47 protein-coding genes (2 of these 47 running past the window's edge) are annotated in these 57671 nt (G+C 67.1%); 18 read left to right on the forward strand and 29 right to left on the reverse strand.

All coding sequences use genetic code 11. The features are described 5' to 3' along the window. Positions 1-1152, reverse strand: partial view of a hypothetical protein gene (locus KA419_00680; protein ID MBP7864434.1) — the 5' portion only. It extends 1353 nt beyond the left edge of the window; the window shows 1152 of its 2505 coding nt (coding positions 1-1152); the start codon lies at positions 1150-1152; the stop codon falls past the left edge of the window. Between the two features lie 193 nt (positions 1153-1345). Here KA419_00680 and KA419_00685 point away from each other — a divergent pair, with 193 nt between their 5' ends. The 4 genes from KA419_00685 (at position 1346) to hypE (ending at position 6877) form a co-directional block, all read left to right on the forward strand. Continuing rightward, positions 1346-3205, forward strand: coding sequence for a thioredoxin domain-containing protein (locus KA419_00685; protein ID MBP7864435.1), 1860 nt, complete (start codon positions 1346-1348; stop codon positions 3203-3205). A gap of 81 nt (positions 3206-3286) precedes the next feature. After that, on the forward strand, positions 3287-5602 hold the full coding sequence (gene hypF, locus KA419_00690) for a carbamoyltransferase HypF (protein MBP7864436.1): 2316 nt from the start codon (positions 3287-3289) through the stop codon (positions 5600-5602). Positions 5603-5604: 2 nt separating this feature from the next. Further along, positions 5605-5841 (forward strand): HypC/HybG/HupF family hydrogenase formation chaperone, encoded by a 237-nt coding sequence (locus KA419_00695; protein ID MBP7864437.1) that lies wholly within the window; start codon positions 5605-5607, stop codon positions 5839-5841. Continuing rightward, the gene (gene hypE, locus KA419_00700) at positions 5834-6877 is read left to right on the forward strand and encodes a hydrogenase expression/formation protein HypE (GenBank protein MBP7864438.1); all 1044 of its coding nucleotides are present in this window, start codon (positions 5834-5836) and stop codon (positions 6875-6877) included. Before KA419_00695 ends, hypE begins: the two co-directional genes overlap by 8 nt. 314 nt (positions 6878-7191) lie before the next feature. Here the strand turns inward: hypE and KA419_00705 are convergent, their stop codons facing one another. Further along, positions 7192-10680: a CHAT domain-containing protein gene (locus KA419_00705; GenBank protein MBP7864439.1), complete on the reverse strand. Its 3489-nt coding sequence runs from the start codon at positions 10678-10680 to the stop codon at positions 7192-7194. Positions 10681-10859: 179 nt separating this feature from the next. Next, positions 10860-11402 (reverse strand): hypothetical protein, encoded by a 543-nt coding sequence (locus KA419_00710; GenBank protein ID MBP7864440.1) that lies wholly within the window; start codon positions 11400-11402, stop codon positions 10860-10862. A gap of 387 nt (positions 11403-11789) precedes the next feature. On the opposite strand from KA419_00710, the gene KA419_00715 reads away from it, so the two are divergent. From KA419_00715 to KA419_00730, 4 genes are all read left to right on the forward strand, one after another. Next, positions 11790-12671 (forward strand): GGDEF domain-containing protein, encoded by an 882-nt coding sequence (locus tag KA419_00715; protein ID MBP7864441.1) that lies wholly within the window; start codon positions 11790-11792, stop codon positions 12669-12671. Between the two features lie 163 nt (positions 12672-12834). Beyond that, positions 12835-14520: an ABC transporter ATP-binding protein gene (locus KA419_00720; protein ID MBP7864442.1), complete on the forward strand. Its 1686-nt coding sequence runs from the start codon at positions 12835-12837 to the stop codon at positions 14518-14520. 133 nt (positions 14521-14653) lie between these two features. Beyond that, the gene (locus tag KA419_00725) at positions 14654-15391 is read left to right on the forward strand and encodes a hypothetical protein (GenBank protein ID MBP7864443.1); all 738 of its coding nucleotides are present in this window, start codon (positions 14654-14656) and stop codon (positions 15389-15391) included. Next, positions 15388-15564 (forward strand): hypothetical protein, encoded by a 177-nt coding sequence (locus tag KA419_00730; protein ID MBP7864444.1) that lies wholly within the window; start codon positions 15388-15390, stop codon positions 15562-15564. The genes KA419_00725 and KA419_00730 overlap by 4 nt, the downstream gene beginning before the upstream one ends. Positions 15565-16271: 707 nt before the next feature. Here the strand turns inward: KA419_00730 and KA419_00735 are convergent. From KA419_00735 to KA419_00785, 11 genes are all read right to left on the reverse strand, one after another. Next, positions 16272-16688: a HEPN domain-containing protein gene (locus tag KA419_00735; protein ID MBP7864445.1), complete on the reverse strand. Its 417-nt coding sequence runs from the start codon at positions 16686-16688 to the stop codon at positions 16272-16274. After that, entirely contained in the window at positions 16678-16986 is a 309-nt protein-coding gene (locus KA419_00740) for a nucleotidyltransferase domain-containing protein (protein MBP7864446.1), read from the reverse strand. Before KA419_00740 ends, KA419_00735 begins: the two co-directional genes overlap by 11 nt. Before the next feature lie 1661 nt (positions 16987-18647). Next, positions 18648-18887 (reverse strand): nucleotidyltransferase domain-containing protein, encoded by a 240-nt coding sequence (locus KA419_00745; GenBank protein MBP7864447.1) that lies wholly within the window; start codon positions 18885-18887, stop codon positions 18648-18650. 675 nt (positions 18888-19562) lie between these two features. Further along, positions 19563-20159 (reverse strand): pyridoxamine 5'-phosphate oxidase family protein, encoded by a 597-nt coding sequence (locus KA419_00750; GenBank protein MBP7864448.1) that lies wholly within the window; start codon positions 20157-20159, stop codon positions 19563-19565. After that, the gene (locus KA419_00755) at positions 20156-21940 is read right to left on the reverse strand and encodes an ABC transporter ATP-binding protein (protein ID MBP7864449.1); all 1785 of its coding nucleotides are present in this window, start codon (positions 21938-21940) and stop codon (positions 20156-20158) included. Before KA419_00755 ends, KA419_00750 begins: the two co-directional genes overlap by 4 nt. Before the next feature lie 262 nt (positions 21941-22202). Continuing rightward, complete coding sequence (locus KA419_00760; GenBank protein ID MBP7864450.1) at positions 22203-23438, reverse strand: pyridoxal phosphate-dependent aminotransferase; 1236 nt, start codon at positions 23436-23438, stop codon at positions 22203-22205. Positions 23439-23583: 145 nt separating this feature from the next. Next, entirely contained in the window at positions 23584-24300 is a 717-nt protein-coding gene (locus tag KA419_00765) for a hypothetical protein (GenBank protein MBP7864451.1), read from the reverse strand. 38 nt (positions 24301-24338) lie between these two features. Then, positions 24339-25391, reverse strand: coding sequence for a VWA domain-containing protein (locus tag KA419_00770; GenBank protein MBP7864452.1), 1053 nt, complete (start codon positions 25389-25391; stop codon positions 24339-24341). A gap of 527 nt (positions 25392-25918) precedes the next feature. After that, the gene (locus KA419_00775; GenBank protein MBP7864453.1) at positions 25919-26485 is read right to left on the reverse strand and encodes a rubrerythrin family protein; all 567 of its coding nucleotides are present in this window, start codon (positions 26483-26485) and stop codon (positions 25919-25921) included. Positions 26486-26607: 122 nt separating this feature from the next. Next, positions 26608-27141: a hypothetical protein gene (locus KA419_00780; protein ID MBP7864454.1), complete on the reverse strand. Its 534-nt coding sequence runs from the start codon at positions 27139-27141 to the stop codon at positions 26608-26610. Positions 27142-27210: 69 nt separating this feature from the next. Next, positions 27211-29139 carry a peptidylprolyl isomerase gene (locus tag KA419_00785; protein ID MBP7864455.1) on the reverse strand — a complete coding sequence of 643 codons (1929 nt, stop codon included), beginning with the start codon at positions 29137-29139 and terminating at the stop codon, positions 27211-27213. A 131-nt stretch (positions 29140-29270) separates the two neighbouring features. On the opposite strand from KA419_00785, the gene KA419_00790 reads away from it, so the two are divergent. The 3 genes from KA419_00790 to KA419_00800 all read left to right on the forward strand — a co-directional run bounded on the left by KA419_00790 (position 29271) and on the right by KA419_00800 (position 32010). Continuing rightward, positions 29271-30032 carry a hypothetical protein gene (locus tag KA419_00790; protein ID MBP7864456.1) on the forward strand — a complete coding sequence of 254 codons (762 nt, stop codon included), beginning with the start codon at positions 29271-29273 and terminating at the stop codon, positions 30030-30032. Next, entirely contained in the window at positions 30029-31603 is a 1575-nt protein-coding gene (gene purH, locus KA419_00795; protein MBP7864457.1) for a bifunctional phosphoribosylaminoimidazolecarboxamide formyltransferase/IMP cyclohydrolase, read from the forward strand. Before KA419_00790 ends, purH begins: the two co-directional genes overlap by 4 nt. 161 nt (positions 31604-31764) lie before the next feature. Further along, positions 31765-32010, forward strand: a complete 246-nt coding sequence (locus KA419_00800) for a DUF1737 domain-containing protein (GenBank protein ID MBP7864458.1) — start codon at positions 31765-31767, stop codon at positions 32008-32010. Between the two features lie 156 nt (positions 32011-32166). On the opposite strand, the gene KA419_00805 is transcribed toward KA419_00800, so the two are convergent. From KA419_00805 to KA419_00815, 3 genes are all read right to left on the reverse strand, one after another. Continuing rightward, positions 32167-35577, reverse strand: a complete 3411-nt coding sequence (locus KA419_00805) for a pre-peptidase C-terminal domain-containing protein (GenBank protein ID MBP7864459.1) — start codon at positions 35575-35577, stop codon at positions 32167-32169. Next, positions 35574-36140 carry a hypothetical protein gene (locus KA419_00810; protein ID MBP7864460.1) on the reverse strand — a complete coding sequence of 189 codons (567 nt, stop codon included), beginning with the start codon at positions 36138-36140 and terminating at the stop codon, positions 35574-35576. The genes KA419_00805 and KA419_00810 overlap by 4 nt, the downstream gene beginning before the upstream one ends. A gap of 134 nt (positions 36141-36274) precedes the next feature. Beyond that, positions 36275-36517 (reverse strand): hypothetical protein, encoded by a 243-nt coding sequence (locus KA419_00815; protein ID MBP7864461.1) that lies wholly within the window; start codon positions 36515-36517, stop codon positions 36275-36277. Positions 36518-36668: 151 nt separating this feature from the next. On the opposite strand from KA419_00815, the gene KA419_00820 reads away from it, so the two are divergent. Then, a complete protein-coding gene (locus tag KA419_00820) occupies positions 36669-37076 on the forward strand; it encodes a PaaI family thioesterase (protein ID MBP7864462.1) in 408 nt (135 codons plus the stop codon). Positions 37077-37599: 523 nt separating this feature from the next. Here KA419_00820 and KA419_00825 read toward each other — a convergent pair. The 3 genes from KA419_00825 to KA419_00835 all read right to left on the reverse strand — a co-directional run bounded on the left by KA419_00825 (position 37600) and on the right by KA419_00835 (position 40063). Then, the gene (locus KA419_00825; GenBank protein ID MBP7864463.1) at positions 37600-38271 is read right to left on the reverse strand and encodes a hypothetical protein; all 672 of its coding nucleotides are present in this window, start codon (positions 38269-38271) and stop codon (positions 37600-37602) included. A gap of 132 nt (positions 38272-38403) precedes the next feature. Continuing rightward, the gene (locus tag KA419_00830) at positions 38404-39105 is read right to left on the reverse strand and encodes a hypothetical protein (GenBank protein ID MBP7864464.1); all 702 of its coding nucleotides are present in this window, start codon (positions 39103-39105) and stop codon (positions 38404-38406) included. A 19-nt stretch (positions 39106-39124) separates the two neighbouring features. Beyond that, entirely contained in the window at positions 39125-40063 is a 939-nt protein-coding gene (locus tag KA419_00835; protein ID MBP7864465.1) for a UDP-3-O-acyl-N-acetylglucosamine deacetylase, read from the reverse strand. Positions 40064-40327: 264 nt separating this feature from the next. Here KA419_00835 and KA419_00840 point away from each other — a divergent pair, with 264 nt between their 5' ends. Together KA419_00840 and KA419_00845 are read left to right on the forward strand one after the other, a co-directional pair. Then, a complete protein-coding gene (locus KA419_00840) occupies positions 40328-43642 on the forward strand; it encodes a protein kinase (protein MBP7864466.1) in 3315 nt (1104 codons plus the stop codon). 221 nt (positions 43643-43863) lie between these two features. Continuing rightward, the gene (locus tag KA419_00845) at positions 43864-44529 is read left to right on the forward strand and encodes a helix-turn-helix transcriptional regulator (protein ID MBP7864467.1); all 666 of its coding nucleotides are present in this window, start codon (positions 43864-43866) and stop codon (positions 44527-44529) included. Positions 44530-44875: 346 nt separating this feature from the next. Here KA419_00845 and KA419_00850 read toward each other — a convergent pair whose 3' ends face one another. Together KA419_00850 and KA419_00855 are read right to left on the reverse strand one after the other, a co-directional pair. After that, positions 44876-45373, reverse strand: coding sequence for an NAD(P)H-dependent oxidoreductase (locus KA419_00850; GenBank protein MBP7864468.1), 498 nt, complete (start codon positions 45371-45373; stop codon positions 44876-44878). 849 nt (positions 45374-46222) lie between these two features. Next, positions 46223-47671: a radical SAM protein gene (locus KA419_00855; GenBank protein MBP7864469.1), complete on the reverse strand. Its 1449-nt coding sequence runs from the start codon at positions 47669-47671 to the stop codon at positions 46223-46225. A gap of 161 nt (positions 47672-47832) precedes the next feature. On the opposite strand from KA419_00855, the gene KA419_00860 reads away from it, so the two are divergent. Both KA419_00860 and KA419_00865 read left to right on the forward strand, forming a co-directional pair. After that, positions 47833-48315 (forward strand): septum formation initiator family protein, encoded by a 483-nt coding sequence (locus KA419_00860; protein MBP7864470.1) that lies wholly within the window; start codon positions 47833-47835, stop codon positions 48313-48315. 3 nt (positions 48316-48318) lie between these two features. Further along, positions 48319-49272, forward strand: a complete 954-nt coding sequence (locus tag KA419_00865) for an ADP-ribosylglycohydrolase family protein (GenBank protein ID MBP7864471.1) — start codon at positions 48319-48321, stop codon at positions 49270-49272. Here KA419_00865 and KA419_00870 read toward each other — a convergent pair. From KA419_00870 to KA419_00890, 5 genes are all read right to left on the reverse strand, one after another. Continuing rightward, positions 49248-50636 (reverse strand): sigma-54-dependent Fis family transcriptional regulator, encoded by a 1389-nt coding sequence (locus KA419_00870; protein ID MBP7864472.1) that lies wholly within the window; start codon positions 50634-50636, stop codon positions 49248-49250. The genes KA419_00865 and KA419_00870 overlap by 25 nt on opposite strands. Before the next feature lie 94 nt (positions 50637-50730). Beyond that, positions 50731-51489 carry a hypothetical protein gene (locus tag KA419_00875; protein MBP7864473.1) on the reverse strand — a complete coding sequence of 253 codons (759 nt, stop codon included), beginning with the start codon at positions 51487-51489 and terminating at the stop codon, positions 50731-50733. Beyond that, positions 51446-51712 carry a helix-turn-helix domain-containing protein gene (locus tag KA419_00880; GenBank protein ID MBP7864474.1) on the reverse strand — a complete coding sequence of 89 codons (267 nt, stop codon included), beginning with the start codon at positions 51710-51712 and terminating at the stop codon, positions 51446-51448. The genes KA419_00875 and KA419_00880 overlap by 44 nt, the downstream gene beginning before the upstream one ends. A 121-nt stretch (positions 51713-51833) precedes the next feature. After that, a complete protein-coding gene (locus tag KA419_00885; protein MBP7864475.1) occupies positions 51834-52577 on the reverse strand; it encodes a metallophosphoesterase family protein in 744 nt (247 codons plus the stop codon). A gap of 84 nt (positions 52578-52661) precedes the next feature. Next, positions 52662-53414 carry a DUF1460 domain-containing protein gene (locus tag KA419_00890; protein ID MBP7864476.1) on the reverse strand — a complete coding sequence of 251 codons (753 nt, stop codon included), beginning with the start codon at positions 53412-53414 and terminating at the stop codon, positions 52662-52664. Positions 53415-53511: 97 nt separating this feature from the next. Here KA419_00890 and KA419_00895 point away from each other — a divergent pair, with 97 nt between their 5' ends. Both KA419_00895 and KA419_00900 read left to right on the forward strand, forming a co-directional pair. Continuing rightward, entirely contained in the window at positions 53512-53925 is a 414-nt protein-coding gene (locus KA419_00895) for a hypothetical protein (GenBank protein MBP7864477.1), read from the forward strand. A 24-nt stretch (positions 53926-53949) separates the two neighbouring features. Beyond that, a complete protein-coding gene (locus tag KA419_00900; protein MBP7864478.1) occupies positions 53950-54573 on the forward strand; it encodes a manganese efflux pump in 624 nt (207 codons plus the stop codon). A 7-nt stretch (positions 54574-54580) separates the two neighbouring features. Here KA419_00900 and KA419_00905 read toward each other — a convergent pair whose 3' ends face one another. Together KA419_00905 and KA419_00910 are read right to left on the reverse strand one after the other, a co-directional pair. Then, entirely contained in the window at positions 54581-56134 is a 1554-nt protein-coding gene (locus KA419_00905; GenBank protein MBP7864479.1) for a pseudouridine synthase, read from the reverse strand. An 87-nt stretch (positions 56135-56221) separates the two neighbouring features. Continuing rightward, positions 56222-57671, reverse strand: partial view of a response regulator gene (locus KA419_00910; protein ID MBP7864480.1) — the 3' portion only. It continues 185 nt past the right edge of the window; only the last 1450 of its 1635 coding nucleotides appear in the window; its start codon lies off the right edge, out of view — the gene reads right to left on this strand; the stop codon is at positions 56222-56224.

Consider the following 57671-nt stretch of genomic DNA (forward strand, 5'->3'; position numbering starts at 1 on the left):
ACCGGGAAACCAGGACGCGCGGGCCGTGACGTAGTACAGACCGCACCCTTTCGTCTGGACGACCCGGGAGGTTTCCGTGGAGTCCTCCCGGTAGGTCAGGATGAGCGTCTGCGGCTTGCCCGGCTCGGGCGCCTTCGGCAGGACCACCCAGAGGTCGGCGTCCAGGTGACGGGCTTCCTGGATGAAGGGGACGGGGTTGCCCTCGCCGTCCTTGACCGACGTGACCCGGAGCACGCCCTCCAGGGTCAGGGGGAGGAGCCGGACGGGGGCCTTCGTCTCCCAGGTCATGACGGCGGTGGCGGAGAGGTGACGGTCCTTGTCGATGTCGGCGGTGACGGCCTGGGTGGCGCAGTGGAAACGGGTCGCGTGGTGCTCGGGGTGGGGCTCGGCGGCGTATTCCGACGCCAGGTGGCACCCGCACCAGAATTCGGTGGACGTCCCCGGGTTGGAGCGGAGGAGCATCACCTCCTCGTCGGTGGCCAGGAAGGGGTTGATCACCGGGGGGCGGTTCGGGCAGAAGTGGTAGAAGAGGTCGCCGAAGTCCGTCCCGCGGAGGTGAGCCAGGAAGAACCCTTTCGCGTCGGGTTCCGTCAGGTCCGCCAGCATGCGGGCGGGGAGGTTCGTGATCCAGGGGTTGTCCTTGGCCTGGTTGTCGACCCAGCCGTTGTATTCCTCCGCGTAGCGCTTGAGGGCGGCGGCGAGGGGGGCCTTTGCCTTGAGGGGATTCCCGGAGGCCTGGAGGGTGACGAGCTTGTTCAACTCCTCGCCGGTGGCGTCGGTGAAGAGGAAGACCGCGCTCTTGAACTCCGACCGCAGGACGTCATCCCGGACGGCGCGACGCATCTGCGCCTTGTGCATGGGGGTGGGCGGGGTGAAGACGACGGAGCCCTTCCCCTCGAAGAGAGCGGCCAGGACGCGGCCCTCCACCGGGGCGGCGAAGGAGAGGGTGCCCTCGTCCAGGGTGAAGACGGCGTGTTCCCGGCGGAGGGTGACGCCCTTGACCGAGGCCCAGCCGTCGCCGTCGGAGAGGTCCCGGAGCCGGCCGTAGAGCTTCACCAGGTCCGCGGCGGGAAGGGTGGACAGGTCCGCGGCGGGGGCAAGGCCCGTCACGGCCAGGACAAGCAGGGCGGTGAGTGCGGGGAGTCGTTTCATGGTCCCTCCGGGGAAAAAACGAAACTGTACCACCCGGCCGCCAGGGCGGCAACGGGGAATTTTCACCGGAAGGGTGGGAAAATGTCCGGGCGTGGCCTGAAACGGCCCCCCACCGAATCCCCCCTCCGGGCACCGCATCAGAGGGGTGGGTACTCCCCGGCGAGGCCGGATTCGGGGGACCCCGGGGGTGAGGATGGAAATCACGGAAAACCGACCCGCCGGGAACGGCAGGGAAACCCGGGCGGTTCTGAACCGGCTGGCGGGGGAGAAAAGCCCCTACCTGCTCCAGCACGCCGACAATCCCGTGGACTGGCGCCCGTGGGGCGCGGAAGCCTTCGAGACCGCCCGTCGGGAGGACAAGCCGATCTTCCTCTCCATCGGGTACGCCACCTGCCACTGGTGCCACGTCATGGAGCAGGAGTCCTTCCGGGACCCGGAGATCGCCGCCCTCCTGAACCACGTTTTCGTCCCCGTCAAGGTGGACCGCGAGGAGCGCCCCGACGTGGACCACGCCTACATGGCCGTGTGCCAGGCGCTCACCGGGGGCGGCGGCTGGCCCCTGACCGTGGCGGCGGACCCTTGGGGGCGGCCCTTCTTCGCCGCCACCTACATCCCCGACCGGCCCCGGTTCGGCCACCCCGGGATCCGCCAGGTGGTCCGCCGCATCGAGGAGGCCTGGCACACCCGGCGCTCCCGGGTCGATGAAAGCTCTCGGGAGATCCTCGCGGCCGTCAATGGGGCGATGGCGGCAACGGCCGGGGCGGGGCCGGACCCCGGGGCGGCGGCGGACGACCTCTTCCGTCACTACTGCCGGCTCTTCGACCCGGACTCAGGCGGGTTCGGCCCCGCCCCAAAGTTCCCGGCCTTCCCGTCCCTCTTCTTTCTCCAACGCTACGGTGAGGCCCGGAAGGCACGCCGGGCCCTGGAGATGGTCACCCGCACCCTGGACGCCATCCGCCTCGGGGGGATCCGGGACCACGTGGGGCAGGGGATCCACCGTTACAGCACCGACCGGCGGTGGTTCGTCCCCCACTTCGAGAAAATGCTCTACGACCAGGCCCTCATGGCGCTGGCCTACCTGGAGTCCTTCCGGCTCACCGGGAAAAAACTCCACGCCGAGGCCGCCCGGGACCTCCTGGCCTACCTGCGGCGCGACCTCCGGGACCCCGGCGGGGCCTTCCACGCCGCCGAAGACGCCGACAGCGAGGGCGTCGAGGGCCTTTTCTACCTCTGGACCGAAACGGAACTCCGCGGGCTTCTCCCGCCGGCCGAGGCCGAAAGGGTCATCGGGGCCTTCGGGGTGAGGCCGGAGGGGAACCTCGGCGCCCGTGGCGACGAGTTCCCCCCGGGGGCCAACCTTCTGTCCCTGCGTGAAGATCCCGAGGGAGAGGAGGCGGCCGCGATCCGCCGTTCCCTGGAAGCGCTGAGGGCCGCCCGGGCGAAGCGCGTCCGCCCGATGCGCGATCGCAAGATCCTCGCCGACTGGAACGGCCTGGCGGTCGCCGCGCTGGCCGCGGGATCGCGGGTCCTGGCCGATCCCGACCTCGCCGAGGCGGGCCGCGAGGCCGCCCGGTTCGTGCTGGGGCGCCTGGGAAGCGAGGGGTTCGGGCTCCGTCACCGTTACTGCGACGGCGAGGCGGCCGTGACGGGCTTCCTCGACGACTACGCCTTCCTCGCCCAGGGACTGCTGGAGCTTCACGCCGCCACGGGGGAACCGGAGTGGCTGGAGGCGGCGGAAGGGCTGGCCGCGAGGGCGCTGCGCTCGTTCTCCGCGCCCGACGGCCGGGGTTGCTGTTTTTCCCCGTCCGACGGCGAAACCCTGGTGGTGAGGGTGCGAGTGGTCCACGACGGGGCGCTGCCCTCGGGGAACGGCGTATTGCTGCGGGTGCTCGGTCACCTGGCCCGGGAGACCGGGAAAGAGTCCTGGCAGCATGCGGCCCGGGACTTGCGGGACGGTCTCCGGTGGGCGCTGGCCCAGCCTCCGGCCGTGCCTTTCCTCCTGGGTGCGATGCTGGAGAGCGGCGGGCTTGCCTCCGGAGGCCCCTTCCGGTAGAATGCCGGAGCAACCCGGGGCGTCCCGCTCCGTCGAGGGATGGAAGGGCGCCCGGGAAGAGGACGGTCCAGGGGGAGGGTGATGCAAAAAGAAAAGACCGACGCCGTCGGGCACTTGGATGTCCGCGTGACCGGCATCGTCCAGGGGGTGGGGTTTCGGCCCTTCGTCCACCGGCTTGCCGCGCGCTACGGCGTCCGGGGGACCGTGCGCAACGATTCGCTGGGCGTCCTCGTGGAGGCGGAAGCCGACCCGGCCACCCTCGGGCGTTTCGTCGAGGCCATCCCGGAGTGCGCCCCGCCCCTGGCCCTGGTGGAGTCGGTCAGCACCGCCGCCGGGGAGGTCCGCGGTTACACGGGCTTCGAGATCGTCACCAGCGAGGACGTCCCCGGCGAGATCACCCTGGTCAGCCCTGACGTCGCCACGTGCCCCGACTGTCTCCAGGAACTCTTCGACCCCGACGACCGCCGCTACCGGTACCCCTTCATCAATTGTACCCACTGCGGGCCCCGGTACACCATCATCGCCGAGTTGCCCTACGACCGGCCGAAGACGTCCATGGCCTCCTTCGCCCAGTGCCCGGCCTGCGCCGCGGAGTACCACGACCCCGACGACCGGCGTTTCCACGCCCAGCCCAACGCCTGCCCCGTGTGCGGGCCCCAGTGCGCCCTCTACGACAACACCGGCCGGTTCCTCCCCGCCGGCGACCCCGTGGAGGACGCCCGGGAGCACCTCGCCCAGGGGCGGATCGTGGCGGTGAAGGGCCTCGGCGGGTTCCACCTGGCGGTCAACGCCGCGGACCCGGACGCCGTCCTGCGCCTGAGGGCCCGAAAGCGCCGTGACGAGAAACCCTTCGCCGTCATGGCCCGGGACCTCGACGCCGTCCGTCGCATCGCCCGCCCGACCCCCGAGGAGGAGACGCTCCTGGTCTCCCCCCAGCGGCCCATCGTCCTCCTGGAAAAGCCGGGCGACGGGGAAGAAGGTCAAACCCGGCTCGCCCCGGCCGTCGCCCCGGGGAACCGCTTCCTCGGCGTCATGCTCCCCTACACGCCATTGCATCACCTGCTGCTCGAGGGGGAACGGTTCCCCGCCCTGGTGATGACCAGCGGCAACTTCTCCGAGGAGCCGATCCTGACCGGCAACCTCGCCGCCCAGCGCTTCCTGGCGCCGGTGGCCGACGTTTTCCTGACCCACGACCGCGACATCCTCGTGCGCAACGACGACTCCGTCTGCCGGAGCTACCGGGGGCGCGTCTACTTTCTCCGGCGCTCCCGCGGGTACGCCCCGGTGCCAATCCGGACGGATTCCGCTCTCCCCCCCCTGCTGGCCGTGGGCGGGGAACTCAAGAACACCGTGGCGGTGGGGCGGGGGCCCTGGGTCTTCCTGAGCCAGCACATCGGCGACCTGGAGAACTCCGAGGTCTTCACCTCCTTCGAGGAGACGGCGTCTCACCTGCAGGACCTGTTCGCGGTGCGGCCCGCCCTCGTGGCCCACGACCTCCACCCGGAGTACCTCTCCACGAAATTCGCCCTGGGGCTGGACGACAGCGTGCAAAAGGTGGGTGTCCAGCACCACCACGCCCACATCGTCTCCTGTCTGGCGGACAACGGGGTCGCCGGGCCCGTGATCGGCCTCTCCCTCGACGGCACCGGCTATGGCACCGACGGGCGGATCTGGGGCGGGGAAGTCCTCGAGGCGGGCCTCGCCTCCTTCCGGCGCGCCTTTCACTTCCGGTACACGGCCATGCCGGGCGGGGCGCGGGCGATCCGCGAACCCTGGCGCATGGCGCTGAGCTTCCTGCTGGACGCCGCGGGGGGCGACCTTCGGGACCTCCCCCCGACGCTTTCGAAGGCCGCGGACGAACAGGGCCTCGAACTGGTGGCCCGGATGGTGGCCCGGCGGCTGAACTGCCCTGAAACCTCCAGCCTCGGGCGCCTGTTCGACGCGGTGGCGGCCCTGGCGGGGATCCGGGCCCGGTCCACTTTCGAGGGGCAGGCGGCCATGGAGTTGGAGATGGTGGCCGGGCCGCCGAATCCCGCCGACGCCTACCGGTTCGAGCGGGAGGGCGGGGTCATCGACCCGCGGCCCGTGGTTCGCCGGGTGCTGGAGGACGTCCGGGCCGGGATCGGCCCCGAACGGGTCTCGGCGCGGTTCCACGACGGCCTCGTCGACCTCTTCGCCGACCTCTGCGAGCAGCTCCGCGCGGAGCGCGGCCTCGGCGCCGTGGCCCTGTCCGGCGGGGTCTTCCAGAACCTCCGCCTTCTGACGGGCCTCCACGAGCGGCTGGAGAGACTCGGATTCACCGTGTACACCCACCGGCGCGTCCCCTGCAACGACGGCGGCCTGGCCCTCGGCCAGGCCGTGGCGGCGGCGGAGATCGCCCGACGGAAAGGAGATTGACCATGTGCCTGGCCGTACCCATGCGAATCGAATCCATCGAGGGGATGAGCGGCCTCGCCGAGATCGGCGGGGTCCGGCAGGACGTGAGCCTGGCCATCCTGCCGGACACCCGGGTGGGCGATTACGTCATCGTCCACGCGGGGTTCGCCATCGAGCGGCTCGACGAGGAGGAGGCCCTGAGGACCCTCGAAGCTTTCCGCGAGCTGGAAGACCGGATGGCGGAGGATGCCGATGCCTGAGGCCCGGTCACGAAACGCCGACGATCCCGGGGGCGAGCGGGTCCTGCTGGCCCACGGCGGCGGCGGCCTTCTCTCCCACCAACTGGTGAGGGAGGTCTTCCTTCCTTACCTCGGGAACCCCGTCCTGGCCCCGCTCGAGGACAGTTCCTTCTTTGCGCCCCCGCCAGGCCGGCTGGCCTTCACCACCGACTCCTTCGTGGTGGACCCCCCGGAGTTCCCCGGGGGCGACATCGGCCGGCTGGCCGTCTGCGGGACGGTCAACGACCTGGCGGCGGGCGGGGCGCGACCGCTCGTCCTCAGCGCGGGTTTCATCCTGGAGGAAGGCACGCCCCTGGCCCTGCTCCGGCGGATCCTGGCCTCCATGAGGGACGCCGCGGCGGAAGCGGACGTCACCGTCGCGGCGGGGGACACCAAGGTCGTCCCCCGTGGCAAGGCCGACGGGGTCTACATCAACACGGCGGGCGTGGGGGTGTGCGCCCTCGACCCCCCGCCCGGGCCGGCCCGCATTCGCGACGGGGACGCCGTCCTGGTGAGCGGTTTTCTCGGGGACCACGGCGTCGCCGTCATGGCCGCCCGGGAAGGGTTGACCCTCCCGGCGGACGTCCGCTCGGACTGCGCGCCGCTCTTCCCCCTGGTGCAGGCGCTCCTGGGCGCCGGGGTCGAGATCCGTGCCCTTCGCGACCCCACCCGGGGCGGACTGGCCACGACCCTCAACGAGCTGGCCGGCGCGGCCGGGGTGGAGGTGGAGATCCAGGAAGAGGCCCTCCCTGTTCGCGAAGGGGTGCGCGCCGTGTGTGAGATCCTGGGTTACGAGCCCCTCTACCTGGCCAACGAGGGCAAGATGATCGTCGTGGTGCCCGAAGCCCAGGCCGACGCCGCCCTGGCGGCGCTCCGGGGCTGCCCGCTCGGCCGGGACGCCGCCCGCATCGGCCGGGCGACCGGGACCGGAACGCCCCGGGTGATCCTGCGGACCCTCACCGGGGGCGGCCGGATCCTCGACGTCCCCGCGGGGGAACTCCTTCCGCGAATCTGCTGAGGACAGCTACACGGGGCGGTCCTTTAAGGCCCTCAAGTCCCTTAAGTCCCTTAAGTCCTTTTGGTCCTTTAGGTCCCTTCGTCCTTTCACGCCCGCAGCGGCGCGAGGTCCCGGCACAGGCCGTCGCGGGCGGGAAAGAGCGGGAGAGGGAGATCAGGGCGAATCAGGAGGCGGAAGGGCGGGGGCGGGGGCAAAACAGTGGAACCAGGCTGCGCCTTTCCGGGGTCACGCCCCACCCGGACGCTTCGGCGGACGGGGTGCGGCCGCCCGTGAAGCGTTTCACCGGCTCACCGAATTCGGCCGGTTCCTCGGGGTCAGTCGCCCTGTCCGTGAAGCTGGAAGGCCGCCCAGTAGAAGGGGTGGGAGAGGTCGCGGCGCGGGTTTGGGGCGGCGGGGCGGGCATCCGGCGCGCGAGGGGCGGGCCCTCGCCCGGGCGGCGCCCCACCCCCGCCGAGCGCCCGCTGGGCCCGCATGAGGGCCACGTCCCGCGGCGTGCCGGAGAGGAGTTCGCGGTAGAATGCCTCCATGAGCAGGAACGTGGATTCGTCGGAGATGGGCCAGAGGGAGACCACCACGCTCCGGGCGCCCGCGTGGAAGAAGGCCCTCGTGAGGCCCAGGATGCCCTCCCCGGCGAGGACCTTCCCGGTGCCCGTCTCGCAGGCCGAGAGCACCACGCACTCGGCGTCCACCGCGAGGTCCTGGATGATCTCCCAGGCCTGCAGGAGCCCGTCCGTGTCGTGGTCGCCCTCCGAGGCGGCGTCCGGGGGCTCCGCCCGCGGGGGCGGGGTCAGCGCCAGCGCCGAGTCCATGGGGAATTCCGCGTCGATGAGACCGTGGCACGCGAAGTGGAGGTACGGCGTATCCTTCGGAAGGGCCCGCACCGCAGTTTCCGTGGCCTGGTCCCCCAGAAAGGCGCGGGCGCTCCGCCCGAACAGCGACGAGATTCCCACGATCTCCCGGCGTGTCCCGGGCAGCCGGACCAGCGTGAAGCCCCGCGTCCTCCACCCGGCCATCCCGCCCCGAAGTTCCTCCCCCTTTCCCGGCGCCGGGTAGGCGGGGTCTCCAAAGCCGGTCCACGCGCTTTGCCCGGGGAGCCGGGCCCTGGGTCCGCGTGCCTTCAGTTCCGCGTAGACCGTCAGGGAGGGCTCGACGGAGATGGGCTTCTGCAGGCCCAAAGCTTCCCCCGCTTTCAGTCCTTTGAAGCGAGGTTGCGCGGGCGGCAGGAGGGTCGTGAAGGGGAGGAGGTGAAGGGGCCCGTCGGGGAGGAGAAGGATCCGGTCGCAGGCGGCGATCTCCCGGGAGACCTTCCCGAGGAGCGCCTCGTAGAGCTTCGCGGCCGCGGCCTTCCAGCTGCCGGAGTCGGTCTCCGTGGCCGCGTCGGGCCCAAGCTGGTCCCGGAAGGAGCGCACGCTCTCCTCCAGCGCCCCCCTCGAGAGGGGAAGGCGCAGGACTCGCAGGGAGAGGCCCTCCCTCGGCGTCTCACGGCCATCCCGCGCGGCAGGTCCCGCGGAGGCGGGCGGAGTCTTTCCAGGGTCAAGCCTCGTCGTTTCCCCGCGCCGGCGGCCTTTCCCGATCACGGCGTCACGGCCTGGGCACAGGGGGGAGCGGAGCGCGAAAAGAAAGGTCTCCTTGTCGGCCACCGCGAAGGCCAGGAGGAGGGTCCCCGGCGCCAGCGCCGCCGCCATCCCGCGGAAGTCAAGCGGCCGGGGGTACTCGAGCGCGGCCAAAAGGGGCGAGGCTTTCCGGATCTCCTCCGCCAGGGCATCCTCCCTCTGCGGGAGCGTGAGCAGCCCCGCGCGCCAGGCCTGGATATCCCTGGGGTCGGTGTGGCTGTCGGCCAGGGCCAACTTTTCGTAGAGGGTCTTCCTCTCGCGGGCGAGCTGGTTCCGCCGGTCCAGGAGGGAGGGGGGAATGTGCCCCCTCAAATCGAGGTAACGGGTGGAGACGATCTCCAGGAGCGCCCGCGCCCGGGAACGCTCCAGGGTTTCCAGGGCCTGCTCGGGCCGCCCCGCATCCAGGAGGGCGGCGATGAGGTCCGTGTAGAAAGCGCCGTGCGCCGAGGAAAAGGTGGTTTTCGCCGATTCCCCCCCCGTCTTCCCGCGCTGGGTTTCCAGGCAATCCACGGCCTCGGAGAGGAGGTCCGTCGCGCGGGGGAGGTCGTGGGCGAGCCGCTCCAGGCGCGCCAGTTCGCGGAGACTGTCGGCGAGGGCGAGGCTCCCCGGCGCGAGCTGCCGCCGGATTTCGGTTGCCTTGAGGGAGCTTTCCCTCGCCGCGGGGAGATCTCCGCGTTTTCGCGCCGCGATACCCCGGTTGTGCAGGCTGGTCGCCATGGCGAGGCTCTCGGGCGCCAGGCGCCGACGAATCGCCAGGGCCTTGAGGAAGTACGCTTCAGAGGGCTCGGGATTTCCCAGGTCCTCCTCCACGACGCCCAGGTTGTTGAGGCATTCCGCCAGGCTCAGGCTTCCCGGCGCCAGGCGCTCCTCGATGGCCATGGACCTCAGGTAATACGCCCGGGCGGACGGCAAGTCCCCCTGGTCCTGCGCGACGACCCCCAGGTTGGTGAGAGCGGCTCCCGTACTGCGGCTGTCCGGGGCCAGTCGCTCCTTGATGGCGAGGGCGCGCAGGAAGTACGCCCGGGCGGCGGCCAGGTCCCCCTGGCCCCGGGCCACGACGCCGAGGTTGTTGAGGGTGCCGGCCACGGTGGGCCCGTCCGGCGCCAGGCGTTCCTCGATTGCGAGGGCGCGCAGGTGGTACGCCCGGGCGGCGGCCAGGTCCCCCTGCATCATCGCCACGATGCCCAGGTTGTCGAAGTTCGCGGCGCAGGCATTGCCGTCCGGCGCCAGGCGCTGATGGATCGCCAGGGAATTGATCAGATACTCCCGCGCGGCGGCCAGGTCGCCCATCTCCTGGGCCAGGCGCCCCAGGTTGTTGAGGCTCCTGCCGACGGGAAGGCCTCCCGGCGCGATGCGATTCCGGATCTCCAGGGCCCTCGCCTGCAGCGCCCTGGACGTCTCCAGGTCTCCCCGCTCCAGGGCGAAGACGCCCAGGTTGTTCAGGCCGGCGGCTTCGGCCAGGCTCCCCGGCGCGAGCCGCTCGCAGATCGCCTGGTACGCTTCGCCCAGCGTCGTGGCCTCGGCAAGCCTTCCCCTCGTGTATTCAAACCTCGTCCACCAACTGAGGGCAGCGGCCAGCCGCATCTCCGAGTCGCCGGCCTCCGCCAGGCCCTTCGCTCGCCGGAAGGCTGCTTCCGCCGTATCGTTCTCGCCGGATGCCCCCAGGGTCTCCGCTTCGCGGAGGACGGCGCTGATCTGCCAGAAGCTTCTCTCCGGGGCCAGTTGCCGGACGCGCTGGAGAACTTCCCGGGCTTCTTTCCACCGGTGCCGGTCCCCGAGGGTCCTGGCCAGGTCAAGCCTCACCCAGAGGCCGGTCTGGGCGAAGCCGGCCTCCTCGGCCTCCACCGCGAGGGCCTCCAGCGCCTTCATGCCCTGTTCCCGGGTCTCGGATGCCTTGAGTTCCGCCCGTGCCTGGACAAGCCGCTGGAGAGCCGGGTTGGAGAGGTCCGCCCGGAACTCGCACCCCCAGTTGCCCTGGGGAAGATTCGCTTCCCTCTCCGCGCCCGCCCGGTCCAGCGTGAGCCGGGTGTCCCTTGCGGTCTCCCAGTCGAAGCGGAAGGCCAGCAACTCCTCCAGGGAAAACCCTTCTTTCCCGTTGACGGCGGTGACCCGGTCACCCACATCCATGCCGGCCAGGGCGGCGGCGGAGCCGGCCTTGACCGAGTCGACCACCGCCAGGGGCGATCGCACAAGGGGATCGCCCGGCCCGGCGGCGTGGAGGGCCCCGAGCACCGCCGCGGCGCAGAGAAGGGAAACGGGAACACGGTGACCAGGGGTTTTCCTCACAGATTTGAAACTACAGCACCTGACGAGAATTGTCAAATCAATAACCGCAAGGGCAGCCCCTCTCCGCCCCGTGTGGACCTTCCTCAACCGCGCAGCCAGCGGGGCAGGGGGATGCGGACGTGGTACAGCTTGCCGCCGGACGGCTCCTCCTCCGGGACCACCCCGAGCTTCCTGGCCCATTCGCTGTCCTCGGCGATCTCTTCCACGAGGAAGCCGTTCTCGCCCCCGCCTTCCGGGTCGTCCGCGAAACCGTACCCGACCTCGGGATCATCTTCGTCCTCGTCCTCGCTCTCGCCATCGTCCTCGTCGTCGTCCTCGTCGAGGCCGTCGAAGTCGCCGGCCTCCTCCAGGAGGATCTCCCGGCCGAGCTTGCACCAGGGGAGCATCTCGCAGTCGGGGCAACTGGCGGCGCACCCGGTGATGTGGAGGACGGTGTCGGGGAAGAGCTGGCGCATCTCCCGTTCCTCGGGGTCGTTCCACTCCCGGCGGATTTCCTTGTACTGCTGCTTGAGGACCTTGAGCCGGAGGGGTTCGGGGACCCCCGGCGGCAGTTCCAGGACGGCCCTGTACTTCTTCCGCAGCTTCGTTTCGATCCGCTCCAACTGGCTGTGCACGTTTCCTTTCATGGTCTCCTCCTCTCCCGTGTATTTCCAACCCCGGCGGGGTCGGCGCCGGTCCCGGAGCGGAACCGTGCCGGGGTGAGGGAACCGCCGGCCTCGGTGCACCCGCCCGCGGTCTCCCTCCCCCATCACGATGCCCCTCACCTTCACTAACGTTTTCGCCGGGAGATATCCGAACTTTTCTTTCCGGTCTCCTCATTTTTTTTCGTGAGTCCCGCCGACCGCCTGCGGGGTTTGGAGGTGAAAAACTTGACAAACCCTTTCCAGGCCTTTACCATGAAGGTGTCGCTGCCCCCCGCCGAACGGAGCCGGGGCGTTTTCGGGAGGATTGGGTCAGGCCGGGGACGTTCGGGCGGGAAGGCAGCGGCAAGCCCGTCGGGTGGGCATGTTGGAATGGCCATCGAGGAACACACCAAGATCGTCCGGATGGAAGACCTTCAGGAGCGCCTGAAATCGGGGTCCGACTGTCTCCTCGAGATCTACGGGAAGAACCTCGGCCGCCGGGTTGAGTTGGGCTTCACGCGGATCACCATCGGCCGGGAGGAGGACAACGACCTGGTCCTCGACAGCGAGTCGGCGTCCCGCAAGCACAGCGAGATCTTTCTCCTCAACGGCGAGCGGATGATCGGGGACCTGGGGAGCACCAACGGGACCTTTGTCAACGACATCCGCGTGGACCGCGCCCCGCTCTCCAACGGCGACCTCATCCGGATCGGGAACACCGTCCTGAAGTTTTTGGCCGGGTCCCACATCGAGTCCCTCTACTACGAGGAAATCCACCGGATGGTCATCACGGACGGCCTCACCCAGATCGCCAACAAGCGGCACCTCCTCGAGGAGATGGTGAGGGAACTCTGGCGCGCCGACCGCCACAACCGGGACCTCTCCCTCATCCTCTTCGACCTCGATCACTTCAAGGCGGTCAACGACAAGTTCGGCCACGTGGCAGGGGACCAGATCCTCAAGGAGCTGACCGACCTGGTCCGGCCCCGCATCCGCAAGGACGAGGTCTTCGGGCGTTACGGCGGCGAGGAGTTCATCGTGCTCCTCCCGGAGACCAACAAGGAGAACGCCCTCGTCTTCGCCGAGTCCATCCGGGCCATGGTGGAGAGCCACGCCTTCCACTTCTCGGGGATCTGGATTCCCATCACCATCAGCGTCGGTGTCGCCCAGTTCGCCTCCGAGAGCCACCCCACCCCCGAGTCCTTCATCGAGGAGGCCGACCTGGCCCTCTACCGCGCCAAGGAAGGCGGCCGCAACCGCGTGTGCTTCTAGGCGGGGCCTTTTCCCCGGGCGACTTTCCGGGGTCGACCGCCGCGGTTCGGTACGACAGGCCAACGCCCGCCGGGGGAGCGCCGGACCCCGTGCGGGCGCCGTGCCGGCGGGTTTCCCCTTGAGGTGTCGGACCGGCTTGGACCGGAGTCTCCGGAAGGATGTCATGGCTCGAGACGGGAAATCGCAAAAAGAAGGCATCGGCGCCACCCTCCGGGTCGCCTGGGCGGTCCTGGGCAAGGACATCCTTCCTCACCGCAAGACTTTGGCCGGGGCCTTCGCCCTGCGGCTGGCCACCAACGTCAACCTCCTGGGGCCCCTGTTCCTGGGGCTCATCATCGACCGGGCCTTGCCGGGGAAAGACCTGAACGCCCTCTGGGTGGCCACGGTCCTTCTGGTGTCCTCCTACGGGCTCTCCTACGCGTTCTGGGCGGTACAGGCCCGCCTGTCCAACGCGGCGGTGGAGGGGATCTTCCTCCACCTCCGCCTGCGCCTGCTGGGGACGGTCCTGAACAAGCACCGGGGCTTCTTCTTGCGCTTCACCCCGGGCGACCTGTTCACCCGGATCGTGCACGACGTGGACTTCGCCTCGGCCTTTTTCTATCACAACCTGCTGCGTTCCGTGTCTTACCTCATCTACGTCGGCGCCACCGCGGCGTTCATGCTGGCCTGGAACTGGCGCCTGGGGCTGTTTTCCCTCCTGATGCTGGCCCCGTGCTACGTTTTTGCCGACCGGATGAACCGCCCGCTGACGCGGCGGTCCGAAACGGCGAAAAACCGGCTCTCGGAGCAGAACGAGGTCCTCCTGGACATCCTCGGCGGGCACGGCGAGGTCCGGTTCTTCCAGCAGCAGCGCAGCGCCCTGAGGCGCTTCGAGAGGACGTCCGCCCCCCTGGCCGAGGCGAACGTCCAGGCCAACGTTTTCGGGGAGTGGATGTGGGGGGGGCTGGACGTCCTCTCGCAGTTGCTCGTCCTCGCCCCGTTCATCGCCGGCTGCTTCCTGTACTGCGCGGGGGGGACGGACGTGACGGTGGGCATGCTGGCGGGGTTTTACGCCTACCTGGCCCAGCTGGCCGGACGGATCCAGTTCCTGTTCGGCGGTCTGGGTGGTTTCGGCCAGGCCGTTCCGTCCCTGCGGCGGATCGGGGAGGTCCTGGACTTCCCCGAGGAGAGCGCCCCCGAGCGGGTGAACCCGGACGAGACTCCCGAAGATACGGGCATCGAGTTCCGCGGGGTCTCGTTCCAGTTCCCCGAAGGGCCGAAAATCCTGGACGGCTTCGACCTCCGGGTCCCGCCCGGCGACAAGGTGGCGATCATGGGCGCCAGCGGGGCCGGCAAGAGCACGCTGATGGGGCTGCTGCTCCGATTCTACGAGCAGGACCGGGGGGAGATCCGCTTCGGCGGGAAACCCGTGGGGAGCTACGACCCCGCCTTTTTCTACAGCTTTTTCGGCTACGTCAGCCAGCGGACCAACCTCTTCGACCTGACCCTCCGGGAAAACGTCGCGCTGGGATGGCACGCCGTACCCGAGGACCGGGTTTGGGCCGTCCTCGACGTGGTGCGCCTGAAGGAGGTGGTCGAGGCGCTCCCGCGGGGGCTGGACACGCCCCTGGGGCCCCGGGGCGTCACCCTCTCCGGGGGTCAAGCGCAGCGGCTGGCGCTGGCGAGGGCCCTGGTCCGGGAGCCGGCCGTCCTGATCCTGGACGAGTTCACGTCCGGCCTCGACCGGACCACGGAGGAGGCGATCCTGGACGACCTGTTCGTCCTCTTCCGCGACCAGACCGTCCTCTGCGTCACCCATTCGCCCCCGGTGGCCTCCCGCTTCCCCCGGGTGATCCACCTGCCGCAGTGAGGGAACCTTGCCCTGGGCCGAGAGGTGAGGATGGCTTCGACGGACCTCCCCGGCGAGCCCGAAGGCCGAAGTAAGCGGTTGTTGCTTTGGCTGGGAAACGCGGTTCCGCACTCTTCCCGGGAGGATTTCAAGGATGACCGCTCACTTCCCGAAAACGGACCGCTCGAACGATTTCCTGTCCAACCGGGGGATCCTCGATATCTGCCTCATCTATTTCGTGCTGGGCCTCGTCGAACTGATCGTCAAGTTCGTCCTGAGCAGAGTCATGACCAGTCATCAGATCAGCGGATACTACATGTCCGGACTCTTCCTCATGATCAGGACGGGGGTGGCGGTCCTCTGGTTCTCTGCCATCGTCCGTCTATTCCTGCGCGAGAAACCCGGGAAGGCACTTTTCCGACTTGTTCTGACACCCGTGATCATCCTCACCGCGGAGATTCTTCTGTTTTTCGTGCATGCCTTCATCCCCAGCGGTCTCTCCGGCTGGCCGCTCGATTCCGTCTATTCGAAGCGTCGTTCCCAATACTTCCTTCTGGCCCGTGACGATACCCCGACCGATTGGGTCTACACTCTCCACAGCACGAGAACGACTTTGTTCAACCCCTTGTGGAAGAAGGAATACGGGAGCCCGCCTCTCGACTATTCAGAGGACGGGTCACTGACGTCTAACCCCCGTTTGTTCCTGAGCCGGGACGAGACGATCCTGGCAATCGCGCGGGGTGGTCGATTCACGGATGCCGTCAACCTCGACACCGGCCAGGCCCTCACGGGGGCGGTGGCCTGGAATGAGGCCAATCGGGAGGACCTGTGGAGGATCCGCAGCGAAAAGGTCGTCAAATTGTTGGAGTCTCACGGAGGTGTAACGAAATGAATTCATCAGTCAACCGGGTCGTTTTTCCCGCTGTGATGGTCCTTGCGGTCCTGTCTTCCTTCCTCCCCTTTTCGGCCCAGAAGCCGGCGGACCGGGACATCTGGGTCCCCTCGACCGTCTCGGAAGCCGCCCGGAAAGTCCTGAAAAACTACGGCAAAAGCAAGGGGTACTAGCGGGTGGCGCCCGCCCCGGACGACCTGGCCGGGTGGCGCGCCATGCATGACCTGATGGAGACGGCGACCGCGGCGCGCAACGCGGTGTTTGGAGTTTGGTGATTTTCTGGCAGGCAGATCAGATTTTTGGAGATCCATCCGTTCTCTTTGATTCCCCGAAGGGGATTGGCATTCCAGCCCGGGGCAAGCCGCGGACGCAAGGGAAGTGTTAGGGTTAAGCAGGAAACGTCGGCGTCCGCGGCGCCGCCCCGGGGCGAGGGCAGGGTAAGAGATCTCCCCCGCCCCGAAGGCGGCGGGGGGAGTGGGTTGGCTTCCTGTGTGGGATTTTCCGGGCACGAGGTCTTGCCGAACTCCCCGTGCGCCTTCCAGGGCGCGATTCAGTGGGGGGGGCGTTCGGTCCCGGGGCGTCGCTTCGCTTGCCCCGGGACTGATCCCCCCATCGGCACTCTTGTAGACATCCCCGAAGGATCCGGCATAAATCACGTCAGGTCGGGAGTATCGACATGTAGACCGCATAGGCGTCGGGATCAACGCAGATGTTGCTGACACCGGGTGAATCCGGTGTGTTGTAGTGCAGGCCTGTTTCGGCCTGCAGTGCCGCTATCCCCATCGTAAGAATGAAACAAACGATGAATATGGAAAGGGTTGGTTTCTTTTTGGGATTTCTTTTCTTTGTCGCTTTGGGGTTAGCCCTGGTAAAGGTGGATTCAGGGCAGGAGCGCCGCCTCGAGGTCTTTGAGAATGCCTGTCGTGGCCTGGATCGCCTGTTCCGCGTCGGTATCGCCGTAGACCTGGGATGGAGTCAGGTCCGGAAGCCCGTTGGGGTAGCGGGTGGGGATGTACAGCTTGTCGAGCAGGCGGGCGTGGCCCTGGAGCGGCTTGAGAAGGCTGTCGCGCAAGGCCGGGTCCGGAAAGTCCTGCATCAGTTTCAGGACCGAGTGCCCCCACGGGTCGATGCCGTGATGCATCCAGAACGCTTTCAGGATTTTCTCTGCGCACTGTTGAGCCTGAAAACACGCCCACTCGAAACAACCGGCCTGCCGGGAGACCTCCGCGGCACGGAGGTCCGCACGAGCCTGTGACAGCCACCGGGCGGCTTCCTTGCGCAACTTTTCAAGGCTCATAGATCACCTGACCTTCCTTTATCACCCTCGATAAAAAGGGAAGTTCCAGATTTTCCTCGAACTCTCTCGAGGTGTAGACGAACAGGTCCAACGGGACGTGCAGGAGGGTGACGATCGCATCGTAGTATTTGTCCAGCCGACGGAGATACGGGAGAGGCTCGTCGTCCACCACGAGGAGGTCGAGGTCGGAGCGGCGTTCAGCCGTCCCCCGGGCGAGGGAACCGAACACGATGGCCTTCCGGGCCTTGCCGGACTCGAAAACGGGACGGAGTTGGTCGCCGATCTGCTGCAAGTCCATGAAGCCATTGTAAACCCCGGGAACGGTCCGGTCAATCCCGTGAAAGCAGTAGTTCGTTTTTGCACCGCCGCTACGCGGCTTCCTGCAATTTCACCTATCGCCCCCTCCTGGGCCTGCCGGCCCAGGCTTTTTCCGAACCACCCGCTACGCGGGCTGGGCGAGACCGTTAACGCAGGCTGGACGAGACCGTTTCGGAGATTTATCTGCACAAATGCCGGGGGAACACCCGCCGTCTAACATCTTTTATCCCTATGGGATAGAGATTACATCCGGGAAAGAGTTGCCTTCCGGGACAGAGACTCCTTCCAGCTGAAAGCCCTCCCTTCTGCACCCATCGGTTTGGGGCCGTCACGGCCGGTGGATCACGGGGCCCCTCGCCCCAAAAGCCTGACGCTTGTCACTGGACACCGCGTCACCGCTGTCGTGACCCTTTGCGAGCTTGGCGTCCTGGTGGGAATCGATCCGGATCTGGATCTCGCAAAGGCGCGAAGCTCGCAAAGAAAAACTAATCGCCGGAGGAGCGGCCAAGGGGCACGAAAGCACGCCTTCACCGGGTTGCCGCGCCGCCGGCCGGGATCGCTGCCCGCGACACGGTTTTCCCCCGCCGCGTGTTCGTACGCGTCGTCCCGACGCGGATTTCCCCACACACGGAAGCACGTCAAAACGGTTTTACGGTTATTTCGGTCCCACCGGGCATCGGAACAATGCCGTGCCCCCGCCGCCTTCGGGGCGGGGTCGGAAAGGTTTTGGGCGCACGAATCCCCGGGGCAGCGACGCGGACGCCCGTCACGGTTCCCGAGACGCTTGTGTATCGCCGGCGTCCGCGGCTTGCCCCGGGCTGAAACGCCTTTCCCCTTCGGGGAAACGGGGCGGGGGGGCATAATTCAAATCGGGAGTAAACGTTCGCGGAGCCTAACAGGGATCGGACGTTCGAGCCGCCCGACCGGGGCTGGAGCTTCGAAGGCCCCGACCCTCCCCGAAGGGGAGGGGGCGTTCCAGCCGGGGGCAAGACGCGGGCACCGGCCGCGAAGGTGCAACGTGCCGCTCGTTGAGGGCGCCCGCGTCGCCGCCCCCGGAACGCGGCGGCGCGGGTAGGAAACGCACCCTGAAAGGGTGCGGGGAAGGCGGGTCCGTCCCGAGACGAAAAGCGGCGCCCGAAGACGCCGTCAGTGATCACGACAACATGGCCCGCCAGGATGAACGATTGCACAAACCGTCAGGGTTCACTCGACGATAGGTTTCGGACTTTCAGTCGCTCATAAGTCTACCCGTCGTCACCCTGATCCGGATTTCCCTGCCTGGAACGGTCCTTGTTCGCGGATTTCGTGGTTTTAAAAGGCTGTTAGCGGTTTAGACTGAAGGGGTTTAGGCCGGAATAAGGGCCGTCGGGAACACCATGCCTGCGTCCCGGAATCCCTTTCTTGCCTTCCGTGCCTTTCGTGGTTCATTCTTCCGCTTATCCGTGTTCATCCGTGGTTCTCTTCCGGATTATCCGGGTTGGGTCGTCAACAGATCCTCTCCGATCCGGTTCCAGCTCTGGCCGCCGTCCAGGGACCGGAACAAGCCCAGGCCGTCGCTGTCCTCCACTCCCGCGAATATCCGGTTCGGTGCGGCCGTGTCCAAGGTCAGACAGGTGATATAGGTGAACGGCCCATGCTGGTTCAAGGAGTCCACAGCTTCCCACGAGAGTCCAACGGGACGTGCAGGAGGGTGACGATGGCATCGTAGTACTTGTCCAGCCGACGGAGATACGGGAGGGGCTCGTCGTCCACCACGAGGAGGTCGAGGTCGGAGCGGCGGTCAGCCGTTCCCCGGGCGAGGGAACCGAACACGATGGCCTCCCGGGCCTTGCCGGACTCGAAGACGGGACGGAGTTGGGCGCCGATCTGCTGCAAGTCCATGAAGCTATTGTAAACCTCGGGAACGGTCCGGTCAATCCCGTGAAAGCAGTAGTTCGTTTTTGCACCGCTGCTACGCGGCTTCCTGCAATTTCACCTATCGCCCCCTCCTGGGCCTGCCGGCCCAGGCTTTTTCCGAACCACCCGCTACGCGGGCTGGGCGAGACCGTTAACGCAGGCTGGACGAGACCGTTTCGGAGATTTATCTGCACAAATGCCGGGGGAACACCCGCCGTCTAACATCTTTTATCCCTATGGGATAGAGATTACATCCGGGAAAGAGTTGCCTTCCGGGACAGAGACTCCTTCCAGCTGAAAGCCCTCCCTTCTGCACCCATCGGTTTGGGGCCGTCACGGCCGGTGGATCACGGGGCCCCTCGCCCCAAAAGCCTGACGCTTGTCACTGGACACCGCGTCACCGCTGTCGTGACCCTTTGCGAGCTTGGCGTCCTGGTGGGAATCGATCCGGATCTGGATCTCGCAAAGGCGCGAAGCTCGCAAAGAAAAACTAATCGCCGGAGGAGCGGCCAAGGGGCACGAAAGCACGCCTTCACCGGGTTGCCGCGCCGCCGGCCGGGATCGCTGCCCGCGACACGGTTTTCCCCCGCCGCGTGTTCGTACGCGTCGTCCCGACGCGGATTTCCCCACACACGGAAGCACGTCAAAACGGTTTTACGGTTATTTCTTGGCGTCTTGGCGTCTTTGCGAGAGACCCTTCACTTCGATTTCTTTCCGTTTAAACCGGCCGCTCGAGGTCTCGCTGCCGCACTCCGACAGGGTGCCGTCGGGGGCGGGGCGGAACTCGCGGCGGGCGGCGCTCCCGAAGCCTTCCCGGTTGTCGGTGAAGACCACGCGGCCGGCCTCGAAGCGGTAGAGGTGGACGTCCCGCCCGGCCCGTCGCCGGAAGGCGCGGATGTCGGGGTCCTTGAGGAAGGCTTTCGCGAAGGGGAACTTCAGGAGAAAGCGCGCCACCGCCCCGAACCACTCCCGCCCGGGGCCGACCCGGGTCACGGCGCCTTCCATCTGGGCCCCGCGGATCTCCCGCCAGTCGGCCCCGCCGCCGGCCGAGACGGACGCGGCGCACCGGGCCCCGCCCGGCAGGGCCTCCGTGACGTGCCGGGAGGCTTCGCCGGAGAAAAAATAGAAGCGGTTTCGCCGGTGGACGTAGTAGACCGCGGCGCACCAGGGCCCGCGTTCCGAGGCCGTGGCGAGGGTGAGGACCTCCCGGGAAGCCAGGAAGCGGTCGAGGGTCTCGGCGGGGCAGGGGGCGTTCATTGCCCGGCGAACTGGATCTGGTGGAGCTTACGGTAAACCTCGCCGTAAGCCAGCAGCTCGTCGTGGGTCCCCGACTCCACGATCCGGCCGCCGTCCAGCACCAGGATGCGGTCGGCGTTGCGGACGGTGGAGAGCCGGTGGGCGATGACGAAGGTGGTCCGGTTGCGGATGAGGTTGGACAGGGCCCGCTGCACCAGGGCCTCGGACTCGCTGTCCAGGGAGGAGGTGGCCTCGTCCAGGATGAGGAGGGGGGCGTCCCGGAGGATGGCCCGGGCGATGGCCAGCCGCTGGCGCTCGCCGCCGGAGAGCCGGGCGCCCCGTTCGCCGATGACGGTGTCGTAGCCGTCCGGCAGGCGCAGGATGAACTCATGGGCCAGTGCCGCTTCAGCCGCCGCGACGACCTGCCCCTCGGAGCACTCCCCGGCGCCGTAGCGGATGTTGTTGCGGACCGTGTCGTTGAAGAGGAAGGTCTCCTGGGTCACCACGGCGATCCGCGAGCGGAGGGAGGCGAGGTTCACCTCCCGGATGTCGTGACCGTCGACGAGGATCGCCCCTTCCGTCACGTCGTAAAAGCGCGGGATCAGGTTCACCAGCGTGCTCTTGCCGGCGCCGGAACTGCCCACCAGCGCCACCACCTCGCCCCGTTTCACCTTCAGGTCGATCTCCCGCAGGACCCGGTCGCCGTCGCCGTAGCGGAAGGAGACGCCGCGGAACTCCACCCCCTCGCGGACCGGCGGCAGGTCGGGCGCGCCGGGGGCGGAGACGATCTCCTCCCGCGTGTCCATGACCTCGAGGATCCGGTCCACGGAGGCGGCGGTCTGCTGGAACTCCAGGTGCATGCGGGAGAGGCGGCGGATGGGGTCGTACATCCGGATCAGGGAGGTGAGGAACACGGCGAAGAGACCCGTGGTCATGGCCCCGGAGCGGATGTTGAAGTAGGCGTAGACCAGGAAGGGGATGAAGATGAGCCCGCCGATCATCTCCATGATGGCGGGGTTCGCCGAGATGATCCGCCCCACCCGGAGGTTGAACCGGAGCAGCTCGAGGGTGGCCTTCCGGAAGCGGTTGACCTCGTAATTCTCCATCCCGAAGGCCTGCACCACCCGGTACCCGGAGTAGTCCTCCTGCATGATGGAACTCATGCGCCCCAGCAGTTCCTGGGAGTGCCAGCTCAGCTTCTTCATGCGCTTCCCGATCCGGTTGATGAGCAGGGAGAGGACCGGGATGATGATCAGGGAGAGGGTGGAGAGGAGGGGGTCGATGTAGAAGATCAGGAACATGAAGGCGACGAGGGTGAGCATCTGCCGGACGAAGTCCGCCAGGGTCCGGGACATGACGTCCTGGACCCGGTCCACGTCGTTGACGACCCGGCTGATGAGCATGCCGGTCTCCCGTTTGCCGAAGAAGGCCGCCGACTGGGACATGATGTGTCCGAAAAGGTCGTTGCGCACGGCCTGGACAATGCGCTGCCCGGTGTAGACGGTGAAGTAGTTGGCGAAGTAGATGCAGACGCACTTGATGAGGGTGAGTGCCAGGAGGGCCGCGGCGATCTTGAGGAAGATGTCGGGCCCGCTGAGGCCGAAGAAGTTGTACAGGAAGGCGTACTTCTTCGCCACCTCGGCGGGGACGAGGGAGGTCCCCAGCACGTCGTCGAAGATGGGCTTGAGAAGGAGCATGATGACCCCCTCCACCGCCCCGACGATGGCCAGGAGGACCATGGAGACGACCACCCGGTGGACGTAGGGGCGCATGTAGGGGAACATGCGTCGGAGGGGTTTCATCTAAGGCTCCTGATCCGGAAATAAGCGATATGAACCACGAACCACACGAACCACACGAAAAGGTTTCGGACGCGAGAGCCAAATCTCATCCAGGAAGACAACGGATCAGCTCACAAGGTACGCGTCGACTTCCCCTCAATCGTCGATCCCGCAGGGATCAACGGTGAGTCGCCATGCGCGCCGCGCCCATGGAAAACCGACGCAGGAAGCGGGGCACGGCCCCGAAGGGTGATGCCCCTGTCGAATGGGTGAAAAACACCGATTACCCGCGCAGGCCGGCCGGGTCCCAGTCCCGGACGAAGCGGTGCCCGCCGATCTCGGTCTCCGGGGGGGCGTCGGGGTCGACGGCCCACCGGATCCGGGCCACGCCCTCCACCACGTCGCGGGCGGAACCGCAGTAGCTCAGGCGGATGAACCCCTCCAGCCCGAACTCCTTCCCGGGGACGGTGACGACCTTGACCTTGTCCAGGAGGAACTCGCCCAGCTTCATGGAGTCGGGACAAACGGCCCGGAAATCGGGGAAACAGTAGAAGGTCCCCCCCGGCGGGGTGACGTTGATGCCGGGGATCTTGCGCAGTTCACGGACGATGATGTCCCGGTTGGCCTCGAGGTCGGTGCGCAATGCCGTCACGCAGTCCTGGGAACCGGTGAGGGCGCCGAGGGCGGCGGTCTGCGAGAGCGCCGACGGGCAGGAGGTGGTCTGGGACTGGACGTTGTCCATGATCTTGACGAGGGCCTTCGGCGCCACGGTCCAGCCGATCCGGAAACCCGTCATGGCGTAGAGCTTGGAGACGCCGTTGACGACGATGATGCGCCCGTCCTCGACCCCCTGCCGGGCGTAACGCCACGCCGGGACGAAGGCGGCCCCGTCGAAGATGAGCTGGTGGTAGATGTCGTCCATGATCAGGTAGACGCCCTTGCGTTCGCACAGGTCCACCAGCGCCTCGATGAATTCCGGCGGGTGGACGGCCCCGGACGGGTTGTTGGGGCTGTTGAGGAGGATGGCCTTGGTGGCGCCCGTCACGGCGTTCTCCACGTCAGCGGCGTCGGGGTAGAACCGGCCCTCCGTCGGCGGGACGATGACGGGGTTGGCGTAGACCATGCGGACCATCTCGGGGTAGCTCACCCAGTAAGGGGCGAGGATGATCACCTCGTCGCCGGGGTTGACCAGCGTGGTCAGCGCGTTGGAGAGCGCCTGCTTGGCGCCGCCGGAGATCAGGACGTTGGCGGGCTCCACCTTCCGCCCGTACCACCGTTCGGTGTAGCCCACGACGGCCCGCTTGAGCTCGGGCGTGCCGCCGGAGGCGGTGTACCGGACCTCGCCGGTGGCCAGGTGCTCGGTGGCGGCCCGGACGGCGTCGGGAGGGACCTTGCTCTTGGGTTCCCCCGCGCCGAGGTGGATGATCGGTTCCCCTTTGTCCTTGAGTTGCTTCGCCCTGGCGTTCAGCTTGAGGGTGGGGGATTCCGCCAGGGCGGAGGCCATGCGACTGATGCTCATCGAGTTGCTCCTCGCGAAGAATTCGGCCACGGACCGTGCCGTGGCCGGGAACATGCAGAGAAGGATGTTACCTCCGACGCGGAGGCGAGTCAAGGCCGGGGTTGCCCGGCTTCGACCCGGGCAAGCCCACCCCGGCCCCGGGACCTCAGTACTCCGTCTTCCCGTCGAAGACCATGTCCTTGATCTTGAACGTGGCGTCCACGGAAATCACCTGGTCCTTGATCCGGAAATAGCCGGTCTGGAAGCGAAGGGTCTTGGTGTTCTCGTCGATCAGGGGGGTGCCGTCCTCCAGGGTCCGCGGGAAGGAGAACTTGGCGCCGGTGCCGTCCTTGGTGGGGGGGCGGTAGTCCTGGATGTAGACCCGTTTCCCCGCGTCCGTGACGATGAAGGTCGAGGGCTTGAGCTCGGCCACGGAGACGGACCGGACCAGGGCGTCCAGGTCCCGGAGGGCGCTGACGCCCTTCGGCTTCGAGTCGTAGGTCCAGGAGACGATGATCTCCTCGTTGATGTCGCTGGTGGCGAAATCCTTGTATTTTTCCAGGGCCGCCTTGTCGCCCTTGGCGCGGAGGGCCACGTAGGCCTGCCGCACCGGCCGCGCCGTGAAGAGGCGGGAGGTGATCAGGATGACCCACTCCCGCTCCGAGCCCATGGTCGCGTCATCGGCCTCGTTGGCGATGTTCCGCATGGCGGTGGTGTCTCCCCACGAGAAGACGGAGACCCAGGGGGACTTGTCCAGGAGCCGGGTGGCGTCCTTGACGCTCCACTCGGTGTAGGGCTTGGTCTGCCAGGCTTCCGCGGCGAGGGCGGCCGTTCCGAAAGCCAGAACCAGGCCGAGGATGAGGATCGTTTTGGGCCGTTTCATATGTTCCTCCACAAATCAGGGTTCGGGCGTCGAGCGCGTCAGTCCTGTCGGGCGCTCTCGAGGGTGTACTCGCGGGGCACCGCGACTTTCAGCTTGTCGGGCTCGCCGTCCCGGTCGATGTCGAAAAAGGCTTCCAGGGTCACCTTGCGTTTGCGCTTCACGTCCTCGGGGTCCGGGGGGGCGTACGCCACGAGGTAACGGTGGCGGAGCCGCAGCAGGATGTCCTTGACGGCCCCCGGGAACGCCGTGATGGTGGGCGGGTAGTACACCGAGCCGTTGGTCACCTCGGCGATCCGGCGGAGGCGGTAGTCGGCCTGGAAAATCATGGCGTGGGCGCTCTCGCTGAGGTTCGGGTCCCGGGCATTCCACTCGTGGCGCCCCATGGACACGGCGAAGATGGGGGTCCCGGCCAGTTGGGCCCGCTTGGTGAAGCGGTCGAGCCCGGCCGGGGAGGACGTGAGCCCCGTGGCGAGCAGGACGATGGCCCGTTTCCCCTCCACTTCCGCCATGCGGTCCAGCACGAAGTCGAGCCCCCGGAAGAGGTCGACGCCGGGGAAGGTGGTGAACTGGAGTCGGGCGACCTTGTACTCGGCCAGGTTGTGATCCAGGGTGAAGTCCTGCTCGATCTGGGGGAAGCTGCCGAAGGTGACGAGCGCCACGTGGTCGTCGGGGCGCAGGCTCTGCACGAGGAAGGACGCCATGGCGCGGACGTCCTCGAGGATGGAGTAGGTGGAGCGGCTATACTCCACCAGCAGCACCACCGACACGGGGGCGTCGTTGGGTTCGAAGACCGACAGATCCTGCTCGGCCCCGTTCTCCGTCAGCTTGAAGTGCTCCTTTTTCAGCCCCGTGACCAGGCCGCCCTTCCGGTCGGTGACGTTGACGTCGAAGGAGACCAGGACGGAGCGGGTGGTCACGGCCGAAGACGACTTGACGGGGGGGGCGTCGTCTTTACCCTTCTTCGGGGGGGGGCCGGCCAAGCCAAAGGCCATGACCATCGCGGCGAAAAGCGCAACGGCGGCGAACCGGATCCGGGGCGGCTTTCGCCGTGCCGTTCTGCCGGTGAGCCCGGGGGTTCGAAGATGTTGCATCGCAGCCTCGTCCTGACGGGGTGGGATGCACGGTGGCCGGGCCGCCCGTGCTGCCGTATCCGGATGTCCCCCGGTCCGCCCGGTTCCGGATCGAAGAAACCCATGATATTCGGAAACGGGGAGATTTGCCAGCATCAATCCGTTCATGCCGGCCGCTTTCTTGCGGGCCTGCACAGCCGTGGCGGGCGACGCCCGGCACAAAATGACCGACCTTCCCGTTCCGCCCGGTTCCGCGAGCCGGTGGATACGCGCTCCCCCTCTTGCGAATGGGACGGAGGCACGGTTGTAAATCCGCCCCAGCTATTCTGTATGGACGTCGGTGTGCCCGCAGGGGTTCACGGGGGAGGGAATCCCTGTGCACCGGCGTCGGGAGATCCGCGGCCGCAGTGGCGGGTTCCCGGTCGGGTCCACGGCCGCGAACCGTTGCACCCCGGGGAAGAAAAGGCCCGCGGGTCAGGCGGGCCAGGCAGGCGTCCCCGATTGGCGGGTCGATCGGGATCCGGGGCTCGGTTCGTCACGGTTTCGGGTTAGAACTCCGCAAGCTCGAAATAGGCCTTGGGGTGATTGCAGGCCGGGCAGAAATCGGGGGCCTCCGGCCCTTCGTGGATGTATCCGCACTTCCGGCAGTACCAGGCCGAGGGTTCGTCCTTCCGGAAGATCTTCCCCTGCCGCAGGTCGTCGGCCAGGGCGCGGTAGCGCTTCTCGTGGAATTTCTCGGCGACCCGGATGGCGTCGAAGGCCTTGGCGACGTTGGCGAAGCCTTCCTCCCGGGCCACGTCGGCGAACTCGGGGTAGAGGGCCGTGTGCTCCTCGTGCTCGCCCGCGGCGGCGGCCTCGAGGTTCTCCAGGGTCGAGCCCACGACGCCGGCGGGGAAAGCCGCGGTGATCTCCGCCATGCCGCCGGTGAGGAAAGAGAAGAACTTCTTGGCGTGGACGCGCTCCTGCTCGGCCGTGAGTTCGAAGATGGCGGCGATGCGCTCGTAGCCTTCCTTCTTGGCCTTGTCGGCGAAGAAGTTGTAACGGTTGCGCGCCTGGGACTCCCCGGCGAACGCCTTCATCAGGTTGACTTCGGTACGGCTGCCTTTAAGGTCCATGGATACCTCCTGTAGGTGGGGGGATAAAGAAAGGTCAGGGGAAAGGATACAGGAGACAGGAGACAAGAGTCAGAATGGCGTTTTCTCACTTCGCCTGTCTCCTGCCCCCTGAATTCTTCCCCTCAATGCTTGTACCGGAACCCGTGAATCTCCGTCTGCACCACGGCCCGAGTCCACTCGGGAGGGTAAGGCGAGAGGGTCACGGAAAAGTTGCGAACCTCCGAGGGCAGGACCGGGCGTTCCGGTTTCACCGGGGTCCGGAGGAACCGGCGAATCGGTTTGCCGTCCAAGTCGGTGAGGGTGATCTCGATCTCCACGACGTCCAGGGTCTGGGCCCCCTGGTTCCTGAGCCGTCCGGAGACCAGGGCCACTTTCTGCCCCAGCAGGTTCTCCGACACCATGCCCTGGGCGCTGAGGATAAAGAGGTGCTTGAGGTAGATGTCGTAGTCGGGGTTTCCCTTCCGGATGACGCCGGCGTACTCGGTGTACCCCTGCCTGAAGGCGGCGGGGGACTCCCCCGGCGCGATCTTCGGCCACAGGATCAGCAGGGCGATCACGACGCACAGGATGAGAACGGCGACGGCCACGATGGGGATCATTCGTTTCCCCCGGCTGCCGCTCGAGGGCTTTTCGCCGCTGAAAATCGCGCCTTCCATGTCCCTGCCTCCGGTGACCGCGCTCCCCCCGGCGGGCCGGGCCGCGGGCCCGGCCCCGGGGGGAGGGTGTTATTCCTGCTGCTCGCCGCTCATCATCTCCACGAGCTTCTCGTTGATCTTGATCCGGCCGTCCTTCTTGTACTCCTTGTAGATGTTCTGCATGATGGCGCTGTAGATCTCGAGCTTCTTGCCGTAGAGGAGCCGGGTGCGGAGGCTCTCCTTCTCCGCGGGCAGCTTCGTCATGTCGGGCTGGACCCGCTCGAGCACCTGGTAGCCGATCTCGCGGTACTGGTACTTGACCGGGCCGCCGAAGTCCCCGGGCTTGAGGCGGAAGGCCTCGACCTTGAGTTCCTTGCACTCGGCCAGTTCGCGGTCGATCTGCCCCGAGCGGCTGAACAGTTCGGTGGTGGTCACCGTCAGCTTGCGGTCGCCGGCCACCTTCTCGAAGTCGTTGCCGGCGGCCTTGACGTCGGCGAGGAACTGCCGGACGGCGGCGGCGGCCAGCTTGTGGCTCTCCTCGTCGCGGACCGCCTCGGTGATGGTGTTCTTCACCATGTCCATCGGCATGATGTGCTCGGGGATGATGCTGGTCAGCCGGGCCACGAGGTAGCCGTTGTGCGCGCGGGCCAGGGTCCCCAGTTCGTTCACCTTCAACTTGAACATCTCCTCCAGGAAACCCTCGGGGTTCCCGAGAGTGTAGTCCATGTGCTCCTTGTTGAAGGGCTTGGACGTCCGCACCTCGGCGCCGAACTCCTTGGCCACAGCCTCCATGGCCGCCCCGCCGCGGATCTTCTCCATGGCCCGAAGGGCCGGCTTGTGGAGTTGCTCGAAGGCCTTCTCCCGGGCGATGTCCTGGCGGGCCTGGATGTTGTAGTACTTGCTGTCGTCCGACTCGAGCATCTTGATGATGTGCCAGCCGAAGTTGGTCTTCACCAGGCCGGAAATCTCCCCGTTCTTGAGGGCGAAGGCCGCGTCGGAGAACTCCTTCACCATGGTCTCGCGGGTGAAGTAGTTGAGGTCGCCCCCCATCTTGCCCGAACCCTCGTCCTGGGAGTGCTCCATGGCCAGGGCGGCGAAGTCGGCCCCGGGCGCCTTGGCCTTGGCCAGGACCTCGTCGGCCTTCTTCCGGGCGGCTTCCTTGTCGGCGTCGGAGGCCTTGTCGTCGATCTTGATCAGGATGTGGGCGGCGTGAACGCGGGGCGCGTACTTGTCGCGGTTGGCCTTCACCCGATCCGAGACCTCCTTGTCCGTGATGGCCATCTGAAGAGGGGCGGCGGCCTTGATGGCGTCGAAGAACAGGTACTGGACCGTGCGGGTCTCGCCGATCTTGTACTTGTCCTTGTTGGCCTCGTAGTACTTCCGGACCTGGTCGTCGGTAACCACCGCCTGCTTGTAGTAGTCCGTGTTCCGGAACATCACGTAGCGGATCTTGGCCTTGTCGTTCTCGTTGACGAACTCCTCGCGGACCTCCTCGTCGGAGACCGCGGCTGGCGCGCTCACGAAGTCCCGGTACTTGGTCGAGACGAGGAGGCGCCGCACGTGGTCCTCGAACTGCTCCGGCACGATCCCGTAGTTGTTGAGGGTCTTCTGGTAGTTGTCGAAGTTGAACTGGCCCTTGTCGTCGGAGAAGCGCTTCCCGATGAAGGTCCGGATCTCGTCGTCGGTGACCGACAGGCCCAGGCGGGCGGCCTCGTCCTGCTCGACCTGCTCGAGGATGATGCGCCGAAGCATGTCGTTGATGAACATCTTGTTCCGGCGGATGTTGGGCATCTTCTGCAGGTTCGGCTGCTCGATCATCCGGATGTTGACGGCCACACGGTACTCGTCCAGGGTGACTTCCTTGCTGCCGATCTTGACGAGGTACCGGAGTTCTTCGCCCTCGCCCGCCCCGGAGGGGGAGGGAACGAAGAAGATCAGCATGCTGACGGCGAGGCCGGCGATGACGATCCAGAGCACCCACTTGAACTTGTCTCGTTTTTTCCTGATGAAGTTAAGCATTCGTCCTCCATACGACGTGGGAAAAGGTCTTACAAAAGTCGGGCATTATAGCAAAGCTCGTGTCGATTTGGAACCGGTTTTTGCTAAAATGTGGGGCAATGTCGACGCCCCCCGGGGGCCAGGAGGATTTCATGCCCCGTGTCCTGTTACGTTCCCTCACCTTTGCGGTGCTCCTTGCCGCACTCCTTCCGGAGCTGTTCGCCACGGCCCCGACCGCCCCGGGCCCCGGGCCCCGCTACCCCCAGGAGTTCGTGCTCAAGCCGCTGAAGCTGCTCCCCGCGTCCCTGCGGGCCGTGATGACCCTGCAGCAGGCCGCCATCCTGGACAGTTACCGAAGCGTGCCGGACCCCGGCCCCGAGGCGGTTGGGGGCGCCCTGGCCGCGGAGGTCGAGGCCGCGCTCCGGACCCTCACCGCCGAGAAGCCTTCCATGGACGACCTGGCGAAGCGCTTCGGCCGGATCGCCGGCCTGACCGCCCGGTTCGCCGACGTGAGCCGTTTCGGGGAGGGCCTCGAGGCCGGGTGGTTCGCCGATTTCGCCCGGTACCGGAACAGCTGCCTCCACAAGTACGTGGCGGTGTTCTACGACCACTCCCCCCTTCTCTTCGTCGACGGGGACGTCGGGGCCTACCTGGAGGAAACCCGCGCACGGTGCGAAAAATACGCCCGCATGGTGGCCGGGATCTACCGGGAGGGCGGGGACTCCTCCACGTTCGACGACCTGTCGCCGGCATTCGGGATCTCCGCCCTTCACTACAGCCACACCATCACCGACGTGGCGAACCTGTGGCTGTACTGCTGGTGGAAGTCCGGGGGCGACATGACCAACACCCCCTACTACACCCCGCCGCCAGCGCCGGCGACCGGGAAGACCGAGGAGGAGGACCTGGAATGAACCGGATACGCACTGCCCTGATCAGCCTGTCGGACAAGCGCGGGCTCCCCGACCTGGCCCGCGGGCTTCACGCCCTGGGGGTCGACCTGGTCTCGACGGGGGGTACGGCCGCGGAGATCCGGCGGGCCGACGTCCCCGTCCGCGAGGTGTCCGAGCTGACGGGCTTCCCTGAAATCCTGGACGGCCGGGTGAAAACCCTTCACCCGAACATCCACGGCGGGATCCTGGCGCGGCGGGACCGCCCCGAGGACCTGTGGCTCCTCGACCGGATGGGGATCGCCCCCATCGACCTGGTGGCGGTCAACCTCTACCCCTTCCGGGAGACCGTGGAGGAGGGCGCCGGGGTCGAAGCGGTCATCGAGCAGGTGGACATCGGGGGGCCCTGCCTCCTGCGGGCCTCCGCCAAGAACTTCCGCCACGTGACCGTGGTGGTGGATCCCGCGGACTACCCCCGGGTGCTGGCCGAGATCGAGACCGGCGGGGGGACGACCCTGCAGACCCGCCTGGAGCTGGCGCGGAAAGCCTTCGCCCACACCTCGGCGTACGACGCCCACATCGTGGAATACTACGCGCGCCTGGACTGCTGCGACGAGAAGGTCGCCGCCCGGGCCGCGGAGGAGGGCCTGCCCGACTGCCTCCACCTGGTGCTCCAGAAGTACCAGGACCTCCGGTACGGGGAGAACCCTCACCAGCGCGGGGCCCTCTACGTGGACGAACTGGAGGCCTGGCACCGCTGGTCCCTTCCCGAGCAGCTCCACGGCAAGGAACTCTCCTACAACAACCTGCTGGACCTGGACGCGGCCGTCGGGCTGGTGGGGGATTTCACGGGGTGCGCCTGCACCGTGGTCAAGCACGGGAACCCCTGCGGGGCCGCCCTGGGCCGGGACCCCGGCGACGCCTTCCTGCGGGCGCTCCGGACGGACCCGGATTCCGCCTTCGGTTCCATCGTCGCGTTCAACCGGCCCGTGGACGAGGCCTGCGCCGCCGAGATCGCCCGGATCTTCGTGGAGGTGGCGGCGGCCCCCGCCTTCACCGACGGGGCCCGGGAGATCCTGTGCCGGCGGAAGAACCTCCGGGTGCTTCTCTGCGCCGACGCCGGGTCCCCGCGGCCGGCCGGGCTGCGGGTGCGGACCCTCGCCTTCGGGGCCCTGGTCCAGGAGGAGGACGTGGTTGTGCCCGCACCGGAGGACCTCCGGACCGTCACCCGCAAGACCGTTCCGCCCGAGTTGCTGGACGACCTGCGCTTCGCCTGGACCTGCGCCAAGCACGTCCGGTCCAACGCGGTGGTCACGGCGCGGGACGGTCGGCTTCTCGGGGTCGGGGCCGGCCAGATGAGCCGGGTGGACTCGGCCCGGCTGTCGGTGAGCAAGTCGCGGGAGCCCCTCGCCGGCGCCGTCATGGCGTCCGACGCGTTCATCCCCTTCCGCGACACCGTGGACATCGCCGCCGACGCCGGCGTCGTCGCCGTCATCCAGACCGGCGGGTCCATCCGCGACGAGGAGGTCATCGCCGCGGCCGACGAACGCGGGATCGCCATGGTGTTCACCGGCATGCGGCATTTCCGGCATTGAACCTTGATGACCCCGCAATAGCCCGGATTGTGATCTCACGGAGGCACGGAGAAGAATCAGAAGGATTGTGGATTCTATTAAGTCAATTACCCTCGCCTTCAGGCGAGGGCAATTGACTTCGGGGCAATATAAATTCAATACCGGAAACGGAGGTACCAAACATGTCGAGATCCTACATCGTCATCCAGTCATCCGAGCAGTCGGATTTCGAGGCGCAGGCGGAGAATGCGATCCGGGCCGGGTACGTTCCCCAGGGCGGTGTTCACACCGTCTTTTTCCAGGGGCCGCCGGAACGCCCATACTGTTACATGTATTTCCAGGCCATGGTCTACGCGCCGTACCTGGATGCCCTGAAAAAGGCCCGGAAGGACCAGGAGAAGCAGGCCCGGAAAGGCCAGGCGCGCTGAGCGGGGCGAGCCCGTCACCCCGACCCGCCAGGCGCGGGCTGTCGATCTTCCATGAGAAGTTAACGCTCCCCTGGGCGGTGGTAAATAAAGAAGGGGGCTCCGAATGGCGCCCCCCCTTCTCTTTGGTGCAGCGCCTCCCGGCAGGAGGCGCGTACTTCAGTTGATGGCGTCGGGCTCCACCAGGAGCCAGTAGCCGTTGCTCCGGAACCAGCCGATGTCGAGAAGGCTGACGCCGATGGTGTAGGTCCCGGCGTTGAGTTCGACCTCGATGTACTCCGGCCCCGGGACCCCGTTGAGGGCCGACCCCACCACGTTCCAGCCCGTGTCGAAGAGGTAGAGGTCCATGTCGCAGTAGCGGCTGTCCGGGTAGAGGCTGAGGAGGTAGCGCCCTGTGCGGGGCACCTGGAAGCGGTAGAGGTCCTCCACCGTGTCGGTGTAGCCGCCCCCGATGTCGAAGTAGAACCACCCCGAGTCCCCGGGGCCGACGAAGCCGCGGACCTCGACGGGGAACAGGGAAAGAACGTTCGGGGTCTCGCGGTAGCCGTTGTTGGCGTCGTCGGTCTCGTCCTGGATGGGCAGGTAGCGCTGGGCGGGCACCGCCGAGAAGAAACGGGAGTCGGTGGTGCTGAAGATCTCGTAAGCGTATCCGCCCTTGCCGCTCTCGACGGTGAGATAACCGCCGATCTGGGGCCACGGCCCGTCCGTGATCCACTCGTTGAGCAGGCCCAGGCGCCTCTGCCCGGCGCCCTCCGTCACCGTCTGGTCGTCCGTGCGGTTGCCGTTGGGGTCCCAGACGTCGAGTCGGACGGCGTTGGCGGTCTCGAGGCTGAGGACGGCCAGGCCGGTCACGTAACCGATCCCGCCGGCCATGCCCTGGGCCACGTGGGACATCAGGTTGTAGTAGAGCGGGTGCCACTGGAGGGGCAGGGTGGTCTGGAGGAGGTGGTAACCCGGGTCCCCGAAGGTGGTGGCGCCGATGAGGGGCCGGTCGCTGCTGACCCGGACCCACCCGTCGGTGACGCCGGCGGAGGGGAATCCGAACTCGGCGGGGGTGAGGTCCACCACCCGGTTGTACCAGCCGGGGATGGCGTAGCTCCTGGGCTGTCCGACCGGGGCCCCGTTGGCGTTGTAGAGGGTCACGGTGAGGTTGGCGGTCTGGTCGTTGGGGTTGACCAGGTCCAGCCGCGAGTTGAAAAACCCGTTCAGGTGGACGAAGTGGGGGCTCACCGTCAGGTTGCGGGCTTCCCAGGGGAAAATGGACGGCTGGCCCGCCAGGGAGCCGGCGGAGTTGAAGTTCACGGTGAAACCGGCCGCGGGAAGCTGGGTCCGGGCCATGAGGTAGGCGGACCCCGCGCCGGCGGGCCGGAAGATGGCGGCGCCGTTGGGCGGGATCGTGTCTTCCAGGTGGGTCTCGCTCCCGTCGGCGTAGTAAACGTAGAGATCAACCTCGTTGGCGAAGGCGTTGGGGTTCACGATGGTGACGTCCGTGTACTCGTCGCTCTCCGCCGTGAAGCGGGGGAAGTACAGGGTGGTGGCGGTGTCGGAGAGGGCCCCGGCGCCGTCCAGGCAGTCCATGACGTTGTTGTAGAAGCTCTCGGAGAGGAAGAAGCCCTGGACCCCGTACGGGTCGGGGTTGTCGGTTTCCACGAGGATCCACCCGTCGGCGGCGCCGCCGGGGAACTTGAACAGCTGGTCCACCTGGGCCGTGTACTGCTGGTAGGGCGCCAGGTCCACCACCGCCGGGTTGGACGCTCCCGTGCCGGCGGGGAGGGGGATGCCGTCGATGTCGAAGGCCGTGATCCGAAGCCACGAGTAGTAATTGGAGTTGCTGACGACGGCGATGCCCATGCCGTAGTCCGCGTTGATGGAGAGCCAGGGGAAGAGCAGCCGGTTCCGGACGGGGATGGGGGAGGTCGCGGGCTTCGGGAAGTGAAGGTACTTGTTCCGGAGCGGGGAGGGGTTGAGGATCTCGAACAGGGCCACGGGGGTGGAGGAGGGCAGCGTCCCGTTGGCGTAGGCGTGGAGCGGGAACGAGGTCTCCAGGCCGCCCGTGTCATACACCCCGCCCGTGTAGCCCACCAGGGCCGTGACGGCCCCGGTCTCGCCGTAGGTGAACCGGAAGTCGCCGTTGCCGTGCAGGACCAGGTCGGCGGTCACGGGGATGGTGCCCTGCCCGACGACCGGCACGTTGTGCCAGGAGAAGGTGACCTGGCCGGCAGACACCTTGGCATCCACCAGGAAATGGGTGTTTCCCTGAGGGTTGAGGTCGCATTTCAAGGGGGCGATCTTGGGCATGGGGCGGGAGAGGAAGTCGTGGATGTCGGCTCCCGCGAGGGTGTAGGCCGGGTCGGGGTCCTCGAAGCGGTTGAGGGTGACGTACCCGTTCGAGCACAGGAAGACGCGCCGGCAGGTCCGGCCGGCGAAGGTGAAGTTGAAGCCGTCGGGGAACCCGAACTCGACGGTGTCGTTGTCCCCCAGCGGGAGCTGGTTGATGTCGAAACGCGGCAGGTTGACCGTCTGGGCGATGTTGACCCAGGCGGCGTTGAGAAGGGTCGTCTCGGTGAACCCCCAGATGCAGCAGGCGCCGATCCCGTCGTCCTCGATGACGGGGGCCCAGATGCCGTCGCGCCCGTCGATGGCCTCCACCACCAGGTGGTACTCGCCCGGCGGGAGGCCCGAGATCTCGAACTCGCCGGAGCCGTCGGCCCGGAAGCCCGAGAGGCAGGCCACCTGGAGGTCGATGTCGCTCTTCTTCACCACCCTGACGTGGACGGCGGTCAGGGGGATCTGCCCGTTGTAGAAAATGCGCCCGCGGATGGTCCCCAGCTCGGAGCCCCAGGGGATGTGGTACGGCGGGTTGTAGATCGTCTCGGGGTAGAGCAACGACACGGCGGACATGTCGTCATATTCCAGGGTGCGCCCCCAGCGGTCGTCCACGGGGTTCTCCCAGGGGTACATGGTGGGAATGTAGAACGGGTCGATGGCGAAGGCGCCCGGCGCGGTGTTGGCGAGGTTCACGGCGCCCACGAAAGTGTGGCCCAGCCCCCACACGTGGCCGAGTTCGTGGGTGAGGGTGGACTGGAGGTCCAGGGCGGCGCTCGACCCGAAGAGCCCGTTCATGACCAGCATGGCGTCGGTGATCCGCTGGGTTTCGGTGTTCTCGATGACGATCCCCACCCCGGCCACGGTGTTGGGGTCGAGGCCGAAGTAGTCCAGGACCTGGCCGGTTTCGTCGAACACGATCTCGTTCACCCCGTCGTTGATGACCCCGTAGTCGATCCCCAGGTTGTCGAGGGTGAAGTTCACGCTGGAGACGTAGAGGTTTCCGGTGAGCTGCCGGGCCTCGGGGACGTCGTCCCACGTGTTGACGGAAGCGACGACGAGCGGGAGGCCGTCACCCCCGTGGAGGGTCCCGCCGTCCACGAGGAAATCCACGGGCAGGGCGCCCCAGTGGACGAAACGGGTCTGGTCGTCCAGGGTGGAGACGCTGGTCTGGAGCACGAAAGCCGGGCAGCTGACGGTGAACAGGAGAAGTGCGCAGAGGGTGAGAGAAGTTCGCAGTTTCATGGCCGGCCTCCTTTGACCGAGAGGGCCGAGGTGAAATCGGAGAGGGGGACCCACGCGCCCTTCGTCCCGGGCGCCGAAGCCGCGGCTTTGCCGGCGGGGGACTTGCCGGCCGGGAGCTGCACTTCCCAGGCGCCGGCAGCGGTCTTCCGGGCCTCCAGGACGCCCCGGGAGGCCCCACAGACCAGGAACGCCTTCGGGTCGCTCGCCTTGGGGCGCAGGAAGACGACGTAGTGCTTCCCCTTGAGAAAGACGGGGGCGTCCGGCACGGTGACCCGGAGCTTCCCGACGGTCCCCCCGATCACCTTCAGGGAGAAGGTTTCGGGAAGCCCGCCGTCCTTCAGGGCGGACTCTTTTCGGAACATCCAGGTGGTGAAGACCAGTTGGCCGTTGCCGGGGGCCTGGTTCACCGATTGGCCGGTGCAGGTCACGACGGCGACGTCACGGGCCAGGGCGGCCGTTTCCGGCAGGGTGACGGGGCGGGTCCGCGCCGCCGCCCACGGGACCGGGAGGAGCAGGATCGACAGGAACAGGATCGGGCGGATGACCAGGGTTCGAGCTTTCATGGAATGCCTCCTCATTCAACAGCATTCAAGGGCTTAGACGCGGACACCCTGCCGGGAGTTCAATGGGGATCCCGGAATTTCCACCCTTGTGAACAGGCCCGCCCCGACGGGCGGCGGCAAGGGGAGTCCGGGGCTCACCGCATCTCCGCCAGAGTGAAGACGGCAACCTCCACCACGGTCCCCAGCAGAGCAATGACCAGGGCGAGCTTGAACCGTCGAAGGGCGGACCGTTCGCCGTCGGGCAGGGCGAATTTCTCCGGGGCGAAACTGAACATGCGCCGGCCGAGGCGTCGGTACTGGAGGCGGTCGAATCGCCAGGCTTCCAGGGCGGCCCAGAACAGGAAAACGAGGTTCCACGCAACGAGGATCAGGTTCACGGCGTCTCCCAAACCCGCTTGGCAGGGCCATTGTACCGGATGACCGCCGTGGGGCCAAGGGGCTGGGCCCTTAAAATCCGACTTCCTTGACGCGGGAGGGTGGATGGTGGATAATCCGGACCCGTCGGACGGACGAAAGGAGTGAAGGAAAATGCGGGCTACGGATGATCGCCGCTGCTTTGTGTGCGGGAGCGAAAACCCCGAGGGGATGCGGCTCGAATTCAGGACGGAAGCGGCAGGGGAGGCGTCGGCGGAACTGGCCGTGCCCGACCGGTACGCGGGGTGGTCCGGAGTGGTGCACGGGGGGATCGTCTGCACCCTCCTGGACGAGGCCATGGCCAAGGCGGCCATGGCGGCGGGTCACCCCGTCGCCACCGTGGAACTCTCGGTGCGCTACCTCGCCCCGGTCCCCACGGGGGCGACGTGCCGGGTCGTCGGGAAGGTCCTGGAGGTGCGACGGCGCCTGGTCCTGACGGAAGGGAGCGTGTCCGACGCCGAGGGGCGTGTTTTCGCGACGGCCACCGCCAAGATGCTCGTCGTCGCCCGCGGGGAGACGTGAACTCTCGCCAGGCGCAACGCCCGCAAAGGAAGACGGCCTTGGCCGAAAATCCTGCTCCAGACCGATTTTTCGAGAGATCGAACCCCATACTTGATGCGTTCGCAAAACGTCGGAAAACGAAGGGAAAAGTGTATGTAAAGCCTTTGTTTGAGACATCACCCGGAGGGTGATGGTACTTTTTGCGGTGTCGTCAAGTTTGACGCCCCCGCAAAAAGTCCTTTTCTCTCACAGAGGCACGGATGCACGGAGAAATGCAAATCGTATTTAATAGAATCAACAATTCTTATGATTCTTCCCTGTGCCTCTGTGCCTCTGTGAGATCAGAATCCGGGCTTTTTGCGGGGATGTCCAGAATGATGGCCGTGGACGGTTGGCCCGAAGGGTGCGATGATGGCTGTACCGATGGCGATGGCGATGGCGATACCGATTGCGATACCGATTGCGATACCGATACCGATACCGATTCCGACCCCGATGGGTATTTCTCCGGACCTACAGCCTACAGCCTACAGCCTAAACCCCTTCACTTGAAATACTTCTTCATCGCGGCCTGGAAGATTCCCTCGAAGGAGGTGAAGTTCCAGTACCCTTCGCCTTTGGTGTTGTCCATGATGTAGAGGAAGGCGTCACGATAAAGGGTGAAGGACGGGGCCCGGACGGCGACGGGTTTCCGCTGCACGAAGAACCCCACCAGGCGGATCTCGTTTTTCTTGCAGTAATCCACCAACTGGGGGAGGGGAGGGTATCGGTCGGGGACGAAGGCGAAATTGTCCATGGGGCTCCCCGTGTCCGACATCTGGAGGAGGTCCTGGGACACGCCGTCCCCGATCACGTAGACGGTGGTTTCCCGGATCCCCTTGTCTTTGAGATATTTCGCCAGGGTCTTGTAGGGGTTCGTGGCGGTGGACGTCGCGCGGAACTTGAAGGAGCCGGGGACCCCGTCCAGTTTTCCCGCTTTCCCGGCGTACTCCTCCTTGTAATCGGTGTTCACGAAGGAGACGAAGACGAGGTCACGGTCGGCCGGGAGATTTTTCACCAGCCAGGTGAAACCGTTTTCGAAACCGTAGTCGTCCACTCCGGGGCGCATGTCCTGTTGAACGAAGAAAATGATGGGTTTGGCGGCGGGTTCCGCCGCGAGGGAGAAGGCGAGGGTGGCGGTCAGCAACGCGATCAGGGTGAAGGTCTTGCGGTACATGGTCCATCTCCTCCATAGCGTGGTTTGGCAACAAGGGAACATCCCCTCCGCGGTTGCGGGGGAAGCTGTCTGTTAGATGCGACGGAGTCGGTAAAGTTCAACCCGGGAAGGCCCGGAGCGGGCGATTCCCTCTCATTTTCGCATGTGCTTTTTCATCGCGGACTTGAAGACGCCCTTGAAGGTCGAGAAATTCCAGTAGATTTCACCCCGGGTCGCCTTCGTGACGTAAACGAGGGAATCCCTGAAGACCGAGTCATCGTCTTTTTCGTCGCCCGACACCTTGTTGAGGATGTTCAGGGATTTCCAGACCAGGAAACCGACGATGCGCACCCGGAAGGTCTTGCAGTAATCCACCAGGATCGAGACGGTGGGGAAGCGGTCGGGAAGGAAGGAATACCGGTCGTTGGCGTAGGAACTCTCGTACTGGATCAGGTCCTGGGACACACCGTTGCTGACGAGGAAGACGGTGGTGTCCTGGATGGAGTGGTCCCGGAGGTAGCGGTAGATGTTCATGTAGGGCGTGGTGGCGGCGGAAGGGGCCTCGAAGTAGAACCCTCCGGGCGGCCAGGAGAGGCTGGAGGCGGCGCCCGAGTACTCCTCCGTGTAGATGTTGTTGAGGAGGGACACGAAAACAACCTGGCGGTCCGCGGGCAGGCTTTTCATCAGGAAGGTGAAACCGTCCTCGAAGTCGAAGTTGTCGATGGTGGGCCGGATGTCCTTCTGGACGAAGAAAACGAGCGGGCGGCCCGGCGCCGGCGACGGGGCGGGGGTCGCTGAGACGGCGGCCAGGGTGAGGGCCGACGCCAGGAGAAGGCTGAACACGGTTCGGGTCATGGGGAACTCCTCGGAAAAGTCAGGGGGCCGGCTGCAGGGCAGGGGCCCGGAGGTCGACGGCCGGCGGGCGGAAGGTGACCGGTGGTGCGTCGGACGAATCGGTTTCGATGGTGGCGTTGGCGGGGTTCGCCAGGATCTTGCGCACCAGGGCGGCGTGGATCCCGTGCCCGGCCCGGGCGGCAAAGAACCGTCCGATGACGGGCATCCCGACGAGGGCGAGGTCACCCAGGAAATCCAGCACCTTGTGGCGGATGAACTCGTCGGGGAAGCGGAGGCCCCCGGGGTTGAGCACCGCCGTGTCCGAGAAGACCACGGCGTTGTCGAGCGAACCGCCCTTGATCAACCCGTTCTCCTTGAGCTGGCTGATTTCGCGGATGAACCCGAAGGTCCGGCAGGGGGCGAGTTCCCGTCGGTACACGTCGGGGGTCGGCACGTAGGTTCTCTCCATGCGCCCGATGAGGGGGTGGGGGAAGTCGATGAGGTAGGTGACCTCGAGACGGTCGGACGGGGAGGCCGTGATGAGTTTGTCCCCGAGTTCGTGATGCACCTCCCGGAGGATGCGGAGCGTCCGGCGGGGGGCGGGCTGAGTCGCGAGGCCGACGCGGTCGAAGGCGTCCAGGAGCGGGACGGCCGAACCGTCCAGGATGGGGACCTCCATGTCGTCCACGTCGATGAAGGCGTTGTCGACGCCGTAACCCCGAAGCGCGGAGAGGACGTGCTCCACCGTGGAAACCAGGACCCCCTTTTTCATCAGGGTGGTGGCGTAACTCACGTTGGCGATGTGAGCGGCCGTCGCCTCGATGGGAAAACCATCCAGGTCCGAGCGGCGGAAAACGATCCCGGTGCCGGGCGGGGCGGGGTGGATGGTCATGGCAACCTGGCATCCGGAGTGAAGGCCGACCCCGTTGAAGGAGACGGGGCCGCCCAGGGTCATCTGCGGGCAGGGGTACCTTGTCATTCGATCCTCGGCGCGTTGAGCTTTTCGCCGGTGCACGGGCGAAGGCGAAACACTCTTTACGCAATCCCCGGGCCAAACGAGGCGATTTCCAAGCGGCTTGAAAACAAACAGATGCCTGCGTCGCATGCCCGGGGGGTGTGGCGGTTCTCCACCACCGGATGGAAAGATGTGGCCAAACCACCACGGGTTGCCGTCTCCTCCCGGAGCGGGGCCCCCCGGATCCTCGACTTGACGGCTGTTCGTCGGGGTGCTATGGTGGCACCCATGACACGACCGGATTCCAGAGGTGCTGCGAGTGCCTGGGGGGGAGGCGGGGGCCTTTCCACCCGGAAGGTGGCCGGATGGGCCCTGCCGTTGTGCGGCCGGGGGCTTGTCCGGCTGGCGGCTCGCGCCGTGCTGCTGACGGTACTGACCGGCCAGCTGCCGGCGCTCGACCCCGCGCGCCAGGTCTCGCAGTACGGGTTCCGGACCTGGGGGCCCGATGACGGCCTGCCGACGGGGGCAGTGCGGGCCCTCGCCCAGGCGGCCGACGGCTGGATCTGGGTCGGGACCGACGACGGGCTCTGCCGCTTCGACGGCGTACGCTTCTACCCCTTCTCTGTGGACGACAACGCCCGGAACCCGGTCCGGCAGGTCACGGCCCTCGAACCCGAACCGGGCGGCGGGGTCTGGGTCGGGACCCGGGGCAGCGGCCTGCTGCGATGGCGCCAGGGGAAACTGGTCCCCATGGCCGGGGAGGCGGGAAAACCCGGGACCACCATCACGGCCCTTGCGCGGGACCGGGAGGGGGACCTCTGGGCCGGGACGTCGGACCGGGGGGTCTACCGTCTCGTGGGGGAGTCGATGCGCCGGTACACCCGGCGGGACGGCCTCCCGTCCGATCTCGTCTCGGGCCTTTGGGGGGACCCGGCCGGGGGCGTCTGGGTGGGCACGGCGGACGGCGCCCTGACGCGGCTCGGCACCGGACCGGCCCACCCCTTCGTCCCCGAGGAACCCGGACCGGCGGCGTGCCTCAGGGTGGCGCTCCGGGACCGGAAAGGCGGCCTGTGGACCGGCTACTCCGTTTCCAGCGTGGACGAGACCTACGGCGACCTGCTTCACTCCGTCTCGGTTCGGGAGCCCCGGGGGGTCTCCTACGAGGTTTCCTTTTTCACGCCCGGCGACATGCAGGCCTCCACCGCGCCCTTCCCCATCCTGGAGGACCGCCTGGGGATGATCTGGTTCGGCACGCGCAAGGGGGTGGTCCGGGTCAACCATGGGCGCATGGAGATCCTGGGCGCGGCCGACGGGTTGCCCGACGAGCATGTGACTTCGCTCCTCGAGGACGGGGAAGGGAACCTCTGGGTGGGGACCCGCCTCGGCCTGACCCGGCTGCGCGACACGATGTTCATCCCCTTCACCCGTCGCCAGGGACTGCAGAGCGACCGCGTCCTGTGCGTGGCCGAGGGGACGCGGAGCGGGGCCTGGGTCGGGACCGACAACGGTCTCAACAAGATCGAGAACGGCCGGGCTGTGGCCTACAAGGCCGTCGACCTTGCCGGGACGTGGGTCTACGACGTCGTCCAGGGGAAAGACCGGACGATTTGGCTGGCCACCCGGCGAGGCTTGATCCGGGCGCACGACCAGAAGCTCGAGCCCGTCGTCGAGCCCTCGGGCAAGAAGGCCCCGGACGTCGTTCACGCGCTGTGCGGCGACCCGATGGGGACCCTCTGGGTCGGCACCGCCACCCGGGGCGTGCTGGCCTTCCAGAACGGTGTGCTCCGGGAAGGCCCCCTCACCGAGGCGCCGCCCTTCCGCAGCGTCAACGACCTCGCCGGCGGGCCCGACGGGGCTGTCTGGGCGGCCACCCGCGGGGGGCTCGGGCGGCTCCGGTCCGGGGTCGTCGAAGCGGTCCCCGTCCCGCCCGAGGCGCAAGGGAAGGAATCGGACTGCCTGCTCGTGGACGCCGACGGCACGGTCTGGGCGGGGACGCGGGGCGCCGGGCTCCTCCGCTGCCGAAACGGCGTGGCACGGAACGTCACGACGCGGCAGGGCCTGTGGCACGACACAATCCTCTCCATCCTGGACGACGGCCGTGGCTGCCTGTGGATGGCCACGCCCCAGGGACTTTTCCGGGCACGCCGGGCACAGCTCGAGGCGGCTGCCGAACGGCCGGGGGCGGCCGTGCAGTGCACCCGGTTCGGGACGGAGGACGGGGTGCGCAGCCTGGAGTGCCTTCCGGGCGGGTGCCGGACCTCCGATGGATGCCTCTGGTTCTGCACCATCCGCGGGCTCTGTGTCGTCCATCCCGAGCGGGCCGAGACCGTCCCGGTTTCCCCACCTCCCCTGATCGTGGAAATCCTGGCGGACGACCAGCCGGTCCCCCCGGGACAGGACGTGTTCGCGCCCGGGGTCCGCGACCTCGAGTTCCGCTTTGCGGCCCTGTTTTTCCGGGCCCCGGAACAACTCCGCTTCCGGAGCCGGCTGGAGGGTTTCGATCGGGACTGGTCCGAGCCCTTCACCGACCGGAAGGTCCGATTTGCCGCGTTGCCCCCGGGCGAGTACACCCTGCGGGTCCAGGGTCGCCTTCCCGGTGGCGCCTGGGGGCCGGACGGGGCGGTGTTCCGCTTCACCGTACAGGCCCCGCTGATCCAACGGGGATGGTTCCAGGCCCTCATCCTGGCGGTGGCCGTGGGGCTCGTGCTGGTGGGGAGGCGCATGGTGGTCCGGCTGCACGGCATGGTCCGGGAATGGCGTTCCACCCACCATGTGGGGCCTTACCGGCTGCTGGAGACCGTGGGGAGGGGGGGCATGGGGACCGTCTGGAGGGCCGTACACCGGAAAACCGGCGCCGAGGCCGCCGTGAAGGTCCTGGACACGAGCCCCGACACCCCCGTGGCCCGGGACCGCTTTGTCCGCGAGGGGCTCGCGTGCGAGCGGATCGACCACCCGGCGGTGGTCAAGGTCTTCGAACGCGGGGAGGACCAGGGGCGGCTCTGGTACGCCATGGAGTTCTGCCGGGGCCGGAGCCTGCGGGCGCTGATCGGTCCCGAGGGCATCCCCCCCGGGCGGGCCCTGGACATCTTCCGGAAACTCATCGAGGCCGTCCGGGCAATCCGGGAAGCGGGGGTGACGCACCGGGACCTGAAACCCGAGAACGTCTTCGTGCTGGATGCGGAGGGAGGGCACGCGGACGGGGACGGGTCCCGGATCAAGGTCCTGGACTTCGGCCTCGCGCGACTGTCCGACCATCGGACCCGAACCAGCCAGGCGATCCCCGCGGGCACGGTGGCCTACCTCCCGCCGGAGTACCTGGGGAGCGCGGGTCGGGAGGACGCGGGGATGGACCTCTACGCGCTCGGCGTAATCCTCTACGAGATGCTCACCGGGGCGCCCCCCTTCGCGGGCGACGCGGATGACCCTGCCGCCATGCTCTACGCGATTCTCAGCGAGACCCCCGTCGCGCCGTCCGAGATCGACCCGGCCATTCCCGGGGCCCTCTCCGATCTCGCGCTCCGCCTGATCGCCCGCAACCCCGCCGACCGCCTGAAGACGCCGGAGGAAATCGCGGCTTGCCTGGCGATCCCGCCATTGCCTTGACTTCTCCGCAACCAGTCCGGACCCCACAAGCCACAAAGAACGCAAAGACACGCAAGGAAAGTCCTAAAACATAGATTTCAATGTATTTTTAAGGCCTTTCTTTCTTCGCGTTCCATGCGTTCTTTGTGGCTGAATTGACTTCTTGCGGTGCTGACAATCTTGACTCGGGCGCGGCGGGGGGCTATCCTTCGACCGTCGAATCAACGATCAAAGGAGCGCCGATGCAGCGATACCTGACCCGGACCCTCAACATGGCGCGGTTCCTGACGCGCAAGTACTTCATGGCGGGCCGGGAGGCCTTCCGGGAAGAGCTGTCCACCTGCGTCGGCTTTCTCGCCGGGCAGTTCCCGGAACGGTCCCCCGAACTGCGGTCCCACCTCGAGGCGATCCTGGACGCACTTCTCCACGGCTTCTGCGACGCCGACCCCGACCGGGTCGCCCGCCTGAAGGCGCGGTTCCCCTGGGAGTGGCGCGGGGAGACGGAGGCTGCGGCGTGCGGGGCCGCGTTCCTGCGCGACGTCGAAGCGCTGGTGGACGGCGTCGAGTCCGACATGGCCGCGGAGGACCTGGGCGGGAAGGCGGCACGGTACCTGAAGGAGTGCCCCGAGGAAGTTCTGCGGAACCTGACCCTCGAGTCCCTGGCCGACACGTTTCACTACAGCCGGACCCACTTCGCCGAACGGTTTCACCGGGAACGGGGCATCACGGTGCACGACGCCCTCACCCACGAGAAGATGCACCGGGCGTTCCGGCTCCTCTCCGAGGGCGAACCGCCCCCCACCGTCCGGGAGTTGACCCACCGCTTGGGCTTCTCCGACCCGGTCTACTTCAGCCGGGTGTTCCGGAAGATCTACGGCATGCTCCCCTCCCGCGTGCGGGGGGAGTAACCGTTCGCACGCGCCGTCCCGGCGCGGGATGGTTCGCACCCACCGTCCCGGCGCGGGATGGTTCGCACGCGCCGTCCCGGCGCGGGATGGTTCGCACGCGCCGTCCCGGCGCGGGATGGTTCGCACGCGCCGTCCCGGCGCGGGGTGGTTCGCACCCACCGTCCCGGCGCGGGATGGTTCGCACCCACCGTCCCGGCGCGGGGGTGAGAATCCCCTCCCTCCCGTGGGGTGCGTGACCCGACCACTCCCCGCCCCTCAGCGCCGCGCGTTAGCAAACAATAGAATTCCCGTGATTTACCTCTCCCTGACGGCTGCGGCTCCGACGGGCCCCCGGAGAGCGGGACTCTCAGCCTTCGGGAACCCCCGACGCCTGCTTCAGCGCCACCTGCGCCACCCGACGGCCGAGCTTTCGGGCGTTTTCCAGGTCCCGGTCCCCCGGGGCGCCGACACAGGAAACCCCGTAGTGCCCCGTGGCGTCGAGGGGGTCGCCCGTCACGATCATCCCGAAGATCAGCATGGCCTGGAGAATGGAGAGGAGGGTGGTCTCCTTGCCGCCGGAGACGTCCCCGGACGTGGCGAACGCGGCGCCCACCTTGCCCTCCATCTGTTTCCGAAGCCCGACGAAACGGTCGAAGATCGATTTCAGGTCCGCGGCCATGCCGCCGAAGTAGACGGGGGAACCGGCCACCAGGGCGCCGGCTGCCAGGAAATCCTCCCGGGTGACATTGTCGGGCGTGCGGAGGACGGCCTCCACCCCGGCGACGGACCGGGCCCCGTCGGCGACCCCGCGGGCCAGGGCGGCGGTGTTGCCGCTGCGGGAGAAGTAAAGGACGAGCACGTTCATGGATACCTCCGAGACTGATCATGGGGAAAGGATCCAGGCTGAAGGCGGTCAGACTGAAGGTGGTTTGGCTGAAGCCTGTCAGGCTGAAGGCTCGGAGGGTGTGCCGACAATTCGCTTGCTTGGGTGGCATGCCCCATCAACGTCCTCCTGCAGCGTCGGCTCAGCCTGTCCCTTTGGCCCCTTTGTCCCTTCTCGCCTTGGTTTCATCACGGCGCCTTCACGCCATCTAAAGGCTCAGCACCCTCCGCCTGGTGCCTGCGCGGGGCGGATTTTACCAGAAAAACCGCCCTTTCTACACAGATTGATCCCCTGCGGGGATCGGGACGGGGGAGGGCGTGAGCGTAGTAAGCCTTCTCGCCGGAAACGAATTCGCAACCGATTTGAAGAGAAGGAGTTGCAAAATGCGGTTTCTGGTCAATTGGACGGCGCCCCCGCCGCCCCCGCTACAGATGTTACACGCTTACGGCTTTCGGACACCGACACGTGCAAGGGCCGGTACACCGTCCTGAGGGGGCCAGCCCCGTGCGGCGCGCAGGTTTGGCGGAGCGCCGCTTTGACCGCGCCGCGCAGGCTTCCGGAGCGGCGGGGGGAGAGTGACGGGGGGCGGAGACCCGGTGCTCCGGGAGCGGTGCCCCCGTCTGGCGACCTTGCATCCCCCGCGATGGTGATGTGGTCCCCCTCCGACGGCGCTCCGGCGGCCTGCGCGCCTTGTCCCTGGGGTTTGTCAAGAGGAACCGGGTCGCTTGGCCCGGGAGAAGCTGCCGGTTTCCGAGGTGCTGTTGCGCCTGCCGGACGTGGAAGCGTGCGCCGCCCGGGAACGCTGGGCGGGACTTGAACCCCGGGCGGGGATCAGACGGCGGCTTCGTCGGAGTCCTGGCAGAGGCGGTCCCAGAGGGCCTGGTTGTTGATGCAGCCGGGGTCGCCGGCGAGGATGTCTCCCAGGTAGGCGTCCGCCCGGGCCCTGCAGCCGCCGCAGACGCTGCGGTGATCGCAGACCTGGCAGTGGTCTTTCAGATTGTCGCGGTTGCAGAGGGTGTCGAAGTAGACGTTGCCGCGCCAGATCTCCCGGAGGGTCTTCTCCTTGAGGTTGCCGAGGAGCCGGTGGGGGATGTACACGCAGGGGGTCACGTCGCCGTTGGGCTGGATGGCGCAGTAGCAGCGGGCCGTCCCGCACCCGCCGATGTACTTGGCCAGGACCCGGATCTTGGAACCGGGGGCCGAGCCGGCGTGGCCGAGGGCCATGCGCCCCTCGAGTTCGGCGTACTGGAAGCAGGCCCGGCCGAGCTGGGGGGCCGTGCTCATGATGTTGATCTCCTTCCGGTCCATCCACCGCTGGAGGGTTTTCAGGAGGTCCTCGCGCTGGGCGGGGGAGAGGTCGTTGATGTCGTTCTTCGTCCCCCGGCCGACGGGGATGTAGTTGAAGTGGACGAAGGTGGCGCAACCCAGGTCCACCGCGAACCGGATGATGTCCTCGGCCTCGTCCACGTTCGACTGGGAGATGCAGGTGGCCAAGCCCACCCGCAGCCCGGGGGTGGCGGCGGCGATGCGGATCCCCCGAACGGAACGCTCCCAGGCGCCGTGGATGCCCCTGAACTCGTCGTGCTTGGCGGGGCTGGCGGAGTCGATGCTGACCTCGAGGTACTTGACGCCGTACTCGACCAGCCGGGCCGCGGTCTCCTCGGTGATGGTGGTCCCGTTGGACGCGACGGTGACGTGGATGCCCCGCTCCTTGCACCGCTTCAGGACTTCCCAGAAGTTTCTCCCCATCAGGGGCTCGCCGCCCGCGAGGGCCAGGAAGGGGACGTACTCGTCCGCCATCTCGTCGATGACGCGGAGCTTCTGTTCCAGGTCCATCTCGTCGGGGAGGGGTTTCGCGCAGGCGTCCTGGTAGCAGTGGAGGCACTTGAGGTTGCAGGCCTGGGTGAAATTCCAGACCACCATGAGGGGCATGGCGAACTTCTGGGGGGTGACGAGGCCGAACTCCCCGATGCTCCGGGAGGTGTTGACCAGGGCCCGCAGCGTGGGGCGGTGGTGGAAGAGCTTGAACTTCGTCATCTCCGCGTTCGCTTTCCGCTGGGTGAGCAGGTGCTCGATCACCGTGTGGAAGGGGTAGAACCGGAGCCGGTCCCACAGGGGCGCCGAGGGGTTCTCGTAAGAGTACATGAGTCTCTCGAGGAGGGTCCCGCCGTTGCGGTTCCGACGCGACAAGAACCCGAGCACCTTCCGGACCCTGGGGCTCAGCAGAAACTGCTCGACGCTGTTGTTCTGGGATTTCAGGATCGACTGCTTGTCTTCCATGCTCCAGCTCCTTGCGACAGCCGCGCAATATACAACGCGGGGCGGCCGAAATCAATTCAAAAGCGGCCCCCGTCCGTTAAAATGCGGGTGGAACGCCGTATTCGCTTTGCATTTGCAAGCCTTATGCGCTAAAATGAATCAGGATCGTTCGGTGGCGTGAAATGGCTTCGAGAAAATTGTCCATCCAGAAGGAAATCGCGTTCATCGCCCTCATCGTGGGAAGCGGCGTGATTGCCGTCTTCGCCGTCGTCGGGCAGCACGGCCTGCTCCGCCTCCAGGCCAAGGACGCGGAGTACCAGACCTACGCCGCGCGCAAGGCCGAACTGGAGGCCGAAAACGAGGCCCTGAAGGCTCGCAACCGCAAGCTGCAGGACGATCCGGCCACACTCATGCTCGAGATCCGGAAGCGTCTGGGTTACGCCCTGCCGGACGAGATTGTCTTCCAGGACACGCGCCCCGCCCAGGGGGCCGACCCGGGATACGCCGCGGGGAAGGAGGGCGCCGCGGCCGGCAGCAAGCACGAGGGTCCCGTGACCCCCGCCGGCTCGCCCGTCGAAGCGGCAGCAGCCGGGGCGGCGTCCGGCGGGTCGGGGAAAGCCTCCCGGCCGGCGGAGCAACGCGAGAATTCTGCGGGAGCGAGGTGAGCGATGAGAAGACGACTTGACCGCTCGAAGTTCCGGGGAATTATCCTGGGGGCCGCCATCGGGGATGCCATGGGGATGCCGTACCAGTTCCTTCACCCGCAGGTCGTGAGGGAGTCTTTCCCCGAACCGGTTCCCCACTTCCAGCGCGCCCCCGAGGGACACGTCAACGCCCAGTACGACAAGGGTCAGTACACGGACGAGACCCAGTTGATGATGATGGTCATCGAGACCATCCTGGAGCGGAAGGCCATCGACCCCGACCGGGTGGCCCAGGCCATGGTGCGCCTCTACCAGGAGGAGGGGTGGGTCACCCCGGGGCGGTCAATCCTGGCCGCCTGCCGGCGCCTGAGGGACGGCGCCCCCTGGCACCAGTCCGGCGGGTACCAGGACGGGAGCAAGCCCCTGGCCTTCGTGCCGCCGTCCGTGCTCTTTCTCCACCGGAACCTGGACGGGTCCCTCGAGCAGGTGCTCTCGCTGGCCCGGATCATCCTGCGCGAGTCGCGCGTCATGAGTGCGTGCCAGTGTTTCAGCATGCTCCTGCACAACATCATGCAGTGCAAGGGGGAGGAGGAGCTGGTCCCCGCCGTCCGGAAAACCGGGCGGGAGATGCAGCGGTTCGACCCCTCTTTCGACGAGATCCTCCAGTGGGTCGTCACCCTGCTGCCGTCTTCCATGGAGGAGGGCCTCCAGGAGCTCGGAACGGGGTACAGCGTGCTGGAAAGCCTCTTCTCGGCGCTCTTCACCTTCCTGAAACACCCGAGGGGCTATGCGGAGGCGGTGTCCAGGGTCGTGTACGCCGGGGACGCCGCGGACAACCTGGGGTTCCTCACGGGGGCGTTCCTGGGCGCCTTCAACGGGATCGAGGGCATCCCCGCCAACCTCCTGGAAGGGCTCCGGGACTCCCGGCTGATTCTCGAACTCGCGGATCAGCTCTACTCGGCATCCTCCGCGTCGTAACCGTACTGCTTCAGCTTCAGGCGGAGGGTTTTCCGGTCCAGGCCCAGGACCCGGGCCGCCATGGACTTGTTCCCCTCGACTTCCTTGAGAACGTGAAGGATGTAGATCCGCTCCACCTCGTCCAGCGGGAGCAGCCCGCCGTGGCCGGCCCGGGGCAGGAGCGGCTCCAGGAGGCGCTCATCGCGGACGCCCGTCGAGACCCGCGACGGGAGGGACTCCAGCGTGATGACGGGGGTCGGGGTCAGCGTCGCCGCGGATTCCACCACGTGGGCGAGTTCCCGCACGTTGCCGGGCCAGGCGTAGGAGAGAAAGGCCCGCAGGACCTCCTCCGAAAAAAGGAGTCCCTTCCGCCGGTTCCGCTCCTGGTACTGCCGGAGGAAGAAACCGGCGAGCAGGGGGATGTCCGCCGGGCGTTCGCGGAGGGGTGGGAGGGTCAGCCGGACCACGTTCAGCCGGTAGTACAGGTCCTCCCGGAAACGGTTCTCCCGCATCATCGCCTCGAGGTCGCGGTGCGTCGCGGCCAGGATTCGGACGTCCACGTGGATCTCGCGGGTGGACCCCACGCGCCGCACCTCGCCGTCCTGGAGGACCCGGAGCAGCTTGGCCTGCATGGGGAGCGGCATTTCCCCGATCTCGTCCAACAGGCACGTCCCCCCGTTGACCGCCTCGAAGATCCCCGCGTGGGCCTTGTCGGCGCCCGTGAACGCCCCCCGTTCGTAGCCGAACAGTTCGCTCTCCAGGAGCGTTTCGGTGATGGCGCCGCAGTTGATGGCGATGAAAGGCTTGTCGCGGCGGAAGGAGTTCTCGTGGATGGCCCTCGCCACCAGTTCCTTGCCGGTCCCGCTCTCCCCCTCGATCAGCACGGTGGTCTCGGTGTTGGCGACCCTGCCGATCAGCTTGAACACGTCGATCATCTTCTCCGAGGTCCCGATCAGGCGGCCGGTGCTGCTCCGGACGGAGGCGGCGGGCTCGACGAGGCTGTCCGCCACGATCCGGTCCCGCTTGGCGAGGGCGTTGGAGACGATCCGCCGGATCTTCTCGAGCTGGAACGGTTTCGGGATGAAATCGAAAGCGCCGGCCCGGACGGCCTGAATGGTAACGTCACTCGAGCCGAACGCGGTGACCACCACCACCAGGGTGCCGGGGTGATGCTCGCTGATGAACCGGGTCAAATCGATGCCCGTCTGCCCGTCCATGTGAACGTCGGTGATCACCAGGTCGAAGGCGCCGCCGCCGAGGACCTCCATCGCCTCCTCGGCGCTGCCGGCCCCGGTGACCGCGTAACCGTCGCGCAACAGGGCCTCGCTCAGGAGTTCGCGGGCCCCTTCGTCGTCGTCCACCACGAGGATTGCGTGCTGTGTCACGGGGTCGACCTCCAGGGTGATCTGGCCGCGGCGCGCGGGGCCGGGCCGTACAAAGGATAACGAAAACGCCGCACCGGCGCAAGGGCGCCGCCGGTCAGGGCCGCGACCGGCGCTTCCGGCGAAGGCGGGGAAGGATGGTGCGCTCGAAACGGACGGAATCGGCGAACGCGGGGTGGGCCCGCTCCATGCTGCGGAAGTGCCGGTGGTGGTGCACTCTCCGGCCCGACCGCAAGTCGCGGTGGCCCAGGAAGGCGTGCAGCATCTCGTGGTAGAGCAAAAACTCCAGGTAACGGCGGGGGACCTCGGGATGGTCGAGCAACGGGCTGACCCGGATCAGGCGGTGGTCCGACCGGTACTCCGCCAGTTTCCGGAACGACCGCCGGGCCATCCACTCCAGTTCCACCTCGACCTGGCCGTCGAACCAGGCCGCGTTGACCGCGTCGAAGATCTCGGACAGGTCGTGATGCTCCCCCCGCGGGGGCCGGCCCCGCAGCGGCCGCGACCGGGGAAGGGGCTGTCCGGACAGGCCGCGGGTGAACGCCTGCACGAGGCGGAGGTCCGGGGGGGGCGGGGCGTTCCGGCCCAGGCGGGCGGCCAGGACGCGAACCAGGGCGGAGAAAATGTCCCGGGGGGCCTCCAGCACGGCCGGGTGAAGGCAGAGCCGGATGGTCGACCGGTCGACCATCAGTTTCCCCAACAACCCCCGGTAGGGGAAAACCCGGACCTGGAGCGTTTTCCTCTCGTGACCGGCCCGGCCGCCCAGGACCGTCAGGGCGGTGTGGCGCTGGAGAGCGGAAAGCCGGGGATGGTCAGCGGCCGGAATGAAGGCTCTGGTGGTGGTTGAATCGCTCAAAACTCTTGAACTGCTCGATTTTCTTTCGCAGGGTGTTCCGGTTGATCTCCAGGATCTCCGCGGCCTTGGAGACGTTGTAACCGGTGGAGGCCAGGACCTGCATCACGAATTCCATCTCCGCCTGGAGGAGGGTGTCCTTGAACTTCACACCCGTCCGGAGGCACTCCGAGACGTACGCTTCCAGGCATTCCCTGATCCCGAATTTCGATTTTGTGCCCTGCATCGATGACCCCGACGAAAGCGGATTACATGCGCAAAGCGTCAATTTAGCACAAGGCCATGGCCAATTCAATGCCTGGATCGCGCGGTGGAGCGGAGAAAATTAAACAAAAAAGCTGCAGGAGTCAAATCCCGCCGAAAAGGCGATCGGCCAGGAAGACGGGCAGACCGGCGCTGCGGATCTTGTCGGCGGCCTCCCGGATGGAGTACTCGATTTTGAAGAAGGAGAGAAGGCCGGTGTCCGTGTCGAGGTGGGCGAAGGAGGCGCGGGGATCGCTGTCCCGCGGCTGGCCGACCGAGCCCGGGTTGATCAGGTAGCGGCGGTAGCCGTTGAGGTCGAGCTGAAATTCCGTCGAGTCGCGGGGGATGAAGTAGAAGAAGTGGTTCGGGCGGGTGTCCAGCACGAAGAGCCCCGGCACGTGGGAGTGGCCGAAAAAGCAGAGAACGGTGTCGAAGCACTGGAAGCAGAGCTGGGCGTCGAACTGGTAGAGGATGTAGTGGTCCTCGTCCATGGGCGACCCGTGGCAGATGGTGATCAGCTTGTCGATCTGGACGGGGCCCATGGGGATCGTCTGGAGGTAGCTGCGGCTCTTCTCGTCGAGGTTCTGCTGGGTCCAGAGGGCGCTGAGGTAGGCGTTGTTGTTGAAATTGTGGCCGGAGTCCTGGCCGCTGCACACCTTGTCGTGATTGCCGCGGACGATGCCGACGGGTTTCATCTTCCGGACCTTGCGGATCACCTCGTTGGGCGAGGCCCCGTATCCCACCAGGTCCCCCAGGCAGATGACGCGGTCGTAGGGAAGCGAGTGCTTCCGCACGGCCTTCAAGGCCTCCAGGTTCCCATGGATATCTGACAGGATCAGGTACTTCATGTCACCGACGTTCCCGGAAAGGTGCAGCCCCTGTTCGCGTAGCGGATTATAGCATGCCCGCCCCGTGGCGGGAAGGGAAAAAGTTCACGTGATATGAAAGGGTAAGGGGCGCAGGAGGGTCAGTCCCGTCATCCGGTTGTTGCCGAGGAAGTCCGGCAGCGGGACGTCGACCGCCTGCCCCCGGCTGCGGGACGCGTGAAACAGCCGGATTTCCGAGCCGCTGGACCGCAGGATGCCCGTGTGGAAGTAATCGAGCCGGCGTCGGCTCGAGATGAAGAACGCCAGGTCTCCGGACCGGATGCCCGGCGCCAGGCGCAAAACGCACCGCTTGGGCCACCCCCCCAGCCGGACGGGGAAGGTCCCGAACGCCGGGAGGACGCCGATCTCCCGCGTCCACTCCCGTTCCGGCGGCAGGCCGGGGGGGACGGCGACCCGCCCCTCGCGCTCGTTCTCCTCCCGCCACTGGGACATGTAGTGCCGCCGGGTGAAGTAGTCGGTGCGCCCGTCCCGGTAGCGCAGACGGTGCAGGCGCCGCAGGAACTCGGGCTCGGACGCGCTCAAAGCCAGGGCGGTGACGGTTTCGAACAGGGTGACGCAGTCGAACCCCCCGAGGTGAACGGTGAAGACTTCCGCCTGATCGGGGCCGCCCCCGAGGGGAGAGTTCCGGTAGGGAGAGCCGGCAAGCCTGTCGCACAGGGCCTCCACGCGCCGGGGAAACGGGAGGGTGGGGGGGGCGGCTTCCAGGAGCGCCCGGAAAACGGCCGGCTCGTAGTCCCGGACGAGTTTTCCCTCGACCTCCATGTCAGGCAGAAAAAAGGGTGGATTGCGATCGCTCATGTCAGGTATAATGGTGCTTCGGATCAACCGATACACCGATGAAAGCCGCCCGCGGGCCGTCAGATGCCAAAATCCATTACAATAGAGGAATAACGCGATGTCAAGAAAATACCGGCAACAAGGTTACATGTCGGACGACAGCGATAAACGCCGGGAGAAGAAGGACCGTCCGGAGGAGGCACCCCGCGGGCGGGTGGAGACCCGTTTCCGACGCTCCATCCGATGCTCGGAGTGTTCCGCCATGGTGACCTTCATGGATGCCGTCCAGACCACCGACAAGTGCCAGAACTGCTCCGCCTGGCTTCACACCTGCCGGAACTGCGTCTACTTCGACCCGGGCAAGCCCAACCAGTGCATGAAACCCATCACGGTTCGCGTGGAAGGGAAGGGGGAGCGGAACCTCTGCGAGCTCTTCACGCCCAAGATCCTCGTGGAGAAGGCCGTGGAGGAGAAGCGGGAGACCACGGTGGACAACGCCCGGAAAGCCTTCGACGACCTCTTCAAGATCTGACCCCTCCCAAGGGCCTCCGACAGGATGGAACCCCTCACCGTCATCGGCATCGCCGTGGGTTTGGCCATGGACGCTTTCGCCGTGGCCATCGCCACGAGCGTGACCTTGCGGACGGTGAGCGGCCGCCAGTATTTCAGGCTCTCCTTCCACTTCGGTTTTTTCCAGTTCATGATGCCCCTGGCCGGCTGGCTGCTCGGGACCGGTTTCGCGTCGTACATGGCGGACTACGACCACTGGGTTGCGTTCGGCCTGTTGGGGTTCATCGGGGGCCGGATGATCCACGGGGCCCTGGCGGGCCGGGCGCCCGAACCCGCTGCGCCGCGGGGAGGGGACGGTGACGGGCCGGCGGGGCCGGTTTCGGGACGGACCGGACGCCCGAACGACCCCACGCGGGGATGGTCCCTGGTCCTGCTGTCGGTTGCGACCAGCATCGACGCCCTGGCGGTCGGGGTCTCCTTCGCGATGCTGGACCACCGGGTGTTCCTGCCCTGCGTCGCCATCGGCGTCATCACCGCCGGGATCACCCTTCTGGGGATGCGTATCGGGGGGCGGCTCGGGGTCCGGTTCGGATGCCGGATGGAAATCGTGGGCGGCCTGATCCTCGTCGGCATCGGCACCCGGATTCTGGTCCAGCACCTGGCGGTCTGACCCCGGGTCAGTGCCGGGGGGGACGGCCCGGGCGCTTTCCCTTGAACGGTTTTCCCGCGGGGCGCCGGGGGCGGGAAGGGTTCTCCGGGGTCGCCCGGGGTTCGGCCTTCCGGTCGTGAGAAGTCCGGCTGGTGCGTTCGGAACGGTGCCCGGTCAAACGGGTTTTCCGGGCGTCCCCGGCCAGAGGCGCACTCCCGGGGGCGGCGGGCTTTTCCGGCGGCCTTCGCCGGGGCCTGTCGGGACGGTTCCCGCCCTCCGGCCGCTCGGCGCCCTTCCGGGGGGGGCGAACCCGGTTGCCGCCGGGGTTTTCCTCCCGGGGCGGGCGAAACCGTTTCTTGCCGGGGGATTCACCCCGGGGCTGACGAACCCGGTTGTCGTCGGGAGCCTGTTCCGGGGTCGGGCGAAACCGTTTCTTGCCGGGGGATTCACCCCGGGGCTGACGAACCCGGTTGTCGTCGGGAGCCTCCTCCGGGGGCGGGCGAAACCGCTTGCCGCCGGGGGATTCACCCCGGGGCTGACGGAACCGCTTGTCGTGACCGGCTCCCCCCCGGGGCGGGCGAAACCGTTTGTTGCCAAGAGTTTCCTTCCGGGGCGGGGCGGACCGGTCGGGACGGCGGGGACCGCCTTTCCGCCTTTCGCCTTCGCGCTGGGGGCGCGGCCGGCCGGTGGTTCGGCCCTCCCGGCCTTCACGGCGAGGGGGTCGCTCGGACCGGTGTTCGGTTTCCCGGCCCTTTTCGTTCGGGGGCGAAGGTCGCCCGGGGGGCCGGTGGCGACCTTTTTTCCCCTCGTCCGGCGCCTCGGGGCCCGTGACGCGCGACGCCCGGGTGACCGGGGAGCCTTTCCCCAGTTTGACGGGCATCCGCTTCAGCTGCCCGATCTCCTCGTCCGTGAGACGGCGCCACTGGCCGACCTCGAGCCCCGAATCGGTCAGGGGGCCGATGGCGATCCGCTTGATCTGGAAGACCGGGTGGTGAATGGCCTCGAACATCTTGCGGAGCTGCCGGTTCTTCCCCTGGAAGAGGGTCACCTTGAACCAGCTGTAGGACCCCGGCTTGCTGCGGCGGGCCTCCACCTCGCAGGGGGCGTAGCGGACCCCCTCGGCCTGGATCCCCTTCCGGAGCTGGTCCAGGAGGTGCTCTCCGGGCATTCCCGCCACCTTGACCAGGTAAACCTTCGGGCAGTGCCGTCCCGCTTTCGTCATGTGGACGGTGAGGTCCCCGTCGTTGGTCAGCAGGACGAGGCCCATGGAATACATGTCCAGCCGCCCCACGGGATAGACCTTCGACCGCGGCTGGATCAGCTCGAGAACGGTGTGACGCCCCTCCGGGTCGGACACGGAGCAGAGGTACCCCCGGGGTTTGTTCAGGAGGATGTACTCCGGTTTCGGCGCCGCGACGAGCGGTTTCCCGTCCAGGGTGATCCGGTCGGTCTCCGGGTCCGCCTGGTCGCCGATCCCGGCCGGTTTTCCGTTGACGGCAACCCGACCCTCGCGGATGAGGTCCTCGGCGGCCCGCCGGGAGTAGCGGGTGCACCGGGCGATGATCTTCTGAATTCTTTCCATGGCTTGTCCTCCGGGCGTGATGCCTTCGCGCATCGTGCGATTATCTCAGCACCGTCACGTCCCCGCAAGCGGAATCGTCGTCGGGGGTTATTGTCGGGGCGGCCGGTCGAGGGCGGCCCGGAGGACCTTCGCCAGGGTGACCATGGGGAAGGGTTTCTGGATGACGTGTTCGATGCCCATCTTGCGTGCTTCCGGGAGGATCGAAGGCACGCTGAACCCGGTGCAGATGACGATGGGGACGTCCGGCCGCACCTTGCGGACTTTCCGGGCCAGCTCGAAACCGGAGAGCTTCGGCATCGTCAGGTCGATCACGAGGGCGTCGATCCCCCCCGGGTTCTGCTCGAAGCGGTCCAGGGCCTCGTGGCCCGATCCACAGGTGGTGACCCGGTAGCCGTACCCCGTGAGGATCTGCCGGTACAGCCGGGCCACAAAGCGCTCGTCGTCCGCCACCAGCACCCGTTCGCGGCCCCGGAGGGCGGCGAGGTCGTCCGGGAGGGGGGCGTCGTCGGGGATGCCCCCGGAAAGGCAGAGCGGGAAGTGGATCTGGAAGGTGCTCCCTTTTCCGGGCTCGCTGCGGACCACGATGGCGCCGTGGTGCGCTTTCACGATCCCGTAGACCACGGGGAGGCCGAGGCCGTGCCCGAAACCGACCTCCTTGGTGGTGAAGTAGGGCTCGAAGATCCGTTCGATGACCTCGGCGGGCATGCCCATCCCCGTGTCGGCGACGGAGAGGGTGGCGCAGCGGCCGGGCGGGAGTTCGAACACCCCGGGCACGTTCTCCCGGACGTCGGTGACGGCGAGGCTGACGGTCATCCGGTGACTGTCCGCGGTCTCGGGTTTGTCCAGCTCCATCATGGCGTGGTAGGCGTTCGTCATGAGGTTGACGAGCACCTGCTGGACCTGGGTGAGGTCGCCGAGGATCTGGGGGCAGGCAGGGTCCACGTCGAGGCGGATGTCGATGCTGGCGGGGATCGTCGGGCGCAGGAACAGGTACGCCTCGTCGATGACCTCCTGGAGCCGGATCGGGATGAATTCCGGCTCGCCCCGGTGCCCGAAGGCCAGGATGCGGTTGACCAGGTCCCGGGCGCGTTTTCCCGCTTTCAGGACGTGATTGAGGTTTCGGAGGACCTCGGCGTCCAGGCCGGGATGCTCGACCGCCAGTTCCGTGAAACCCAGGATGACGCTGAGGACGTTGTTGAAGTCGTGGGCGATGCCCGACGCGAGGGTCCCGATGGCTTCCAGTTTCTGCGCCTGGAGGAGCCTCTCCTCGATGAACCGGGCCCGTTCCTGCTCGCCACGGAGGTCGGTGATGTCCGTGGCCATGCCCACCATCCGAAGGGGCCAGCCTCCGGCGTCCCGGGACATCACCCGCCCGCGGTTCTGGACCCACCGCCACTCCCCCGACCGGTCCCGGACCCGGAAGTCCGACACCAGGACGGGCGTCAGCCCCTCGAGGTGTTCGTTCATCCGTGCCAAAAAATCCGGGTAATCGTCCGGGTGGATGATGTCCTTCAGGCCGGGGGGGGCGGGGCGCACC

Source organism: Acidobacteriota bacterium, from assembly GCA_018001935.1.
Classification (GTDB): Bacteria; Acidobacteriota; JAAYUB01; order JAAYUB01; family JAAYUB01; genus JAGNHB01.

What these genes read in the sequence shown, in the direction of transcription:
- KA419_00845 (MBP7864467.1), top strand. Translation starts at nt 43,864, where the DNA reads ATGCAGCGATACCTGACCCGGACCCTCAACATGGCGCGGTTCCTGACG.
- KA419_00860 (MBP7864470.1), top strand. Translation starts at nt 47,833, where the DNA reads ATGGCTTCGAGAAAATTGTCCATCCAGAAGGAAATCGCGTTCATCGCC.
- KA419_00900 (MBP7864478.1), top strand. Translation starts at nt 53,950, where the DNA reads ATGGAACCCCTCACCGTCATCGGCATCGCCGTGGGTTTGGCCATGGAC.
- hypE (MBP7864438.1), top strand. Translation starts at nt 5,834, where the DNA reads ATGCCTGAGGCCCGGTCACGAAACGCCGACGATCCCGGGGGCGAGCGG.
- KA419_00760 (MBP7864450.1), bottom strand. Translation starts at nt 23,438, where the DNA reads ATGAGCATCAGTCGCATGGCCTCCGCCCTGGCGGAATCCCCCACCCTC.
- KA419_00725 (MBP7864443.1), top strand. Translation starts at nt 14,654, where the DNA reads ATGACCGCTCACTTCCCGAAAACGGACCGCTCGAACGATTTCCTGTCC.
- KA419_00730 (MBP7864444.1), top strand. Translation starts at nt 15,388, where the DNA reads ATGAATTCATCAGTCAACCGGGTCGTTTTTCCCGCTGTGATGGTCCTT.
- KA419_00775 (MBP7864453.1), bottom strand. Translation starts at nt 26,485, where the DNA reads ATGGACCTTAAAGGCAGCCGTACCGAAGTCAACCTGATGAAGGCGTTC.
- KA419_00780 (MBP7864454.1), bottom strand. Translation starts at nt 27,141, where the DNA reads ATGGAAGGCGCGATTTTCAGCGGCGAAAAGCCCTCGAGCGGCAGCCGG.
- KA419_00715 (MBP7864441.1), top strand. Translation starts at nt 11,790, where the DNA reads ATGGCCATCGAGGAACACACCAAGATCGTCCGGATGGAAGACCTTCAG.
- KA419_00755 (MBP7864449.1), bottom strand. Translation starts at nt 21,940, where the DNA reads ATGAAACCCCTCCGACGCATGTTCCCCTACATGCGCCCCTACGTCCAC.
- KA419_00855 (MBP7864469.1), bottom strand. Translation starts at nt 47,671, where the DNA reads ATGGAAGACAAGCAGTCGATCCTGAAATCCCAGAACAACAGCGTCGAG.
- KA419_00840 (MBP7864466.1), top strand. Translation starts at nt 40,328, where the DNA reads ATGACACGACCGGATTCCAGAGGTGCTGCGAGTGCCTGGGGGGGAGGC.
- KA419_00865 (MBP7864471.1), top strand. Translation starts at nt 48,319, where the DNA reads ATGAGAAGACGACTTGACCGCTCGAAGTTCCGGGGAATTATCCTGGGG.
- KA419_00885 (MBP7864475.1), bottom strand. Translation starts at nt 52,577, where the DNA reads ATGAAGTACCTGATCCTGTCAGATATCCATGGGAACCTGGAGGCCTTG.
- KA419_00685 (MBP7864435.1), top strand. Translation starts at nt 1,346, where the DNA reads ATGGAAATCACGGAAAACCGACCCGCCGGGAACGGCAGGGAAACCCGG.
- KA419_00695 (MBP7864437.1), top strand. Translation starts at nt 5,605, where the DNA reads ATGTGCCTGGCCGTACCCATGCGAATCGAATCCATCGAGGGGATGAGC.
- KA419_00825 (MBP7864463.1), bottom strand. Translation starts at nt 38,271, where the DNA reads ATGTACCGCAAGACCTTCACCCTGATCGCGTTGCTGACCGCCACCCTC.
- KA419_00770 (MBP7864452.1), bottom strand. Translation starts at nt 25,391, where the DNA reads ATGCAACATCTTCGAACCCCCGGGCTCACCGGCAGAACGGCACGGCGA.
- KA419_00895 (MBP7864477.1), top strand. Translation starts at nt 53,512, where the DNA reads ATGTCAAGAAAATACCGGCAACAAGGTTACATGTCGGACGACAGCGAT.
- KA419_00835 (MBP7864465.1), bottom strand. Translation starts at nt 40,063, where the DNA reads ATGACAAGGTACCCCTGCCCGCAGATGACCCTGGGCGGCCCCGTCTCC.
- KA419_00785 (MBP7864455.1), bottom strand. Translation starts at nt 29,139, where the DNA reads ATGCTTAACTTCATCAGGAAAAAACGAGACAAGTTCAAGTGGGTGCTC.
- KA419_00905 (MBP7864479.1), bottom strand. Translation starts at nt 56,134, where the DNA reads ATGGAAAGAATTCAGAAGATCATCGCCCGGTGCACCCGCTACTCCCGG.
- KA419_00735 (MBP7864445.1), bottom strand. Translation starts at nt 16,688, where the DNA reads ATGAGCCTTGAAAAGTTGCGCAAGGAAGCCGCCCGGTGGCTGTCACAG.
- KA419_00805 (MBP7864459.1), bottom strand. Translation starts at nt 35,577, where the DNA reads ATGAAACTGCGAACTTCTCTCACCCTCTGCGCACTTCTCCTGTTCACC.
- purH (MBP7864457.1), top strand. Translation starts at nt 30,029, where the DNA reads ATGAACCGGATACGCACTGCCCTGATCAGCCTGTCGGACAAGCGCGGG.
- KA419_00830 (MBP7864464.1), bottom strand. Translation starts at nt 39,105, where the DNA reads ATGACCCGAACCGTGTTCAGCCTTCTCCTGGCGTCGGCCCTCACCCTG.
- KA419_00850 (MBP7864468.1), bottom strand. Translation starts at nt 45,373, where the DNA reads ATGAACGTGCTCGTCCTTTACTTCTCCCGCAGCGGCAACACCGCCGCC.
- KA419_00765 (MBP7864451.1), bottom strand. Translation starts at nt 24,300, where the DNA reads ATGAAACGGCCCAAAACGATCCTCATCCTCGGCCTGGTTCTGGCTTTC.
- KA419_00820 (MBP7864462.1), top strand. Translation starts at nt 36,669, where the DNA reads ATGCGGGCTACGGATGATCGCCGCTGCTTTGTGTGCGGGAGCGAAAAC.
- KA419_00880 (MBP7864474.1), bottom strand. Translation starts at nt 51,712, where the DNA reads ATGCAGGGCACAAAATCGAAATTCGGGATCAGGGAATGCCTGGAAGCG.
- KA419_00740 (MBP7864446.1), bottom strand. Translation starts at nt 16,986, where the DNA reads ATGGACTTGCAGCAGATCGGCGACCAACTCCGTCCCGTTTTCGAGTCC.
- KA419_00720 (MBP7864442.1), top strand. Translation starts at nt 12,835, where the DNA reads ATGGCTCGAGACGGGAAATCGCAAAAAGAAGGCATCGGCGCCACCCTC.
- KA419_00810 (MBP7864460.1), bottom strand. Translation starts at nt 36,140, where the DNA reads ATGAAAGCTCGAACCCTGGTCATCCGCCCGATCCTGTTCCTGTCGATC.
- hypF (MBP7864436.1), top strand. Translation starts at nt 3,287, where the DNA reads ATGCAAAAAGAAAAGACCGACGCCGTCGGGCACTTGGATGTCCGCGTG.
- KA419_00800 (MBP7864458.1), top strand. Translation starts at nt 31,765, where the DNA reads ATGTCGAGATCCTACATCGTCATCCAGTCATCCGAGCAGTCGGATTTC.
- KA419_00750 (MBP7864448.1), bottom strand. Translation starts at nt 20,159, where the DNA reads ATGAACGCCCCCTGCCCCGCCGAGACCCTCGACCGCTTCCTGGCTTCC.
- KA419_00710 (MBP7864440.1), bottom strand. Translation starts at nt 11,402, where the DNA reads ATGAAAGGAAACGTGCACAGCCAGTTGGAGCGGATCGAAACGAAGCTG.
- KA419_00790 (MBP7864456.1), top strand. Translation starts at nt 29,271, where the DNA reads ATGCCCCGTGTCCTGTTACGTTCCCTCACCTTTGCGGTGCTCCTTGCC.
- KA419_00890 (MBP7864476.1), bottom strand. Translation starts at nt 53,414, where the DNA reads ATGAGCGATCGCAATCCACCCTTTTTTCTGCCTGACATGGAGGTCGAG.
- KA419_00745 (MBP7864447.1), bottom strand. Translation starts at nt 18,887, where the DNA reads ATGGACTTGCAGCAGATCGGCGCCCAACTCCGTCCCGTCTTCGAGTCC.